The sequence below is a fragment of the Butyrivibrio sp. WCD3002 genome, from assembly GCF_000424265.1.
Lineage (GTDB): Bacteria > Bacillota > Clostridia > Lachnospirales > Lachnospiraceae > Butyrivibrio.
The window spans coordinates 749,729-807,399 of sequence record NZ_AUJO01000001.1 but is presented as its reverse complement, the minus strand read 5'-3'; the positions used below and the strand labels follow the sequence as shown (position 1 = coordinate 807,399).

The 57,671-nt window shown below is 42.0% G+C and carries 42 protein-coding genes, 1 tRNA gene and 1 pseudogene (2 of these 44 running past the window's edge); 34 read left to right on the top strand and 10 right to left on the bottom strand.

Going from position 1 to position 57,671, the window contains the following annotated elements; all coding sequences use genetic code 11:
- Positions 1-1,116: the 5' portion of a GGDEF domain-containing protein gene (locus tag G608_RS22150; RefSeq protein ID WP_051208765.1), read on the bottom strand. 33 nt of this gene lie to the left of the window's left edge; 1,116 of the gene's 1,149 nt are visible here — the first part of the coding sequence; the start codon lies at positions 1,114-1,116; its stop codon lies beyond the left edge, outside the window.
- 261 nt (positions 1,117-1,377) lie between these two features.
- On the opposite strand from G608_RS22150, the gene G608_RS19710 reads away from it, so the two are divergent.
- Together G608_RS19710 and G608_RS19705 are read left to right on the top strand one after the other, a co-directional pair.
- Positions 1,378-4,665 (top strand): alpha-L-rhamnosidase, encoded by a 3,288-nt coding sequence (locus G608_RS19710; RefSeq protein WP_051208763.1) that lies wholly within the window; start codon positions 1,378-1,380, stop codon positions 4,663-4,665.
- A gap of 18 nt (positions 4,666-4,683) precedes the next feature.
- Complete coding sequence (locus tag G608_RS19705; protein ID WP_051208762.1) at positions 4,684-7,338, top strand: hypothetical protein; 2,655 nt, start codon at positions 4,684-4,686, stop codon at positions 7,336-7,338.
- Here the strand turns inward: G608_RS19705 and G608_RS0103315 are convergent.
- Together G608_RS0103315 and G608_RS0103310 are read right to left on the bottom strand one after the other, a co-directional pair.
- Positions 7,314-8,879 carry a response regulator transcription factor gene (locus G608_RS0103315; protein WP_026494833.1) on the bottom strand — a complete coding sequence of 522 codons (1,566 nt, stop codon included), beginning with the start codon at positions 8,877-8,879 and terminating at the stop codon, positions 7,314-7,316. The genes G608_RS19705 and G608_RS0103315 overlap by 25 nt on opposite strands.
- Positions 8,880-8,897: 18 nt before the next feature.
- Positions 8,898-10,712 carry a sensor histidine kinase gene (locus tag G608_RS0103310; protein WP_026494832.1) on the bottom strand — a complete coding sequence of 605 codons (1,815 nt, stop codon included), beginning with the start codon at positions 10,710-10,712 and terminating at the stop codon, positions 8,898-8,900.
- 167 nt (positions 10,713-10,879) lie between these two features.
- On the opposite strand from G608_RS0103310, the gene G608_RS0103305 reads away from it, so the two are divergent.
- From G608_RS0103305 to G608_RS19700, 6 genes are all read left to right on the top strand, one after another.
- Positions 10,880-12,517, top strand: coding sequence for an ABC transporter substrate-binding protein (locus G608_RS0103305; RefSeq protein WP_081677267.1), 1,638 nt, complete (start codon positions 10,880-10,882; stop codon positions 12,515-12,517).
- 110 nt (positions 12,518-12,627) lie between these two features.
- Positions 12,628-13,578 carry an ABC transporter permease gene (locus G608_RS0103300; protein WP_051198097.1) on the top strand — a complete coding sequence of 317 codons (951 nt, stop codon included), beginning with the start codon at positions 12,628-12,630 and terminating at the stop codon, positions 13,576-13,578.
- Between the two features lie 17 nt (positions 13,579-13,595).
- Positions 13,596-14,486, top strand: a complete 891-nt coding sequence (locus G608_RS0103295) for a carbohydrate ABC transporter permease (protein ID WP_026494829.1) — start codon at positions 13,596-13,598, stop codon at positions 14,484-14,486.
- 477 nt (positions 14,487-14,963) lie between these two features.
- Positions 14,964-16,805, top strand: a complete 1,842-nt coding sequence (gene uidA, locus G608_RS0103290; RefSeq protein ID WP_026494828.1) for a beta-glucuronidase — start codon at positions 14,964-14,966, stop codon at positions 16,803-16,805.
- A gap of 73 nt (positions 16,806-16,878) precedes the next feature.
- On the top strand, positions 16,879-19,473 hold the full coding sequence (locus G608_RS0103285; RefSeq protein WP_026494827.1) for a glycoside hydrolase family 3 protein: 2,595 nt from the start codon (positions 16,879-16,881) through the stop codon (positions 19,471-19,473).
- 64 nt (positions 19,474-19,537) lie between these two features.
- On the top strand, positions 19,538-21,025 hold the full coding sequence (locus G608_RS19700) for a DUF1593 domain-containing protein (RefSeq protein WP_035794346.1): 1,488 nt from the start codon (positions 19,538-19,540) through the stop codon (positions 21,023-21,025).
- A gap of 50 nt (positions 21,026-21,075) precedes the next feature.
- Here the strand turns inward: G608_RS19700 and G608_RS0103275 are convergent, their stop codons facing one another.
- Positions 21,076-22,080, bottom strand: coding sequence for a LacI family DNA-binding transcriptional regulator (locus G608_RS0103275; protein WP_026494826.1), 1,005 nt, complete (start codon positions 22,078-22,080; stop codon positions 21,076-21,078).
- Between the two features lie 390 nt (positions 22,081-22,470).
- Here G608_RS0103275 and G608_RS0103270 point away from each other — a divergent pair, with 390 nt between their 5' ends.
- The 18 genes and pseudogenes from G608_RS0103270 (at position 22,471) to G608_RS0103190 (ending at position 42,012) form a co-directional block, all read left to right on the top strand.
- Positions 22,471-23,757 (top strand): prolyl oligopeptidase family serine peptidase, encoded by a 1,287-nt coding sequence (locus tag G608_RS0103270; protein WP_026494825.1) that lies wholly within the window; start codon positions 22,471-22,473, stop codon positions 23,755-23,757.
- A 26-nt stretch (positions 23,758-23,783) separates the two neighbouring features.
- The gene (locus tag G608_RS0103265; protein WP_026494824.1) at positions 23,784-25,214 is read left to right on the top strand and encodes an L-fucose/L-arabinose isomerase family protein; all 1,431 of its coding nucleotides are present in this window, start codon (positions 23,784-23,786) and stop codon (positions 25,212-25,214) included.
- Positions 25,215-25,228: 14 nt separating this feature from the next.
- Positions 25,229-26,053 carry a transketolase gene (locus tag G608_RS0103260; RefSeq protein WP_026494823.1) on the top strand — a complete coding sequence of 275 codons (825 nt, stop codon included), beginning with the start codon at positions 25,229-25,231 and terminating at the stop codon, positions 26,051-26,053.
- Positions 26,054-26,108: 55 nt separating this feature from the next.
- Positions 26,109-27,041 (top strand): transketolase family protein, encoded by a 933-nt coding sequence (locus tag G608_RS0103255; RefSeq protein ID WP_026494822.1) that lies wholly within the window; start codon positions 26,109-26,111, stop codon positions 27,039-27,041.
- Positions 27,038-28,516 carry a glycerol kinase GlpK gene (gene glpK, locus G608_RS0103250; protein ID WP_026494821.1) on the top strand — a complete coding sequence of 493 codons (1,479 nt, stop codon included), beginning with the start codon at positions 27,038-27,040 and terminating at the stop codon, positions 28,514-28,516. Before G608_RS0103255 ends, glpK begins: the two co-directional genes overlap by 4 nt.
- 32 nt (positions 28,517-28,548) lie before the next feature.
- Positions 28,549-28,677 (top strand): hypothetical protein, encoded by a 129-nt coding sequence (locus tag G608_RS24530; protein ID WP_330366861.1) that lies wholly within the window; start codon positions 28,549-28,551, stop codon positions 28,675-28,677.
- A pseudogene (locus G608_RS24395) lies at positions 28,626-28,829 on the top strand (GNAT family N-acetyltransferase); the annotation flags it as partial. The gene G608_RS24530 and the pseudogene G608_RS24395, both read left to right, overlap by 52 nt.
- A 27-nt stretch (positions 28,830-28,856) precedes the next feature.
- Complete coding sequence (locus tag G608_RS0103240; RefSeq protein WP_026494820.1) at positions 28,857-29,648, top strand: response regulator; 792 nt, start codon at positions 28,857-28,859, stop codon at positions 29,646-29,648.
- Between the two features lie 222 nt (positions 29,649-29,870).
- Positions 29,871-30,686 (top strand): response regulator, encoded by an 816-nt coding sequence (locus G608_RS0103235; protein ID WP_026494819.1) that lies wholly within the window; start codon positions 29,871-29,873, stop codon positions 30,684-30,686.
- 37 nt (positions 30,687-30,723) lie between these two features.
- A complete protein-coding gene (locus G608_RS19695) occupies positions 30,724-33,321 on the top strand; it encodes a right-handed parallel beta-helix repeat-containing protein (protein WP_081677264.1) in 2,598 nt (865 codons plus the stop codon).
- A 23-nt stretch (positions 33,322-33,344) separates the two neighbouring features.
- Positions 33,345-34,649, top strand: coding sequence for a hypothetical protein (locus tag G608_RS0103225; RefSeq protein WP_026494818.1), 1,305 nt, complete (start codon positions 33,345-33,347; stop codon positions 34,647-34,649).
- The gene (locus G608_RS0103220; RefSeq protein ID WP_026494817.1) at positions 34,649-35,365 is read left to right on the top strand and encodes a DUF6320 domain-containing protein; all 717 of its coding nucleotides are present in this window, start codon (positions 34,649-34,651) and stop codon (positions 35,363-35,365) included. Before G608_RS0103225 ends, G608_RS0103220 begins: the two co-directional genes overlap by 1 nt.
- Before the next feature lie 50 nt (positions 35,366-35,415).
- Positions 35,416-36,594: a pectin acetylesterase gene (locus G608_RS0103215; protein ID WP_026494816.1), complete on the top strand. Its 1,179-nt coding sequence runs from the start codon at positions 35,416-35,418 to the stop codon at positions 36,592-36,594.
- A gap of 67 nt (positions 36,595-36,661) precedes the next feature.
- Positions 36,662-37,456, top strand: a complete 795-nt coding sequence (locus G608_RS19690; RefSeq protein ID WP_051208760.1) for a class B sortase — start codon at positions 36,662-36,664, stop codon at positions 37,454-37,456.
- A gap of 18 nt (positions 37,457-37,474) precedes the next feature.
- Positions 37,475-37,963: a hypothetical protein gene (locus G608_RS0103205; protein ID WP_026494815.1), complete on the top strand. Its 489-nt coding sequence runs from the start codon at positions 37,475-37,477 to the stop codon at positions 37,961-37,963.
- 432 nt (positions 37,964-38,395) lie between these two features.
- Positions 38,396-38,968: a hypothetical protein gene (locus G608_RS23815; protein ID WP_051208758.1), complete on the top strand. Its 573-nt coding sequence runs from the start codon at positions 38,396-38,398 to the stop codon at positions 38,966-38,968.
- A 33-nt stretch (positions 38,969-39,001) separates the two neighbouring features.
- Positions 39,002-40,741, top strand: a complete 1,740-nt coding sequence (locus G608_RS0103195) for a carbon starvation CstA family protein (RefSeq protein WP_026494814.1) — start codon at positions 39,002-39,004, stop codon at positions 40,739-40,741.
- 458 nt (positions 40,742-41,199) lie between these two features.
- Positions 41,200-42,012: a hypothetical protein gene (locus tag G608_RS0103190; RefSeq protein ID WP_026494813.1), complete on the top strand. Its 813-nt coding sequence runs from the start codon at positions 41,200-41,202 to the stop codon at positions 42,010-42,012.
- A 26-nt stretch (positions 42,013-42,038) separates the two neighbouring features.
- Here the strand turns inward: G608_RS0103190 and G608_RS0103185 are convergent, their stop codons facing one another.
- Entirely contained in the window at positions 42,039-43,013 is a 975-nt protein-coding gene (locus G608_RS0103185) for a TolB family protein (RefSeq protein WP_026494812.1), read from the bottom strand.
- 61 nt (positions 43,014-43,074) lie between these two features.
- Positions 43,075-43,145 (bottom strand) — tRNA-Gly (locus G608_RS0103180).
- 139 nt (positions 43,146-43,284) lie between these two features.
- On the opposite strand from G608_RS0103180, the gene mscL reads away from it, so the two are divergent.
- Positions 43,285-43,770: a large conductance mechanosensitive channel protein MscL gene (mscL, locus tag G608_RS0103175; RefSeq protein ID WP_051198092.1), complete on the top strand. Its 486-nt coding sequence runs from the start codon at positions 43,285-43,287 to the stop codon at positions 43,768-43,770.
- Positions 43,771-43,827: 57 nt separating this feature from the next.
- Here the strand turns inward: mscL and G608_RS23520 are convergent, their stop codons facing one another.
- Together G608_RS23520 and G608_RS0103165 are read right to left on the bottom strand one after the other, a co-directional pair.
- Positions 43,828-44,004: a DUF6472 family protein gene (locus tag G608_RS23520; RefSeq protein ID WP_196810121.1), complete on the bottom strand. Its 177-nt coding sequence runs from the start codon at positions 44,002-44,004 to the stop codon at positions 43,828-43,830.
- 60 nt (positions 44,005-44,064) lie between these two features.
- A complete protein-coding gene (locus G608_RS0103165) occupies positions 44,065-46,176 on the bottom strand; it encodes a cyclic nucleotide-binding domain-containing protein (RefSeq protein WP_026494810.1) in 2,112 nt (703 codons plus the stop codon).
- Positions 46,177-46,443: 267 nt separating this feature from the next.
- Between G608_RS0103165 and G608_RS0103160 the strand changes: the two genes are divergently transcribed.
- Positions 46,444-48,360, top strand: a complete 1,917-nt coding sequence (locus G608_RS0103160) for a putative bifunctional diguanylate cyclase/phosphodiesterase (RefSeq protein WP_026494809.1) — start codon at positions 46,444-46,446, stop codon at positions 48,358-48,360.
- On the opposite strand, the gene G608_RS0103155 is transcribed toward G608_RS0103160, so the two are convergent.
- Entirely contained in the window at positions 48,347-49,603 is a 1,257-nt protein-coding gene (locus tag G608_RS0103155) for a nucleotidyltransferase (protein ID WP_026494808.1), read from the bottom strand. The two genes, G608_RS0103160 and G608_RS0103155, sit on opposite strands and share 14 nt — an antisense overlap.
- Positions 49,604-49,738: 135 nt before the next feature.
- On the opposite strand from G608_RS0103155, the gene G608_RS0103150 reads away from it, so the two are divergent.
- On the top strand, positions 49,739-50,935 hold the full coding sequence (locus G608_RS0103150) for an acetate/propionate family kinase (RefSeq protein WP_026494807.1): 1,197 nt from the start codon (positions 49,739-49,741) through the stop codon (positions 50,933-50,935).
- A gap of 96 nt (positions 50,936-51,031) precedes the next feature.
- Here G608_RS0103150 and G608_RS0103145 read toward each other — a convergent pair whose 3' ends face one another.
- Positions 51,032-51,886: an AraC family transcriptional regulator gene (locus G608_RS0103145; protein WP_026494806.1), complete on the bottom strand. Its 855-nt coding sequence runs from the start codon at positions 51,884-51,886 to the stop codon at positions 51,032-51,034.
- Positions 51,887-52,042: 156 nt separating this feature from the next.
- On the opposite strand from G608_RS0103145, the gene rpmF reads away from it, so the two are divergent.
- From rpmF to smc, 5 genes are all read left to right on the top strand, one after another.
- The gene (gene rpmF / locus G608_RS0103140; protein WP_026490935.1) at positions 52,043-52,225 is read left to right on the top strand and encodes a 50S ribosomal protein L32; all 183 of its coding nucleotides are present in this window, start codon (positions 52,043-52,045) and stop codon (positions 52,223-52,225) included.
- A gap of 129 nt (positions 52,226-52,354) precedes the next feature.
- Positions 52,355-53,365, top strand: a complete 1,011-nt coding sequence (plsX, locus tag G608_RS0103135; protein ID WP_026494805.1) for a phosphate acyltransferase PlsX — start codon at positions 52,355-52,357, stop codon at positions 53,363-53,365.
- 118 nt (positions 53,366-53,483) lie between these two features.
- Complete coding sequence (acpP, locus tag G608_RS0103130; protein ID WP_026494804.1) at positions 53,484-53,720, top strand: acyl carrier protein; 237 nt, start codon at positions 53,484-53,486, stop codon at positions 53,718-53,720.
- 70 nt (positions 53,721-53,790) lie between these two features.
- Entirely contained in the window at positions 53,791-54,483 is a 693-nt protein-coding gene (gene rnc, locus G608_RS0103125; RefSeq protein WP_026494803.1) for a ribonuclease III, read from the top strand.
- A gap of 1 nt (position 54,484) precedes the next feature.
- A protein-coding gene (gene smc / locus G608_RS0103120; RefSeq protein WP_026494802.1) for a chromosome segregation protein SMC crosses the window boundary here: on the top strand, positions 54,485-57,671 show its 5' portion. The gene runs 371 nt beyond the window's last position; only the first 3,187 of its 3,558 coding nucleotides appear in the window; its start codon is at positions 54,485-54,487; its stop codon lies off the right edge, out of view.

The window sequence follows — 57,671 nt, the reverse complement described above, 5'->3', positions numbered from 1 at the left end:
TGTATCGGCCCTTGCTATAAGTGAAGGGATCGGAACAGGATTAGCATAATCATATTCAGCAATTCCCACGCATACAGAGAGGTTATAGGGAACATCAGCTTTATCATTGTAGAGCTTAACGTTTGAACGAATCTTTTCGGATAACCAGTTTACTTCGCCCTTATACTCGGTCTCAGCGATTACAATGAATTCATCACCGCCAAAGCGTGATACAAAGAATCTGTTTCTGTGAGCAATGCAGGCATCCTTCATGGCATTTGCAACACGTACAAGAACTCTGTCACCCTCCATGTGTCCGAAGGAATCGTTTATATCCCTGAAATGGTCTATGTCTATGATCATCAGATACAGTGAAAGGTTGGGCGATGGATTCTTCATTTTGCGAAGGAGATATTTGTGCATCTGATTTCTGTTATTTACCTGTGTGAGAGAATCCATGGATATGAGATTCTCAAGGGTTGTCAGGTAGATCATCAATATTGAAAAAGATGCACCGTAGCACATAAAAGGAATATACATAAATATCGCCTGCAGTACGCCGGTAATGATAGGTATCAGCGGGAATATACCAATTGTAAGGTATACCATGTGATCTAAATAGCGGCCCTGGGTAAATGCCTTGTAAAAGCCCTTTGCCGATGAATAAAGCATGTAACCGAAGGGAACAAGCAAAAGAACAGCATAGAAGGGACCGTAGTGTATGTGATTGTTTTCATCGAAATGAAATACCAGACCCGTGAAGGAGGCTGTCACAATGAGCACTAATGTTACGATGATCGGTATGGATGCGATGAACATCCATTTTTTGGTGAACATCGCTTTATCTCTTTGCAAAACTTCGCAATAAACAAACCAGAAATATGAACTGCATACTATGAGAACATAGGGAATGATGCTGGACACAATCATGGCAGCATGACCTACAGGAACGATTCCGCTGTCTAAGAATATCCACATACTATCTGTGAAAAAATATGTCATCAAAACGATAATCAATCTTCTCAGAATAACAGTAGATGTCTGCCTGTCGATACTATGATTGATTTTATAGAGTATAAGTCCCAAACATAAAAAACATGAAAGATTTGCCTGAATGTAATAAAAAACTTCTGTCACAAGATTTCTCCCAAATATTTTAATTTAGAAAATATTTTAGCACGATTAGTACCCGATTTTTACATAGCTATAAAATAATTTATACATTTTTTATGATTATTTCAGCAAAAAGGCTAGTTATGAAAGCTTACGAAAAGAAATTTCGGAAACTACGAAAAGTTTTCGCTAAAATAAGAAAGAACTTACGAAAAGATTTTTTTCATTGTACAATAATAATTAATTGTAAAAATAGTGACAAAATTTATAGAAACGAGGGTATTTATGGGACTTAAAATTCTTGAATGTAAGACGGAGTACAGGGTTAATCCTCTTGGAATTGACACATCTTCGCCTCGCTTTTCATGGAAACTTGAAAGCGATGAGAAGGATACTCTGCAAAAATCTGCGAAAGTAATCGTAAAAAATGAAAGTGGAGAGATTGTCTGGGATTCAGGCGAAATAGAAAGCTCGGATTTTTCGGAAGTATGCTATGAAGGAGAGGCTCTTAAAGCCAAAACCTGCTATAGCTTTGATGTGACTGTTACTGATAATCATGGAAGAAGCTCAGAAAGTAAAGGGAACTTTTTTGAGACAGGCTTCATGATGGACCATGAGGACAGCTTTGGCGGTGCAAAGTGGATCGGGCCTTCTGAGTATTCGCTTAGCTCTGATGTATACGGAGTTTTTGGACTGACAGCCAGGTTCAGAATTCATGAGGGTACATCGAAATTCGCAGTAGTACTTGGAAGAAACGATAAGAGAATAAAGGATAGGGAAAATTACTTTAAGTTTGAGCTTGATGTAAAAGAGATTCCTGCAACGCTTAGAATCTACAGAGTGGGAATCCTTCCTGAGGACACTGCTGATAAGCCGCTTGTTGAGGTGCTCGTTAAGGACTATGACGATCCTGAGAAAAAGGACGTTTTGACAGAAGCAAACAGATATGAGGAGCATGAGCTTTTCATTGATGTAAGAGGTAACGGAGCATACACAGTTCTTGACGGTAAGCGCATAGATGTATCTAAAGACAGATCCTTCTTTGGAGAGATTGAGGCTCCAAGAGCGCTTAATCCTATAGGAACAAATGATGTAAACACATTCCCGAGACTTAATGAGCTTGGTGTTTTCATGGAAAAGGGACAGGGGGCAGACCTTTACAGTATTGAGGTTAAGAACCTCAGAAAGCCTTACGGTGTTGTTTACAGTGATAAGAATACATATACCTTTGATGAAAACAGAAGTGATAGCGACAGTACAGCATGCATCTATGGAACAGCTTCTGAGGATCTTATGCTCACAAAGGATCCGAGTCACACCTCTATTCCTATGCTCAGAAAAGAGTTCGAGCTTTCAGATAAGAAGATTAGGAAGGCAAGACTTTATGCCACCGCAAGAGGTATCTATGAGTGCAGGGTAAACGGAAGTAAGGTTACAGACACCTGGTTTAATCCCGGTGCTACTCAGTATGACAGACATCTTTTCTATCAGACCTACGATATTACAGAGCTTTTGAAGAGCGGAAAAAATGCCATCGGTGTAATTCTTGCATCAGGCTGGTGGAGCGATGCCCAGACCTTTGTCCTTGGCAATTATAACTACTATGGTGATAAGGAATCCTTCCTCGGTCTTATCGAGGTTACCTACGAGGATGGAACCGTAGCAAGTATTCCCACAGAGACAGATACTTGGAAATACTACGGCGAAGGTCCTTACACTTATGCCGGATTTTTCCATGGTGAGCACTATGATGCCACAAGAGAGGATAAGGTTAAGGGCTTTTCCGAAGCAGCTTATAATGACAGCGATTGGGAGAAGGCTGTAGAGATCGAGCCTACGCCCATCTATCACGAAGAGACCATGTCATCAGGTCCTGTGGTATGGCCTGAAGTAAATATTGAAAAGACCTCTCTCATAGGACAGGCTTGCGACGGCGTAAAGGCATCCTACGAACTTACAGCGCTTTCAGTAAGCGAAGTTTCAGATGGCGTCTACATTTATGACATGGGTGTAAACGTAGCAGGTGTACCTAAGCTGCGACTTCACGGAGAAAAGGGAAATACAGCGACCCTTAGGTATGCAGAGCTTCTCTATCCGGACATCCCTGAGTTTGAGGGAAAAGCCGGCACAATGATGGTTGAGAACCTTAGAGATGCTGACTGCACAGACCTTTATACCTTTAAGGGAGATGAAAGCGGCGAAGAGTATACGCCTGCCTTTACCTTTAGAGGCTACAGATATATCGAAATATCCGGAGTTTCCAAAAAGCCTGAGCTTTCAGATGTGAAGATGCTTGTTTTATCATCGGCATTTGATATGACATCATCTCTTGAAACTTCGGATGAGCTTACTAACAAATTTATACAGAATGTCAGAAGATCCCAGCAGTCCAACTTTATCAGTATCCCCACAGACTGCCCTCAGAGAAACGAGAGAATGGGATGGGACGGCGATACATCCATATTTGCAAGAACAGCCATGTTCCATGCGGACACCAGGCTTTTCTATGAAAACTGGCTCATGTGCATGAGAGACCTTCAGGATGAAAGCGGAAAATTTCCGGATATCGCTCCTGTTGGCGGCGGCTTTGGCGGTTATACCTACGAGAGCTCAGCTATCCATGTAACCTGGGAGCTTTTCCAGCAGTATGGCGATGTGAAGGTAATTCGTGATAACTACGATGCAATAAAGCTCTATATGGATTACTCCGCAGGGTTGTGGGAGCAGGGAGACCTTGGGGGAGGCTTTACACTTGGTGACTGGCTTGCTCCGGAGGAGACAGATATATCTCTGATTTGCCATGCTTTTTACGGCTACAACGCCTATACAATGGCCCGTATGGCAAAGGCTATAGGAAAAGATGCTGATGCTGCAGCATATCAGACGCTCTACGAGGAACTGAAGGTTTCCTTTAATGAGAAATATTTTGATAAGGAAACAGGAAAAACAAAGGATGATACACAGTGCTCCTACGCGCTCCCTCTGTCCTTTAAGATGGTTACTGATGAGATGAAGAAGCTTGTGGGCGACAGATTATCTGATGCCACAAAGAAGACGGGATATCTTGTGAAAACCGGTTTCTTTGGAACGGCGCCTCTTAATCCAATGCTTACAGAGACGGGCCACAGCGACGATGCCTATAAGCTTATGTCTCAGAAGGGCTGTCCTTCCTGGCTCTATCCCGTTACACAGGGGGCTACAAGTATATGGGAGAGATGGGATTCCTTTACAATTGAGAACGGCTTTGGCGGCCACAACAGCATGAATTCCTTCAATCACTATTCTCTGGGTGCGGTTATAGAGTGGTTCTATATGTACGCTCTTGGAATTATGAGAGATGAGGATGCACCGGGCTACAGACATTTCACGGTTAAGCCCTATATGGATAAGACCTATTCCTATGTGAAGGGACATTTCACAACGCCATACGGAGTTATCAGGGCAGGCTGGGAGCATTCAGAGGACGGCAGCTACGTTTACAGACTTGAAGTTCCTGCAGGCAGCAGTGCAACTGTTATGATGCCGGGAAAAGAGGCAGTGGAAGTAGGAAGCGGTATACACGAATTTAGATAAAATGGGAGTTATTTTGAAATGGGTTCAGCAGTACTTGAATGTATAAAGGGGGAAAATGGCAACTACGTGTTGCCATTTTTCTGGCAGCATGGCGAAGATGAGGCTGTGCTTAGAAAATATGTAAATGTAATACATGATGCCAACATAAAGGAGATGTGCCTTGAAGCAAGACCTCATCCCGATTATGCGGGGGACGGCTGGTTTCATGATGTCGACATCATTATGGATGAAGCAAAAAAGCTTGATATGAAGCTGTGGATTTTGGATGATGCTCATTTCCCAAGCGGACAGGCAGCAGGCAAAATGGCAGATGCAGAGCCTGAGCTTTGCAAGCAGTTCCTTGAATACACCTGCGTTGATGCGGCAGGACCCAAAAAGCAGGTGACAATCGATGTGGCAACAGCTGCAAAACACTACGACAGTCCTTTTGCTCCCGCAAGTCCCTTTGGCGGCGGAGAGAAAAGAAAATTCGATGATGATGAGCTTTTTGCAGTGATCGCATCAAGGGTTGATGGCAAAGAGGATGATATCTATCACTTGGATGACAGCCTTATTGATCTTACAGATAAAGTAAATGACGGGATCCTCAACTTTGATGTGCCTGCTGGCGTATGGCGTATTTTCATAATCTACGCCACAAGAAATGGCGGCGGAAGAGGAGGATATGTAAACTTCCTCAGTAAAAAGTCCTGCCGTATCCAGATAGATGCCTGCTATGAGCCTCATTATGCCCATTATAAGGACGATTTTGGAAAAACTATCCTTGGCTTTTTCTCAGATGAGCCTGAAATCGGTAACGTGACAGGCTATAACGGAAGTGACGCTGCTATCGGTAATCATGATATGCCGCTTCCCTGGAGTGAGGAAATGCCCGGGGAGATGACAGAGAGGTTTGGAGCTGATTACAGAAGGCTTATTCCTGCGCTTTGGATGCCTGTTGGAAGCGATGAGTTCACAGCTGATATTCGCACAGGCTTTATGGATATCGTAAGCAGACTCTGCAGCCGCAATTTTGGAGAGCAGATAGGTCAGTGGTGCAGGGAGCACGGCGTTAAGTATATTGGTCACATAGTTGAAGATAACGATAACAGTACAAAGCTAGGTTCATCTCAGGGACACTACTTCCGTTCACTTTGGGGACAGGACTTTGCAGGTATCGACGACATCGGTGGTCAGGTAACTGAAGGCGGCGCAGATATAAGCCACAAGGGACTTTTGGGACTTGGCGCTGACGGAGAGTTCTATCACCACGTTCTCGGAAGACTTGGCACTTCTTTAGCTGACCTTGATGAGAAAAAGCATGGTGATACCATGTGCGAGATTTTTGGAGCCTACGGCTGGGAAGAGGGAACAAGACTCATGAAATATGAGCTTGATCATTTCCTTGTAAGAGGTGTGAACCACTTTGTGCCTCATGCCTTCAGTCCCAAGGATTTCCCGGATTTTGACTGTCCGCCTCATTTTTATGCCCATGGAAAGAATACGCTGTATAAGCCCTTTGGAGAGCTTATGCTTTATCTTAACCGCGTGGCGCACCTTATTTCCGGCGGTAAGCATTTGGTAGAAACTGCGGTTTTATATCATGCAGAGGCTGAGTGGTCCGGAATGAAGTACATGGACTGCGCAAAGGTAGCAAGAAAGCTGGATGAAGCTCAGATTGATTTTGACATTATTCCTGTGGACGCCCTTGCAGATGGCGGAGAGTATAAGCCGGAGCTCAAAAAAGAAGGACTTTTAATTAACGGACATCTCTTTAAGACTCTGATAATCCCGGGAACCGAATTTGTTCCGGAGGAGCTTTCTTCGTTTTTGGAAAAGGCTAAGGATACTGAGCTTACGGTTGTTTTTGCAGGCTTTGGACCAGAAGACGCCGATATCTGTGAGCTTACAGAGGTTGCTGATATTGCAGCTAAAAATCTTACAGAAAACGCTGTTGTTACTTCGGATACCTTTAAGGATCTTAGAATTTACAACTACGAAAAGAACGGTGATAGGCTTTATCTTATTTCCAATGAGAGCATCAGCGAGACCTTTGACGGAACGGTTAAGCTTCCTGTATCGGGAACGGTTTATCAGTATGATGCCTTTAAGAACAGAATCCTTACTACAAGTTGTGAGGAGGGTCAGGTGAGCCTTGCACTTCACCCTTACGAGATGGCCATAATTGTCGTTCCTGAGGATAATGCTGAGTTTGAGGCAAATGCCATAACACTTCCAGAGGTGGACGAAAAGGGAATTCAGATCGAGGGACCCTTCAAGGTATCCTTTACAAGCAATGAGGAATATCCGAACTTCAAGGATGAGGTTACTGTAGATGAGCTTAGAAATATCCTTGAGATACATCCTGATTTTTCGGGAATAATCAGATATGAGACAAGCTTTGAGGGCAAAAAAGAAGCAGCCTATCTGCATCTTGAAGATGTATTTGAAGCTGCTGAGGTTTGGATAAATGATGAATATGCAGGCTCTGCACTTTGTCCGCCCTATGTATTTGAGATTGGTGGACTTGTGAAGGATGGTACAAATATGCTGAGAATAGAAGTCAGAACTACTCTTGAGCGCATGGTTCACAAGATGACCGGGGGAAGAGGCTTCTTTGGCCCCGATATCAAGGCGGTTTCACCCAGCGGAATCGTGGGAGATGTAACTTATTTCTTATGCTCCGATCTGTAAGCGTTAGGTGTAAGTCCCGTTGTTTTCTTAAACTGCTTACTAAAATATGATACGTTTGAAAAGCCGGTCTTGTCGGCTATTTCCTGTGAAGAAGCTGCTGTGTTTAACAGTAGCTTCTTTGCAATTGCGATTCTTTCTCCGTTTATGTAGGAGGATAGCACTTCCCCTGATTCCTTATGGAAAACGTATGACAGGTAATCCGGAGAGATGTGAACAGCCTCTGCAATAGTAGTTCTTGAAAGATCTGTATCGTCGATGTGATCTTTTATAAAAAGCTTAACCTGCTCAACAATATTCTCCTCAGGATTCTGGCTTGTAAGCAGGTCTGATGCACTTCTAAGAAGAGAATTTGCCCACTGCAAAAGTCCCTCTGACGAGGTGGTGATGGTGCGTGGGTCTGTAGCGTGGGTCATTTGCGATGATATATTCATAGGAGAACAGTTTTTCTGTACAAGCACAGTAAACACTGCTGACATAAGACCGTAATATATAGACCTAAGGAGTCCCGCGGAAAAGGTTGAATCAGTTTTCATGAGTAGGCCTCTGATATCCAGAAGGATGTCATCTGCTCTGTTCATGGAGAGAAGCTCTTCCCATTTTGCAATATCGATCTGTTCTGAGTCCGATGCGGTCTTAGCGGAAATGGAATCCATCGGCACATTTGCGATGGAGATAACCTTGTTCTCCGATGTGAGTATGTTTTTGGAGTAGTGCTCAAGCAGCTCGTAGGCATAAGGCGCTGCTGAGAGCGGTGCACCTGAGAACAGATAGAATACGAATCTGAAGCTGTCATTTTCCTTTTGCAGCTTATCCATTGTATTTGTAAAACAGGTATACAATTTCTTCTCCAGCTCGCTGTCGACATCCGCGTATTCACTTAAGCTGATGTTTATCATAAAGCGGTTCTTGTCAACGGCAGTTACATATATACCGGAGCTGAACTGATCCTCCAATGCAGAAAGCACGGCATTGGCGCTGAAAACATCATCTGTTGTCTCAGCGCGAAGATAAGCGTAGTAATAGAAAATCTCAGCCATTTCTTCAGGAATAGAGTTCTTTGTCATGAATTCTGTAATTGTATCCTGATCTGCAGAAATCGTTCCGTTATAAAGGTTTCTCCATAATTCCTGCTTTGCTGTCTGCAGGTGCTCTGATTTTTGCTGCTGATTTTCTTTTACTTTATCAATAGCTCTTTCCATGACTTCCCGAAGACTGTTTTCCTCCACGGGCTTAAGTACATAGTCAAGAATCTGAAGAGAGATTCCCTCTCTTGCATAGTTGAAATTGGCATGACCAGTCAGAAGAATGTTTATGGATTCATAGCCGTTATCCTTTACCCACTTTATCAGAGAGAGGCCGTTTTCCCTGGGCATCTCAACATCTGAAAGCAGTATGTCCACGGTATGCTCTTCATAAACAGACCTTGCCTGATCTGCGCTGTAGGCTGTATATATCTCGTCTATTCCAAGTGCTTCAAAATCGATGGCGTTTTTTACACCCTGCACCAAGTAAAATTCATCATCAACTATAAGTAATGTCATTTAGTCCTCCGGTAATAATCAGGATATAATTCCTTTCATTGTAGTCTTTTCATCTTTTGGCTTCTGATATTCCACATAAGGAATGTCCAGGTCAATGCGGGCACCCATGCCCGGTTCATTTGAGAGCTTCATCACAGCAGACTCATCATAATAGAGTCTGAGTCTTGATACAACATTTTTTATACCTACATGATTTCCATCTTTGTCAGCAATAAGTATGTATTGGTCATTGTTGAACTGCTCTAAGAACTCCTCAGAGAAGCCTTCTCCTGAGTCTACATGGGATATGTGAAGTCTTTTTTCATCATTTTTAAGGTAGACATTTGCACTTACTTTTACGATAAGTTCTTCTCCCATAATAAGATTGAATTTGAAAGCATTCTCCATGAACATAATGAGAATTAAAGGGAAAACTTCAGCGCTTGGTGCCATTTCGTCGATATCCTTTTCATAGGTTATACAACCCGGAAAGCGTATCTTGGTAAGCTCCACATAATTATCAAGATATTCAAGCTCTTTAGAGAGAGGTACATGCTCTGATGTGCTGAGGGTGTAGCGCAGATGTTTGGAAAGAGTCTCGATCATCCTGCGGAGAATAGCTGTATTTTCCTTAGTGCCGTCTGCCAGATAAGTGATCATATTGAGGCAGTTTATAAGGAAGTGAGGAGCAACTTGTGATTTGAGGAAAAACAGCTGGAAGTTTTTCTTATGAATTCGTTCTTCATAAACATCGAGCTTAAGCTTTTGTATATGATCCACCATACTGTTGTAGGTAGTTGCAACCTCAAGGACCTCATCACATCTTTCATCCGTTACATCTATTCTGTGATCCATATCCCCTGACATAATAGCGTTATTCATGGATGTAAGCATTTTCATGGTTCCGCCTACAAGCTTATTAAAGAAATAGACCACTATTCCAAACACGATAAGAATGAGGATCATGAACAAAAGAGCATAGCGCCAGAAGGTGTTTACGGACTGGGATATTATCTTCATGGGTATCATGGCTGTTATGTAGTAGTCGCAGTAATCAAGCTCCTGTGTGGTCACCATATATCTTTTGGAGTCTACAGTTATCTCAGAAGATCCATTCAGAGATTTTTTTAATGGAAGCCTTAGCTGGTACTTTTGTTCTGCAAGATTAGCTGCCATATCCTTCGCAACAGAGGAAGGACTTTCGATACTTATAACGTTACCTTCCTTGTCTGTAAAAATAATGACTGCTTCCATATCATCAAGAGATGTAAGCGATGAGGAGAGGGTGTTTAGGTCAGTCCATGCTCCAATCATACTGTTATCATACATGAAGGTTTTAACAAGGTAGGTCTTATTTTCATAATTATATGGAATCCATTTAAGACCATTGGCATCTTCGATATATCCAAGTATTTCTTCATTCTGAAACTGATTTTTTAAAAATGGCTGAAAGGTCTTTTGAGATTCAGCGGTATTACTGTACCCGACCCAGGTGTTGCTCTTTGGGAAATATGCGTACATACCCTTAATACTGGGAAAGGACCGCAGATTAAATTCAAACATCTGAGAGATGCGAAGGATGCTGCTATAATGACCATTAATGCTTTCGAGTGTTGCGGTGGTGGCAACTTCTGTGCTGTAGTTTTTAAGCTCCATAAGATAATAGTCAACACTCTTAAGGTCCTTGGAAGTTTCTTCATTATATAGGGAAAGAAGCTGGCGTACATCCTTATAGGTACGCTGCTGCATGGAGTAACTGAAAAAGGCAGAATAACCGATCAGTCCTGCCAGTGTTACCCCGAAAAGAAGGTAGAGAATCCTATATAGTCTTTTTCTAAAAGAATAGTTTTTCAAATTGTTTTTTTCTTTTTTCATCATCTAAGAAATTTACATAAACAGCTAATAAAAGTACAACATTGTAGTAACCATTATATTCTATAATTTGCATTAGGTTAAGGCAAGCTATGTAGAAGGTGGCTTGTATATAGAAGATTTTGGAATTGAAAGGGAGGTAACTATTAATGAAAAAACGGTTAATGGCTTTACTTTTAACTGGCGTAATGACCTGTGGAATGCTTGCAGGTTGTGGCGGAGGAGCATCCGATAATGCTGATGATGCCACAGATGCTGTTGAGACAACAGCTGACGAAGCAGGAGATGCTGCTGAGTCTGATGGTGCTGCTGAAGCAGCTGACAGTGCAGAAGCAGATGCAGCTATCCAGGAGAGAAAGGATTCAGGCGAGACACCTACAGTTGTAATCGCATACATGAACTTCGCAGGATCACCTGCAGGTATCGACAGAGTAGCATCAAAGCTTTCTGAGATCACAGAGGAGAAGCTCGGTGTTAAGGTTGAGCTTCAGATTATGGATGCAGCTTCATATTCACAGAACATGAACCTTATGCTTGCATCCGGTGAGCAGGTTGACCTGTTCAACGCAGTTTCAGTTGGATTTATGCCTTGTGTAAACAAGGGTTACACACTTGATCTTGAGGAAGATGACCTTATCCAGAAATATGGTCAGGGAATCCTCAGCGCATTCAGAGAGGATGAGATCAACGGATGCCGTGTAAGCGGAACATTATATGGAACACCTGTAAAGAAGGATGATGCAGCCGGTAAATTTGGCATTTCAATCCCTAAAGCTCTTCTTGATGAGATCGGTTTTGATTACGCATCTCTTTACAAGGATGGCGAGGAATGTATCTATACTGATTTCGATACAATTGAGGATATCTTAGGAAAGCTTCACGAGGCTCATCCCGAGAAGACAACATTCTACATGGATACCTCTTCAGTTGTGAGCCAGTGTCTTGCAATCGATATCCCTTCAGATGTATTCGGTGTACTTCTTGATCCTGTAAACAGCCTTGAGGTTGGTGATCTTTTCACAAGCGATCAGTACAAAGAGCTCTGCTCAAGAATGTATGACTGGAACCAGAGAGGATGGATTTCACCTGACGCTATCACAGAGACAACAGCTACAACAGTTCAGGTTAAGTCCGGAAGCCTTATGGCTTACAAGACAGCTACAAAGCCCGGCATCAAGCAGCAGGAGTCAAACCTTTGCGGCGAAGAGATGATCATCTTCCAGCTTGGCCCTGATTTCAAGGGCTCTAGTGCATACAACACAATGCCTTGGTGCATCAACCAGAACACAGATGATCCGGTTGCTGCAATGCAGGTTCTCAATCTCCTTTACTCAGATCCCGAAGCTTCAACAATCATCTGCTGGGGTGAAGAAGGAAAAGAGTGGAAAGAGACAGACGATGGACACATCACATATGCTGATGGTATCGATGCAAACAGTTCAGAGTACTTCAACAACGTTAACTGGGAAATGCCCAACCAGTTCATCGCTAAGATCTGGGAAGGTAATGAGCTTACAATCTGGGATAGAATGCAGGACTTCAACGACAACGCTACAGCTAGTAAGGCTATGGGCTTCACCTATGATAACAGCGATTACTCAGCAGAGTACACAGCTCTTGCAAACGTTTACTCAGAATATCAGTCACAGCTTGAGCTTGGATTCCTTGATCCTGAAGTAGGTATTCCTGAACTTGAGAGCAGACTTAAGGAAGCAGGTCTTGATGATTATATTGCAGCTAAGCAGGCAGCTCTTGATGAGTGGGCAGCAGCAAATGGTGTTCAGTAATAAGTAATAAATTTGAGAAGGTAATTTAGTATATAAAACGCCATCTCGGATTAAAGAATATTCTGAGATCCGGGATGGCGATTTTCATGGAAAAAAGAGGAGAAGGGGCTATGGCAGAGCAGAAAAAGTACAAACAGAAATTGTCACCCGCAAAACGCAAGTCACTTTTAAAGCGTTCTATACCGATCTATATCATGGCACTCCCGGGCCTTATTTATATGTTTATCAACAACTATATGCCGATGCCGGGAATCATATTGGCATTTAAAAATTACAAAGCTAAAAACGGAATTTACGGCTCCAAATGGGCGGGCCTTAAGAATTTTAAATATTTGTTTTCAACACAGGATGCATTTATCATTACCAGAAATACTATTTGTTACAATCTTGTGTTCATAATAGTCAATACAGTGTTTGCAATTTTAATCGCGATAATTCTTTCAGAGCTTACGCATAAGATCAAGAAGGTATATCAGTCAGTGATCCTTCTTCCTTATCTGCTTTCAGCGGTTATTATCAGCTATCTGGTATTTGCTTTCCTTTCAGCAGAGAACGGATTCATAAATAACTCAATCTTTAGACTTCTCGGTAAAGATCCAATCAGCTGGTATCAGGAAAAGCAATATTGGCCTTTCATCCTGGTATTTGTAAATCTCTGGAAGGGTATCGGATACAACTGTATCATTTATCTTTCAACAATCATTGGATTTGACAGAAGCTATTATGAGGCAGCAGCTATTGACGGTGCAACCAAGTGGCAGCAGATAAAGAGCATTACACTTCCTTTGCTTAGACCTACGATCATAATGCTCACACTTATGGCTATCGGTAGAATTTTCTATTCAGATTTCGGTCTTTTCTACCAGGTACCTCAGAACTCAGGTGCCCTGTTACAGGTAACAAACACAATCGATACCTATGTATACAGAGGACTTATCGAGCTTGGTGACATCACAATGTCAGCAGCAGCCGGTGTTTATCAGTCAATTGTCGGATTCATTCTTGTTATGGCAGCTAACCTTGCTGTTCGTAAGCTTGATCCCGATAGTGCATTATTCTAAGAAAGGAGGAAATAGTTATGGGACAGGAAAAAAGATTTCAGATCTTTGGTCATATAATAATGACAATCGTTACTCTTTGTGCAGTAATACCGCTTATCCTTCTGGTTATTTCTTCTTTTACAGATAATGCGGTGCTTGTCAGAAACGGATATTCATTCTTCCCTGAAAAATGGAGTTTGGAAGCATATAAGTATATTTTCACCAGCGGTGATTCAGTACCTCATGCATATCTGATTTCAATACTGCTTACAATTGTTGGAACAACTCTTGGACTTTCTATAACAACACTTATGGGATATGCTCTTTCAAAGACATTCCTTCCCGGAAGAGGAGTACTTACTTTTATCGTATTCTTCACAATGTTATTTAATGGTGGTCTTGTTCCTACATATATTAACTATACGAATGTTTTCGGACTTAAGAACACATTCTTCGCACTGCTTGTACCCGGACTTCTTATGAATGCATTCAACGTAATGATGATGAAGTCTTACTTCGTAACAGGTGTGCCAGAAGAGATTCTTGAAGCAGCATACATCGATGGAGCCACAGAGTTCCAGGCATTCTTCCGTATAGCTCTTCCTCTTGCAAAGCCTATTGTTGCAACAATTGGTCTTTTCATAGGAATCGCTTATTGGAACGACTGGATGAATGGTTACATTTATCTGACAAAGAGAACAGATCTGTATTCAATTCAGAATCTGCTTAACAGAATGATTCAGAACATTCAGTTCCTGACACAGAACAGTTCAGTATCAAGTAATGCAAGTACAGCGCTTGCATCAATACCGAGTGTAGCTGTTCGTATGTCAATGGCAGTAGTAGGTGTTCTTCCCATCATCATCGTGTACCCCTTCATCCAAAACAACTTCGTTAAGGGCATTACCCTTGGCGGTGTTAAGGGTTAATACGAAAGATACGGCTCTGTATATATATATTAGTGCTCTGCGGACGCCTCTCGGCTCCGTGAAAAACGTAGCGGTACTAAGATGGCAAAAAACGCCATCTAAGTGCCGACGTTTTTCAAGGCCGCTTCGTCCTAATATATATATTCAGAGCCTATTTTTGAATCAGTCCTTAAACCATGTAAGGGCGATGCATTATACCATGTGAGAGGTATGGCTTATAGCATGTGAGGTGATGCCTTATATCATGTGCGGGTTATGGTTTACACCGTATGAGAGTTATTGATTATTCTGCATTAGAGTTATGGGGGATATTCTTCCAGGAGTTGGTATAGATCATATTAGGTTTATTGTTGCAGCTGAGTTTTTACGTGTACAAGTGCGGAAATTTGATGTTTTCCACGTAGTATTTGCAATAAAAACAGATCGATTACGTGGATAAATAAAGTAATGAAAAAAATAAGAAAGTGAGTGAAGAGTATGGAGAGTTTACTTTATCCGATTAGGAATAGGTTTAGGGATGAGATGAAGCTGGACGGACTTTGGAGGTTCAGTTTTGATAGAGAAGAAAAAGGTGAAGGTGATGGCTGGACTAAGGGGCTTCCTAAGAGTGCAATAAATATGCCGGTGCCGGCGTCCTTTAATGATTTTTTCACTGATAAGGAGTCAAGGGATTATTGCGGACCCTTCTGGTATGAGTGTGATTTTTATGCTCCGGAGAAGCAGGAGGGTAAGAAGACTTACATCAGGTTTGGAAGTGTTACTCACAGGGCAACAGTGTATGTGAATGGCGTAGAGGTTGGAAGCCATGAAGGCGGTTTTCTTCCATTTGTTCTTGATGTGTCAGAGGCTGTTAATTACGGTGAGAATAACAAGCTGGTTGTTAAGGCAAATAATGAGCTTGATGAGACTACGCTTCCCTGCGGAAATGTCAGCACACTTAAGAATGGTAAGAAGCTGGTAAAGCCCTATTTCGATTTCTTTAACTATGCGGGAATCCATCGCTCAGTATGGGTTATGAGTTTAAAAAATGAGCATATCACTGACTATGATGTTGTTACTGATATAAATGGTGATACTGCAGTAGTGAAGGTAAAACTTGTAGCAGCAAGCGCATCTTTTAAGCTTAAGGGAAAAGTAGTGCTTAAGGATAGAGATGGTAAGGTTGTTGCTGATAGTACCTTTGATATGAGCGATAGCAATAATACTGATAATACAGTGTCCGGTAAATGCGAACTGACAGTAAAAGAGCCGGTACTATGGGATGTAAAAAAGCCCTATCTTTATGATATTGAATTATCAGTTATTGACGGAGAAGTAATTGATTCCTACGAAGATAAAATCGGTATCAGATCCATAGAGATAAAGGGTACGGATATTCTTCTTAACGGCAAGCCCGTTTATTTGAAGGGCTTTGGTAAGCATGAGGATTTCGATATTATTGGAAGAGGCTTTAACTACGGAGTAGCAAAGCGTGATTTTGAGTGCATGAAATGGATCGGGGCAAACTGCTTCAGAACAAGCCATTACCCCTATGCTGAGGAGTGGTACAGATTCGCAGATGAAGAGGGCTTCCTTATTATCGATGAGGTTCCTGCTGTTGGAATGATGAGATCCTTCTTTAATTTTATGGATGCAGGAAGAGGTGCAAAATATACATATTTCTTTGAAACAGATACTGTACCGAAGCTTAAGGAGAATCACTTAAACGCTGTAAGAGAGATGATAGTAAGAGATAAAAATCATCCTTCTGTTATTTCCTTCAGTCTTTTCAACGAGCCTGAGACCATAAGCACTTTTGCCCATGATTACTTCAAGGATATTTTCGAATATGCAAGAGAGCTTGATCCTCAGAAAAGGCCTCTTACAGGAGCTTTAGAGAAAACATCTGCCCCTGATAAGTGCCAGTGTTATCAGTTCTGCGATTTTATCAGCCTTAACAGATACTATGGCTGGTATATCAGTGGTGGTTCAGAGCTTTCTGATGCAAGAGAGCTTTTCATTGAGGAAATGGATCAGTGGAAGGCGCTTAATCTGAATAAGCCTTTTGTGTTTACAGAGTTTGGCGCAGATACGCTTGCTACTGAGCATAAGCTGCCTTCAGTTATGTGGACCCAGGAGTATCAGAATGAGTACTATGATATGAACTTTGAAATCTTTGATAAGTATGATTTCGTTAAGGGTGAGCTGACCTGGAATTTTGCAGATTTCCAGACCTCCGAGGGAACCTTCCGCGTTGCAGGCAATAAAAAGGGTGTGTTCTCACGTAACAGACAGCCAAAGGATATAGCTTTCAAATTGAAGGAAAGATGGGAGAAGTAAATAATCTTCATTAGCCTTGCGCTTTTATAGATGAATAATCCATTCGACTGAAATACTAGAGAGGGTTGACAAAATGAAATATAGGGATGAAAAAGTAAGACTTAGATTAGCTAGAGAAATAGCTACAGAAGCTATGGTTCTTCTTAAAAATGATGACGCTGTACTGCCTCTTGAAGTTGGAAAGAAGGTGGCTTTGATCGGCAGAACACAGAATGCCACAATCATCGGTGGTGGCGGATCCGGAGCTTCACACAGCGATAATACACTTCAGATTAGGGATGAGCTTGTAAATGCAGGAATAAAACTGGACGAATGTTTTGATAAGTATTATCAAAATGTCCATGAAAAGGAAGTGGAAGCGCTTAAGAGTAAGGGGGCTGATTTTGCAGCCATGGATTTAGAAGGTCTTGTTGCCAGCGGAATCATTTATGAGCTTTTTGGAAAATATCAGGCAGTTACTCCTGAGCCTGTACCGGAGAAGGAGTTTTTTGAGAACGCGAAAAAGGATACAGATACAGCCATTCTTGTGATCGGCAGGCAGACCGGCGGCGAAGAGTGCGACAGAAGAATAGAGGATGATTATCTTTTAACGGATGCGGAAAAATCCCTTGTGGACGCTACCTGCGGTAGCTTTGAAAAGGTAATCGTTGTTCTTAATGTAAACGGAATGGTAGACACCAGCTGGATCAAGGCAAACGATAAAATCAAGGCTGCAATTTTCATGGGAACAGCAGGTGAGCAGGCAGCAGGCGCCCTTGCTGATCTTATTTCCGGAAAAGCATATTTTAGCGGAAAGCTCTCCCAGACAGCAGCACTTAGCTACGAGGATTATCCCACAGCAGAGCATTTTTCCTTTAACAAGGATGAGGGTGCCAAAATCAAAACCTATGAGGATTACGAGCTCTCTGCCGAGGATAACGGAAGTACAAGCAAGGATGTAAGCCCTGTCACTGTATACGCCGAGGATATGTATGTTGGTTACAGATATTTTGACACCTTTGAGAAGAAGGTTGCATATCCTTTTGGATTCGGACTCACCTACGCTGAGTTTGATTATCAGGTGGTGAATTTTGTAAATGTTGGCGGAAGAGCACTGGTTTCCGTTAAGGTTACAAATAAGTCTTCTGAGTTTGCAGGAAAAGAGACCCTTCAGCTCTATGTTCATAAGCCCATTGGAAAAGAAAAGAATCCCTATAAGGAGCTTGTGGACTTCGAGAAGACCTTTGAGCTGGCACCGGGAGCATCAGAGACAGTGGCACTTTCATTTGACCTAAACGACCTGGCTGTTTTTGAAGAAGGTAAAAATGGCGGTAGCTATGTAATTGAAAAGGGTGAGTACATTCTTTTGCTTGGAAACAGCTCTGACAATGTAGCGACTTTTGGAAAAATAATCGTCAATGAAGAGATTGTTACAAAAGAAGTTACCGCAGACATCGGCATGAAGTCCTGCAACAAAGATAAGATTAAGCTTATCTGCCCTGAAAAGGAAAAGGCTGTAGCTGATACCGAAAGTCTTCGAAAAATCACTATCTCCAAGGATGATGTGATTATTGAAGAGTGTCAGAAAAAGGAATACAGTTTTGAGAATGATTCTCAGGACGCATCAGGAAAAACAGCAGAAAACAGTAATGCCTCAGAAGGTAGTGATACCAACAATGACGCGAAAAAATGCATACGACTCGAGGATGTAATTGCAGGCAGAGCATCTATGGAAGCCCTTGTAAGTCAGATGAGCGTCAAGGAGCTTGCCGTACTTTGCAATGGCTTTGGTCCCGGACTTCCCTTTGGAGGAATCGGTCAGAAGGCACCTGTAACCATTCAGTATGATGACGGCACGGATATTGGTAAAAACACCCATCCGGAGGCAATGCCCGGCTATATCAATCCTGCAATCGATAAGTATGGAATCTTTTCCTGCTACTATAAAGACGGCCCTGCCAGCGTTGGAAAAACAGCATGGCCAACAGGCATGATGCTGGCATGTACCTTCAATAAGGCTCTGGCCTACGAATTTGGAAGCGCCTGCGGAAGAGAAGCGCAGGAACTTAAGGTAAGCGCATGGCTTGCTCCGGGACTTAATATAATCCGTAATCCTATTGAAGGAAGAGCCTTTGAGTATTTTTCAGAGGATCCATTTGTATGCGGAACCATGGGCACACAGATCTGCAAAGGTGCCATAGAAAATAATCAGGTTACAACCTGCCCTAAGCATTTTGCCTTGAATGAACAGGAGACCTACAGACGAGGAAGTCTTAAGAAAAATATCGACGCCGTGGACAGCATAGTTTCTGCAAGAGCAGTCAGAGAGATATATTTAAAGCCTTTCGAGATGGTTATTAAAAACTCGGAGCCAGTAACTATAATGAGTTCTTTTAACAAGATAAACGGAACCTTTGCAGGTGGAAGTCATGCACTTTGCACCGAAATACTTCGCGGTGAGTGGGGCTTTGAGGGCGTAGTTGTAACAGACTGGGGCGACATGGATTTTGTTGTTGACGGTGCAGATGCCGTGGCTGCAGGAAATGATGTTGTTATGCCCGGTGGGCCGCCTGTAATAGAGCAGGTTCTAAAGGGTTACGAGGAAGGAAGAGTTACATTAAATGAGCTCAGAATTGCTGTAATCCATCTCCTTAACTATGTTAAAATGATGAAGGACTATTCGAAATAAAGTATATTTTGGTATTAAAATTATTTGGGAAAAAAGCAAAAGACTTTTACAGGAGGAGCTACAGATGAAATTACGTACAATTATTACTCAGGATGCTGAAGTAGATGATCAGAATTCCCTGAGACATTTTCTTTACTATGCCAATGAAGTGGAGCTTCAGGGCATTGTTCAGACCTCTTCAAAATTCCACTGGGTTGGTATTCCCGGCGCAGTAAAGCCGGATAAAAAATCCGATGATGATTTTGGCGGTGAATATGCTGAGGTTTCAGGACCCTTCGATCAGCCCTACAGATGGCCGGGCACAGACTGGATGATGAGAGAAATCGATGATTATGAGAAGGATTATCCCAATCTTTGCAAGCATGCCGAAGGCTATCCCACTCCTGATTATTTAAGGTCTATAACTAAGATCGGTAACATCGGATATGAAGGCGAGATGGAAAAAGCAACAGAGGGTTCAAATCTCATAAAAGAACGTATATTGGATGATGATGAGAGAACACTTTACATTCAGGTTTGGGGCGGAACAAACACAGTTGCCAGAGCACTTAAGGACATTCAGGAGGAGTATGAAAATAAGCCTGAATGGACAGAGCTTCATGCAAAGATAACCAAGAAGGTTGTAATTACAGCCTGCGGTGAGCAGGACCCTGCATATAAGGAATATGTTGCGGAAAACTGGCCGGGCATTCAGTTCATAAAGACTCTTCAGATGCAGAGCTATGCTTATCCCTGGTTTGTAATGCCTGAGGGCGAGAGCAAGGATACTCTTAAAGCTGACTTTATGGAAAAAGAAATTTTATCTAAGGACAGTGCTCTTATTAAGGGGTACTGCACTTGGCTTGACGGACATGAGTATGAAGGTGAAGGTCCTGAAGGACAGTTTGGCGCAAACCCCAATATCGTAAACGACTGGTTTGGAGCACGATTCCTGAAGATTGTTCCTCAGAAATATGACTTTTTGTCTGAGGGAGATTCACCTACATTTTTCATACTTCTTCCCTGGGGCACAAGAACTCTTGAGGATGTGACCTACGGCGGAGTTGCTGGAAGATACCACAAGGTTGATTTCAAAAACTCAAAGGGTGAAGACTGCAATGTGTGGGATGTTTCCAAGGATATATATGTAGATAAGGATGGAAACGAGTCCGAGCAGGAATCTATGTGGCTCTATGTTGCTGATATCCAGAGAGATTTTGCCGCAAGAGTAGCATGGGCAGCCGATGGAAGCTATGAAAAGGGCGAGCATTCTCCAAAGTTATCTGTTGAGCAGGGTGTTGATATAACTGCTGCTAAGGGAGATGTTGTTACACTGACTGCAAGTGCTGAAAATCCCGATAAGCTTGATACTGCGATAAGCTTTAGAGTTTATAAGGATGCCAGCGCTGACTGTGCAGCAGACGTTAAACTTGAAGTATCAGATAATACAGCAAAAATCACGATTTCTGAATCTGCAAAAAGCGGTGATCTTATTCATATCATGGTTAAGGCTGAATCCAATGGACATTACAGACTGTTTGACTATAAGCAGGTTATTATCACAGTTAAATAAAAATCTTTACGAGCAGTGATTTTGAATTAGAACAGGCCAGGGGGCTATATTTACACAGAATATCTGTCAACAAGACTTGATGTAATCTGAACTCTTGTATAGGCAAGCTTAGGATCCTGAATTCGCATGATAAGTCTCTTTACTGCTTCACCGCCAAGAGCAGCCTTCGGGACATTTATGGTTGAAAGCGATGGCTCAATAATCTGACTTATTGGAAGATTATCAAAGCCAACCACAGCAATATCGTCAGGAATGCGATAGCCAAACTCCTTAAAAGCTCTGATGGCGCCTGCCGCTATAAGGTCATTATCAGCGAAATAGCATTTTGCCAGATAATCCTTGTTTTTCAGAATATCGCACATATCAAGGTAGGCACCTTCAATGGAAGGGGATAGCTCGTGGATGATGCTCTGGGAGCGGGACATTCCATTTTCGTGTACCGCTTTTCTGAAGCCTTCCTGACGCTCCTTGAAATTCTGAATTCGGTAACTTCCCATAAGATACCCGGGCTGAGCTTTTACTTTTCTTATAAGATACTGAGTTGCTCTATAGGCTCCCTGCACATTGTTTATGGTGACAAAGTCCCTGTCGATGGTCTCATAGTAGCTATCCAAAATAACCACCGGAACAGGAAGTGTTAGAAAGGGCTTTAAATCCGATGGTGTAAGTTCAGTTGCAAGAATGATCACGCCAATACAGTCGGAGTATTGTATTGCTTCTAAATCCGCCATCGTAAAATCAGATTCATAGTAATACTGAACCTTGAGCTTGTAGCCCTGCGCTTTGCATTCATTGGATATACCTTCCGATAGTTCTGCATAAAAGGGTGTGTCTGCCACGACCACACCATTCTTTTTATAAATCACAAAGTATATGCTTCCGTTCTTAATGGCGGAAGCTTTTACTTTACTAAAATCATAGCCATACTTTTCAGCTTCGTGCTTAATCTTTTTCCTTGTTGCTGCACTGACTCCAGGCTTATCGTTAAGCGCCATACTCACTGCCGCCGCACTTATCCCCATCTTCTTCGCCAACTCTTTCGCCGTAATTCCCATGATCATTCCTCATAAACTATAATTGATAATTTACTTAATCATATAATAATTAAAAATGCAGTTTATATCAATATTTCAGTAACGAATTAAGCAATTAATTAAGTGATAAATACTTAATTATTTACTGAAATTAAGTAGTTCATATTTTATGATTATTTCAGTTGAAAATTTGTGCTGAATCCAACATGAATCAAAACAAAATTATTCATTTGGATTCAGTATATTAGCCGGCAAGATTAACATATATGGTTCACGAGGCGGCTTTTGAACACGCCGGTACTTAGTTGGTGTTTTTTACCAACTTAGTACCGCTGCGTGTGAAACAGAGCGAAAGCGTCGGCCGAGAGAACCATATATGTTATAACAAGCCGGCGAACATAGGAGGTAGAAATGGAAGGGATTTATTATCAGGTTATTGATGTGACGGATTTTGGGCCGTATGTGACTAAGCTTGTTTTGGGAATGCCAAGAGATGTTGAAACCAAGGAATTAGAAAAAGATGCATTCAGCGTCTTCGTTACTATAAGAGATAAAAAAGGCGACGTGGTAGAAATGCCCAAATCCTTCATTGAACGAGATCAGTTCGTTCCCAGTCTGGGCTACAGAGTAATAAAGGACGTATATGCCAGCGACATGAAGGGGGGCAAGGTTTCAGGAAAAAGCAGATATGCTGCTCTTGAGCTTGAAATCGGACCTGCATATAAATGCAGCTCTGCCATTGCCGCAGATTTTAAGAATATCAATGGTCACGAGAGATACACAATTAATGATTACAGAGTTGACCAGATAAAAGAAATCGGTGATGGAGACGACAAGATAAGCGGTCTTACCTTTAGCCGCTGCGCCGGAGTTTTCAATCCCGATAAGGAGAGATTCCAGGAGTTTGATTCAGAGGATGAGACCAAGGTTCTCAGATACGGCTACTTCACTCCAAATCTCAAGGGTGGCAAAAAGCCCCTTATCGTATGGCTTCACGGCGCCGGAGAAGGCGGAGATGAAACTTCAATTTCGTATAGTGGAAACAATGTACCTGCTCTTACAGAGGACTGGGTTCAGAAAAAATTCGGAGGTGTTTTCGTTCTTTCACCTCAGTGTCCAACCATGTGGCTTGATGATGGAAGCGGCCAGTACGGTGACAGCGGTAATTCCAAATATGTTGAAGTATTAAAGGCTACAATCGACCACTTTATAGACAGATTCGCAGATGCAATTGACACAGATAGAATCTATGTTGGCGGAGATTCAAACGGTGGATTTATGACAATGCGAATGATCATGGATTATCCTGATTTCTTCGCTGCAGCATTCCCTATCTGCGAAGCGATGATAGACAACCAGATTACGGATGCTCACATCGATAGAATGAAGGATATGCCCATCTGGTTCACACATGCAAAGAACGATCCCGTTGTAGTTCCTGAAAAGTATGTATCACCTACCTACGATCGTCTCATGAAAGCAGGAGCAAAGAACGTACACTTCACCTTCTGGGACAAGATTGTGGATATGCACATGGGCTTTAAGGATGAAAACGGCAATCCATTCGAATATCTTGGTCACTTCGCATGGATCCCCATGCTTAACGATGATTGCAAGGTAGACTTTGACGGCAAGCCTGTAGTAGTTGACGGAAAAGAAGTAACACTTCTTGACTGGCTTGCTCTTCAGAAAAAGTAATTCAAATAAAAAGGAGATTTCAAACTATGGAAAAGGCAAAGATAAGAATTGGTTTAGCACCCACAAGAAGAAGCATTTTCAGTGCTCCCGATGCAATAAAGTTCGCTAACCTCACAAGAGATAAGCTTGATGAGCTTGGCGTTGAATATGTAGATATCAAGGACATTAACGAGGAAGGTCTTCTCTATGATGACGAAGACAGAATCAAGATTGCTGAGAAGTTCAAGAGAGAAAAGGTTGACGGACTTTTCCTTCCTCACGGCAATTTCGGAACAGAGTATGAGTGCGCAAGGCTTGCCAAGGAACTGAATGTTCCCGTACTTCTCTGGGGACCTCGTGATGAGAGACCTGAGCCCGACGGAATGAGACTTCGTGATTCTCAGTGCGGACTTTTTGCTACAGGAAAAGTTCTAAGAAGATTCGGTGTCCCCTTCACATACATGACAAACTGCAGACTTGATGATCCTGAATTTGCAAGAGGTGTTAAGGATTTCCTTGCTGTATGTAACGTTGTTAAGAAGTTCAGAAATATCAGAATTCTTCAGATTGGACCCAGACCCTTCGATTTCTGGAGCACCATGTGTAACGAGGGTGAGCTCCTTGAAAAGTTCAATATTCAGCTTGCACCTATTCCGATTCCTGAGCTTACAGCTGAGATTAAGACAGTAAAAGAAAAGACTCCCGATCAGGTTGCAGAGGTAGTTGCATACTGCCATGAAAACATGACCTGTGACATTTCCGAGGACCTTCTTACAAACGTAGCAGCTCTTAAGATTGCTATGAAGAATCTTGCAACAAAATATGGCGCAAGTGCAATCGCTATTCAGTGCTGGAATGCTCTTCAGGGCGAAATCGGAATCATGCCCTGCGCAGCAAATTCACTTCTTAACGAAGAGGGAATTCCTGTTGTATGTGAGACAGATATTCACGGTGCCATCACTCAGATTCTTGTTGAAGCTGCGGGCATGAATGAAAAGAGAGGTCTCTTTGCAGACTGGACAGTTCGTCACCCTGACAATGAAAACGGCGAGCTTTTACAGCACTGCGGACCGTGGCCTATTTCTGTTGCCAAGGAAAAGCCCACAATCTGCGTACCTGTTGCCTTTGAGCACAATGGTGCTGTTTCTGCTGAAGCAAAGCATGGCCTTCTTACACTGGCTCGTTTTGACGGCGATAACGGCGAGTACTCTATCCTTCTTGGACACGCTAAGGGTGTTGAAGGACCCTTCACAAAGGGAACCTATCTCTGGGTTGAGGTTGCAAACTTAAAGCGCCTTGAAGCCAAGGTTGTAGAAGGACCTTACATCCATCACTGCGTAGGTATCCACGAGGATATCGTGCCTGTAATCTATGAGGCATGCAAATACATCGGCGTTAAGCCCGATCTCTATGATCCTATCGAGGATAAGGTTAAGGCTTATCTTCACGGTGAAGATGTGGTATTTGATGAAGTTTAATCAGGAGGCAATTTGTGAGTAATCTTAAAGCATTAGCATACAAGTTAAGAAAAGATACAGTAGATATAATCATGGAAGGCGGCGGTGGTCACATCGGCGGAGACATGAGTGTTATGGAGGTTCTGGTTTCTCTTTATCTGGACAGAATGAACATCTCTCCGGAAAATCAGGACGATCCCGACAGAGACTTTTTCATAATGAGTAAGGGACACTCTGTTGAGGCATATTATGCCGTTCTTTGTGAAAAGGGCTTCCTTGATTTTGAAGAAGTAAAAAGCAAGTTTTCCAAATTCGGATCACAGTATATCGGACATCCAAACAACAAGCTTCCCGGCATGGAGATGAATTCCGGATCCCTTGGACATGGACTTCCTGTAAGCGTTGGTATATCACTTGGCAACAAGATGAATGGCAGAAAGAACCGCACCTATGTGGTTATGGGGGACGGCGAGCTGGCGGAGGGTTCAGTTTGGGAAGGCTTCATGTCAGGCAGTATGTATAAGCTTGATAATCTCTGTGCGATCATCGACAGAAACAGACTTCAGATTTCCGGAAGCACTGAGGATGTCATGGCCCATGAGGATCTTTTCCAGAGAATAAAAAGTTTTGGCTGGCACGTGATCAGCGTTGATGGTAATGACCTTGATGCACTTAAAGCAGCTTTTGATGAGGCTGAGGCTACAAAGGGAAAACCTACCTGCATAATCGCAAACACCACAAAGGGCAAGGGCTCAGCAGTTATGGAAAATAAGGCATCCTGGCATCATCACGTACCTACTGCCGAAGAATATGAGCAGATAATGAAAGACCTTGATGAGCACATTAAGGCACTTAGCTAATTTTGAAGTTATACCACCGAAGCATTTTGCGGCGGTTTGATTTGGAGGTCATTTAATGAATAACATACCCAATAGAAAAGTAATCTGTGATGTGCTCATGGAACATGCAAAGGATGATAAAGACATCGTTGTTCTTTGCAGTGATTCCAGAGGTTCAGCATCACTTGCACCGTTTTTTGAAAATTTTCCCGAGCAGTCAGTGGAGGTCGGAATAGCAGAGCAGGATCTTGTTAGTATCGCAGCAGGTCTTGCAAAGACAGGCAAAAAGCCTTTCGCAGCTTCTCCTGCAAGCTTTGTTTCAACAAGAAGCTATGAGCAGGCAAAAGTGGACTGTGCTTACTCCAACATGAACGTTAAGCTCATCGGAATAAGTGGCGGCGTAAGCTACGGCGCTCTTGGAATGAGTCACCACAGCGCACAGGACATAGCAGCTATGGCAGCAATTCCCAACATGAGAGTTTATTTGCCTTCAGACAGACATCAGACAAAATATCTTGTTGAGGCTCTTCTAAAGGATGAAAAGCCTGCATATATCAGAACCGGCAGAAATCCTGTAGAAGATACCTACACAGAGGATAATTGTCCTTTTGAAATGGATAAAGCTACAATCGTTAATGAAGGCAGTGACGTAACTATTATCGCTTGCGGTGAGATGGTTAAGCCTGCAGCAGATGCAGCAAAGCTCCTTGAAAAAGAGGGCATCAGTGCTGAAGTTATCGATATGTACTGCGTAAAGCCTCTTGATACTGAGGCAATAATTAAGTCTGTTCAGAAGACAATAGCAGTTGTAACAGTAGAAGAGCATGCACCCTTTGGTGGCCTTGGATCAATGGTTGCACAGGTTGTTTCTGCAAACTGCCCTAAGAAGGTTCTTGAAATCGCACTTCCCGATGCACCGGTTATCACAGGTACATCCAAGGAAGTGTTCGATTACTACGGAATGAATGCTGAGGGCATAGCTAAAAAAGCAAAGGAAGCGCTGGCATGAGCAGATATATTTTAGGTATAGATCAAAGCACTCAGGGGACGAAGGCCATAATTTTTGATGAAAAAGGAGCCCTGGTTGCCAGAAAGGATCTTCCCCACAAGCAGATCATCAATGATAAGGGCTGGGTTGAGCACGATCCTGAAGAGATTTATAAGAACACCATTGATGTGGTGAAGGAGGTAGTTTCATCCTCCGGTATAGACAAATCAGATATTGCAGGTGTTGGAATCAGCAATCAGAGAGAGACCTCTATTGCCTGGAAAAAGGATGGCACACCTGTTTACAACGCTATTGTATGGCAGTGCGCAAGAGCTGAGAGTATCTGTGATGAGATAATGCAGCAGGGACACGCCAGCAGAATAAGGGAAAACACAGGAATAAATTTGTCTCCCTATTTTCCTGCAGGTAAAATTGCATGGATTTTAAGAAACGTTCCTGAAGCTAAAAAGCTTTCAGAGGAAAATGCTTTATGCTACGGTACAGTTGATGCATACCTTGTTTATAGACTGACCGGCGGAAAGGTATTTAAAACTGACTATTCCAATGCATCCAGAACTCAGCTTTTCAATATTGGAAAGCTTTGCTGGGATGAGGAAATCTGCAGGATTTTTGATATACCGGTATCGGGACTTCCTGAAGTCACAGATTCTGACGGTGATTACGGAGAAACAGATTTTGAGGGATTCCTTGATAATCCTGTTCCCATAAGGGGTGTTCTTGGTGATTCCCACGGAGCTTTATTCGGACAGGGCTGCCATGAAAAGGGAATGGTAAAGGCTACCTATGGCACAGGTTCATCAGTGATGATGAATATCGGAAAAGACAAAGTTTTAAGTGACCACGGCCTTGTGACATCTCTTGCATGGAGCATGGGCGGAGAGCCTATGTATGTCCTTGAAGGAAACATCAATTATTCAGGAGCAGTTATAACATGGCTTAAGGATGATCTTGAGCTTATTAGCTCTGCATCTGAGACAGAAGAGCTTGCAAGAAAAGCTTCTGAGGACGATCATTCATACCTTGTTCCTGCTTTTTCCGGACTTGGTGCACCTTACTGGGACGGCAAGGCAGAAGCGGTAATCTGCGCAATGACCAGAACCACAAGAAAAGCGGAGATAGTCCGTGATGCTCTTAACTGCATCGCTTATCAGATCACAGACATCGTAAAGGCTATGAATGATGATGCAGGAGTTCCTATAACAGAACTTAGAGCTGATGGAGGCGCTACTAAAAACGGCTACCTTATGCAGTTTCAGTCAGATATCGTGGGCGTTCCGGTAATGGTTCCTCCCGCTGAAGAGCTTTCAGCTATGGGTGCTGCCTATGCCGCAGGACTTTCGCTTGGAATCTATAACAAGGCAGAGCTGTTTGACGGAGTAGAGAGAAAAGCCTTCACACCGGCAATGGATAAGAGTGAAGTTGATAAGAAATACAACGGCTGGAAGGCTGCTGTCAGAAAGGTACTTCAGCCATAATAAGATGCTTTGTGCATGAAGAGGGGATGAAAATGGTACTTCGAGAAATCAGAGAAAATGAATATGACCTTCTAAAGGATTTTCTATACGAGGCTATTTTTATCCCTGAAGGCGCAGAGGCATCGGTACTGAGCTTATGGTTCGAATGCTGGAATTGCTAAAAGAGAAAGGCTATAAGCAGACTTCTTTATCAGTGCAGAAAGCTAACTATGCTGTGAAGATGTATGAAAATGTCGGAACTTTTTATTTGAGCCATTTTTTATACTTATTATTCCTTTCAGAATATGCTATTATAAAATTAATAAAAATTTAAGAATTTTTTCTGTGAGGGATGGAAAGAATGAACGCAATATGCGTCGATGACGACGATCTTATATTGAATCTTACGATTTCCTTTATGGATGAGTCGGGTTTCTTCGATGAAGTTATCGGATTTACTTCGGCTAAAGAAGCAATTGAATATGCGGAAGAAAATAGTGTAGGCGTTGCGCTTCTTGATGTCGATATGCCTGAGATGGACGGAGTTACTCTGGCTGCCAGACTAAGGGAGAAATATCCTAAGGTTTCAATAGTTTTTTTAACCGGATATGCACAATATGCCCTTGATGCATTTTCGGTTCACGCAGACGGTTATCTGCTAAAACCAATTGAAAAAGAAAAGTTATTTGAAGAGCTTAAGTACATTGTGGAGAATAAGGAAGAGGAGACACCTTACCTTATAAAGGCCATGACCTTTGGAAATTTTGATATTTTCAAGGATAATGAGCCTGTAGTATTTAAGCGTTCAAAATCAAAAGAGCTTCTTGCTTATCTGATAGACCAGCGGGGCGGAACAGTGACAAGACCTGAAGCTTTTGCGGCATTGTGGGAGGATGGATTTTACGATCGCTCAATGCAAAAGCAGATGGACGTAATTGTCCGAAGCCTGAAGGAGACACTGGCAAAATATGAGATAAGCGATATCCTGGAAATACGAAGTGGTTCCATGAGAGTCAGACCGGAGCTGATAGACTGCGATATGTACAAATATCTGGAAGGCGATAAGGATGCGATATCATCTTTTAGAGGTGTTTACATGAATTCCTATTATTGGGCAAGCCTGACAGAAGCAGAGCTCCTTGATGATTATTGATTTAAGCATAAGAAAATTGCACTAGGATGCAGGAGAGAGTGCATCCTAGTGCAATTTATCGCAGCATCTATATTTAATACAGATACTTAGTTCACTTTAAATCTCCCCCTCAAGAAATCTAAATGAATTTACGATACGACTTTAGTATAAATACCTATGTCCAACAAAAGTCCAACACATTAGGTATTTACCTGAAATTTTTTTATGATGGGAGTATTTACTATGATTTTACCTGTATCTGACGCATCAAAAGCAAAGATAATGGTTGTGGATGACGATCAGTTCAATCTGCAGTTTGTAAGAAAGCTGCTTGATGGCGTAGATGTGCAACTAAGGATGGTAACAGGTGGGGAACAGTGCTTAAAGCGTCTTGATGACACCTTTGATCTTGTCATTCTTGACCGCATGATGCCGGGGATGGACGGAATCGAAACTCTTAAGGAGATTCGAAAGCTCTATGCTGAGATGCCGGTACTGGCTGTGACTGCAAGTGCTGAGGAGGATGGAAAGAAGTTTTACACCGATCTTGGTTTTACGGATTACCTTCAGAAGCCGATTGAAGGTGACAAGCTAAAGGATGCATTGAAAGAGTATCTGCCGCCTCAGAAAAGTCCTTTCAAAGAGGGCGATAGTGAAGCTGCCATGGCATCACCCGATGAGGATGACCAGGAGCTTTTGCAGGAGCTGTCTAAGATTGATGGAATCTCTGTTGAGGATGGTCTGAAATTCTGCGGAAATTCAAAGTCCCTTAAGAAATTCCTGAACAATTTTGCTACCGCCGTTGACGGAAAAGCTCTTGAAATAGAGGATGCCTATGACAGAGGGGATAACCTGTTTTTTACAACCAAGGTTCATGCCCTGAAAAGTACAGCCAGAATTATCGGAGCTACGGAGCTTGCGCAGCTTGCTGAGGCAGTTGAAAAAGCAGGCAAGGAAGAAGATTTTAATTTCATAAATGAAAACAAGGATAAACTCTTGACTCTTTATCGCAGCTATAAAGAAAAGTTAAGGGTTATTTGTGCTATAATAAATGAATAATTAGCAAGCAGGGGGACCTGCGGAAAGGGGAGTTGTCATGCAGATTTATGTTTCGGCAAACGTAGTTCGAAGTGGCGACGGAACGAGAAATCACCCGTTCCGCTTTATTCAGGAGGCTGCAGATATCGCAAAGGCCGGTGATGTTGTAATTGTTGCACCCGGTATCTACAGAGAGTATGTTCATCCGGTTAATTCCGGAACAGAAGATAAACCCATTGTTTATACCTCAGTGGAGCCTCTCGGAGCAGTTATTACAGGCGCTGAGAGAGTTACTGACTGGGCTCATTTTAACGGCGAGGTATGGAAGATCAATGTACCGAATAGTATTTTCGGCAGCTATAATCCCTTTACTGTACCTGTAAAGGGCGACTGGTTCTTTTCACCAAAGGAGGTTCATACAGGTGATGTCTATCTTAACGGCAAATCCATGTATGAGGTTTCCTCTATCAGTGAGTGCGAGAATCCGCTAGTTAGCAGAGCTTCCTGGGAGCCGGATTTTTCTGTGTTCACATGGTTTTCTGCGCAGGAAGCCGGAGATACGGTCATCTTTGCAAATTTCCACGGTCTGGATCCCAACGAAGAAAATGTAGAAATAAGTGTCAGAAGAAACTGCTTTATGCCTTTGGAAAACGGTATTAATTACATTACCGTTTCAGGTTTTTCACTTAGGCAGGCTGCAACGCAGTGGGCACCTCCCACGGCCTATCAGGACGGCCTTATAGGTCCGCATTGGGCTAAGGGCTGGATTATTGAAGACTGCGAAATCTCAGAATCCAAGTGCAGCGGTATTTCTCTTGGAAAATACCTGCAACCCGGAAATGACAATAAATGGACCACGGCCTTCCATAAGGATGGCACTCAGACAGAGAGGGATGCAATCTGTCAGGCTGTAAACGAAGGCTGGAATAAGGAAAATATCGGATCTCACATTATCAGACGTTGTGATATCCATGATTGCGGACAGACCGGTATCGTGGGCCATCTTGGCGGTGTTTTCAGCACCATAGAAGATAACCATATTTACAGAATTAATAATAAGCAGAATCTTGCAGGTGCAGAGATTGGCGGTATCAAGATGCACGCTGCAATTGATGTTGTAATAAGAAGAAACCACATTCACAACTGCACAAGAGGTCTGTGGCTTGACTGGCAGGCTCAGGGAACAAGAGTCACCCAGAATTTCTTCCATGACAATACGCCGCCACAGGGGTGCGAAATTTCAAACCCTCTCAGTCTTGGAGAGGATATTTTTGTTGAAGTATCCCATGGTCCGACTCTGATAGATCACAATCTGATGCTTTCGGATATTTCCATGAGACTCAGCACTCAGGGAATTGCCCTTGTACATAATCTAATTAATGGTTCATTTTCCTATGTGGGAAGCGGTACTGATAACGGCGGTCTTAAGTTCCAAAGCTGCAGATATACTCCGTATCATGTGCCTCATTCAACGGCCATAGCCGGATTTATGACAATCCTTCACGGAGATGCCAGATTCTACAACAATATTTTCGTGCAAAAGGAAATACGTCAGGATTTAAGGGATTATGTAAACAGCATGGATATGGGAACCATGGAGGAATGCAATCTTATCTGTGGTACTGTGCCCTATAACGGTTATCCAACAGCAGCGAAGTATTTTGAGTCTCTTAAGCCTGATTTTACTAAAAAATTCGGCCCCGGCTACAATGATAAATACTATGATCATCTGCCTGTTTGGGCTTATGGCAACGCATATTTTAACGGCGCAAAGCCTTGTGACAGTGAGATAAATCCTCATATTGAGAGTAATCACACCGTAAAGATCATGGTTTCGGAGGAGGAAGGAAATTTCAGACTTCATACCAACCTCTATGAGTATCTGCCAAGGTCCATGACCAGAATGATTTCTACTGAGACTTTAGGTGAAGCCTTCGAACCGGAGCAGAGATTCGAGAACAGGGACGGTACGCCTATTTTGTTCGATACCGATTACTTCGGAAGAAAAAGAGGAATCCATCCTCTCTGCGGCCCCTTTGAAGAAGGTGCGGGAGACAGATTTACCGTATTTTTTGGCGGTCATGATGACAGGGCAATAGCTTTTCATCAGGAGGATCGTCTTGAAGGAAGAACCAGAAAAAGGATTGTTCAGAAGGAAGAACCTGAGGCTGTAGAGATACAGTCAAATATTACTATGACTAATTGCGAAAATGTCTCATTTCCTTATAACGGCACGCTTTTCCAGGTGCAGGACATTTTTGTAAAAGGAAATACAGCGTGGCTTCGCGACCTAAAAACGCAGAAGCTTATTGAAGTTGACTGCGAATATGGCATATACTCTGAGAAGACGAAGTGGAAGGTCAACTCATTGCAGTCAATCGATGCTTCCATGGATATGAATATGGGCGGACTTGTTCAGACAGTCGGAACATTATTGTGTATACTTAGTAAGAGTATGACACACGATCCCGATGATGCCTGCAAAACTATCAGCGAGAGAGTAAACAGAGAATTAGAGCCCAGAATTACCATGAGGCTTACGCCTAAATATTTAAAATTTATACAGGAGAAGAAATTTATTTCGCTTGAGGATGTAATCTACAGAGTTAAAACAACACCTGTTGAGCCTGTGGCAGAAACAGTGGAAAATCTGTGATGGTTTGCGAAATATAGTAGGAAATGGAAAGAAGAACTAATTGGTACAAACTTGATAATGCGGCAAAAATAATACCGTCTACGGTTAGAGGCGCAAATACCAGAGTTTTCAGAATCAGCTGCGAACTCTTTGAGGATGTGGATGGGGAGATTTTACAGAGAGCTCTTGATGAGACCATAGATGAATATCCCTTTTTCAACTGCATTTTGAGAAGAGGTCTGTTCTGGTACTATCTGGAGGATTCTTCACTTAAATGCGTTGTTGAAGAGGAGCATCTGCCTGTTTGCAGTGCACTTTATCTGCCCGGAAAAAAGAGCCTTCTTTACAGAGTTATCTATTATAAAAAGAGAATCAGCATGGAGATGTTCCACGTACTGGCAGACGGTACCGGAGCCTTCAGCCTTTTCAGAAGAATAGTCACAAGATATCTTGAGATAGCTCATGATTTCCACGTTGACGGAGATTTTTTCGGAGCAGAGATTGCATCCCTGCAGGAGATGAACAATGATGCCTTCAAGCATTTTTATCAGAACGTTAAGGGCTTAAAGCAGCTTAAGAGTCTTTCATCCAATCATGCATATCAGCTCCACGGAGAGACAGATGCCAATAATGAATCTCACATTGTTGAGGCGACGGTTTCAGCTAAGGCTTTTAAAAAGTTGGCGGAGCGCTATGGCTGTACTGTAGGTGTTCTCAGTACTTCAATTTATATCGCCGCTATCATTGATACCATGTCCACGGCTCAGAAAAAGAAGCCAATCATTGTCAGCGTGCCCGTAAACCTAAGACAGTACTTTAAGTCCAACACCGCAAGAAATTTCTTCGGTGTTATAAGTATAAGATTCGATCCCATTGATTTTGACAATACCTTGGACAGTATTATCAAGGTTGTAAGCGAGTCCTTCAAGAAGCAGCTTGAGCCCGAGAGAGTTAACAATACAATGAATTCCTATGCGGCTCTTGAACATAACCTCGCAATCAAGGTTGTTCCGCTTTTTATAAAGGATTATGCCATCGGCAGATTCGATGCAGCTGCTAAGAGCGGCGTTACCACATCCATTTCCAATATGGGTGTAATAAAAATGCCTGCGGAGGTTACTCCCTTCATTGAGAGATTCAGTGCTTTCATGACCGCCTCCAAGGAACAAATCACGATCTGCAGCTTCAGAGACAAGATGGTCTTTGGAGAATGTTCTGCATTTACAACGCATCCTACAATGCTTAATCTTTGCAGAAGAATTACTGCAGAGGGAATTGGAGTTGAAATCGCCACCAACGATTTTGACATCGTTCCCGATAAACAAAGTTCTCACGAGGTGAAAAAGTAATGTTATATTGTCCGAAATGTAAAATTGCCATAAGAGGCAAAAAGCAGTGCTGCCCGCTTTGCCAAGGTAAGATCCTTGATAAGGATGGCATGAAAAGAGCAGCGATAGATGAAGATATTTATGATATTGATGATTTTGAAGATGACGACGAAGCTTTTCCTATTTTGAATGAAAGGAAGATTACAGGCGTCACCTTCATAAGGATATGCACCTTTTTACTTGCTATTGTTATTGTTGTATGTGTAGCACTCAGATATCTTTTCGGGGAGATGATGTCCTGGACAGGGGCTACTATCCTTGGAAGTATTGTGGTGTGGCTTGATATTATCGCAATAATGAAGTACCGCTACAATATTTTGAAGGTGCTTGCCGTTGAGGTCGTGGTTGCAATAATCGTCGATTATTACATCGATAAGATGACTGGCTTTTATGGCTGGAGCGTAACATGGATGATTCCCTTCTGCCTGATCGGACACACCATTGTGACCTATATTATTGCAAAGGCAATGAAGCTCAGGTTTGAGGAGTACATCACTTATATTGGTTTTGACGCAGTACTTTCATTTGCTCAGATATTCTTTATCTGGAAAGGAGAAAATACACTTCCCTATGCAGCTGTATTTACCATGGCCGGTTTTGCAATCGTAATGGTTGCCGCCATCATCTTCAGGTTCAGAGAGCTTAGAAGCGCTGCGGGAAGAATGTTTAACGTTTAGGTTTAAATCTGCTTTTCATAATAAATTGCTTTTGAGGGGAGGATACCTTTATGGGTATTCGTGAAAAAAGACAGATTAGAAAACAGATGCTGGAGCTTCATCTTGGGGATTTTGTAGAGAGCTCCATCGGAAAAAGGATTGTTGAAAAGGATATGCTGGCACCGGAATTACCGGAAGATCCTGAGAAAAAGGTCTGGTACAGGGTGCCTGTTCCAATGGGCATATCGGGGGATGGCTCTGAATATTATATCTATGTCAAAATAGCTGATCCCAAAAAGCTGTGTATCTTTTTCTCCGGCGGCGGTGTTGCATGGAATGAATACACGGCGGCAAGACCTGTCTCAGGTGGTAAGGTGGCAGCTGCTCTTCCCAATTATTATTGGAATAATCTAAGACCTTTCACTCAGATCATGAATATAGATATGGGAATCATGAATATGAAGGATACGGGCAATCCCTTCAGGGATTACAGTATCATTGATATTCCCTATGCTACAGGCGATTTCCATGTGGGAAATAATGAATTTCCGTATAAAGGAGAGGATGGGGATGACCACGTCCTTTATTTTCATGGATATCTGAATTTTATGGAGGGTATGGCCAGAGCAAGGAACCTTTTCAGTAATCCCAAAAAGCTCCTCATAGCCGGAAACAGCGCCGGTGCCTTTGCTGTACCTGCACTTACTGATGAGATACTTAGCGTGTGGTATCAGGGTGTAAGTGATGTCACGGTATTTTCCGACAGCGCACTTCTTTTATATAAAAAGTGGGCGTATACTGCAAGAGAAGTATGGAAGGCGCCGCAGCCGATCTGTGAGGCGATTAATTCTGACAATATCACTCTTAGCTGGTACAAGGCGCTATACGCCAAGTACGGAGATAAGCTGAGATATCTATATTCAAGTTCTACCAAGGATTATGTTTTAAGCGCGTATTACAACGATGTTACCTATAAAAAATATGCCACCGATGAGGATGTTCAGAAGGCATATTTTGAGCAGTTAAAGGAAATGGTAGCTGAGCTTAAGAAAATAACTCCTGATTTTCACATGTTTATAAATAACTGGGAGATTCCTCTCATCACTAAGGGAGGAACGGTGCATACAGCCGTAAGGGAGCCTTATTTTACAAGGTTTACCCAGGACGATGTCACAATGGCAAGGTGGCTGTATGATGCAGTGAATGGTAATTTATATGATATAGGCATGGAACTTCTTGAATCAGACTAAATTTTATCGTATTTTATGCCGAAATATCATTTGTAAATAGTAACCAAAATACTACGGGGAATTGCTTATGCGAAAGGGTACTATAGCAAAAACTATAAGAAGAACCATTCTTGCATTGTCCTGTATCACTTTTATAGCGGGTACGGGTGTTTTTGCTGTTCAGATGTACTCAGAGCAAAAGAGCAGTGCCAACATGAAAAAGGTTCAGGCAATGGCCTCCGTAACTGTTCAGAAAAACAACAAGGTTATTGCAGCCGGTGCGGATCCTGAAGAGGAAAACACCAATCTCGTTACTCTTAAGATGGAATATCTTACAAAAAAGAATTCCGATATGAAGGGATGGCTTCGGATACAGGGAACGGTCATCGATTACCCTATAATGTTCAAGGAGGATGACAACGACTACTATCTTGAGCATGATTTTTTCAAAAATGCAGACAGGAACGGACTTCTTGTTCTTGATAAGAGATGTAACAGCGATTTAAACGATAATCATCTTCTTATACATGGACACAACATGAAATCCGGTGCGATTTTTGGAACTCTTAAGTATTTTAAGGACGAGCAGTATATGCGAAAGCATCAGGCCTTTGAGCTTGATACTGCTACGGAGCAGAGGTTTTATGAGGTGATAGCTGTTCTTGATACATCGGCGAACGGCGAAAATGGCTTTAAGTATTCCGATTACATCAATCTTGATGATAAAGAAACCTTTGATACCTATGTTGCCAATCTGAAGGCCAGATCCCTTCACAAGATTGCGGCAACCGCCACCTACGGCGATGAGCTTTTGACATTATCGACCTGTGATTACACCATGAAAAACGGAAGACTTCTGGTAGTTGCAAAAAGAGTCTGCTAGAGAAAAGGGGAGTTAAATATGAGAAAAATAAGGATATTGCTTGCAATACAGATATTTGTACTCTTGCTTATGGCTCCGGCTATGGGACAGAAAGCCTATGCAGTTAAAGTTGATATAAAGGACAACTACGATGCGGGACTTCTTGATGATGAGAAGGATTCCGATAAGGAGAAGGCAGAGGAAGCGGCTGCGGCAGAAAGCGCAAGCTCAGGAACATCATCAAGCAAGGCTTCAAATAATGCATCAAGTAAAGCAAGCACTTCAAATAAAGCCACAAGCACAAATGCTGCATCATCTGCATCATCTGCTGCATCAACTCCTGCAACATCAGTAAGTGCCGCAACATCTGAATCAACTCCGGTTGCAGCAACCGTGGCCACAACCACCAACGATCTGCCAAAGACAGGAGATGACAACAGGATTGCCATTACCTTTATAGTTATGCTGGCAAGCCTTTCCGTATTCCTTACAACTCTGCTTGCAGGGCGATTTGGCAAAAATGTTTAAGAATTAATTTAAAAATACTTATAAATTGGCTATAAACTTTCCATAAATTATCCGATATAATGACAGTAAGTGAAACCGAATATGAGGGGAGTAGGATTTATGGTTCATGTTTTAGCAGCGATCGTCTTTTTGATCGCAGTCGGTGTTATCTGGTTCGTTCCCAGAACAGCACCGGAAGAATAACCAATGTGACTGAGGACCGCGGCTATAGGCTGCGGTTTTTAGTTTTTACAGATCTAAATAATTCTGACCGCTTCTGGATAATTCCAAACAGGAAAAGACATTACAAAATTAATATAATAAGAGATTAATTTTGTCATCTTGCAATAACGCGTCAAAGTGATAAAGTATTTTCTAAGTTGTTTTGTATAAAAACATCAAGAAACTTGATTAAGTTTAATTGATTAAAATCGGGTTTCAGGGAGAGAGAAAATGATATCAAAAGGGGATTATCTGAAAGACCTTCTTTACCGCTATCGGGTAAATTTCGATATAACTGAAAATTTCAAATTAGGGAATGCTGTTTATCCTGCCTATGCGTATTTTCATTCCTTCAGTGAAAAATACGTACTTAGAAAGGAAGCTCAGCTCTGGGCTGTGAATGCATTTGAGCATGTTTTTTTCATAGAGGAAGATACATTAAACGCAGCTACTTTTGATTTAATCAGAGAGCAGATTACACAGACCATTGAGCCGCAGCTTGTAAGGAAGGGCGGCAAATATCCTGAAAAGGACCATATGTGCAGCTATCTGACCTTCGTTATCCTGACAGATGATGAGATTTCTGATGAAGTAAAAAAGGAAGTTAAGAAATTTAAGTTTGATAAAGGCTATATGTTTAACTTCAGGGGACACAGTGAAGCCAGGATTGCAGCGGTTTCCATGAAGTCAGAGGAAATTGTTACAAATTCCAATGCAAAGGATATGAGAAAGCTTTTGCAGGATGTATTTGATAAACAGGGGAGAAAGGAAACAAGCCCATCTTCAGGTGAAATAGCCTGTTGATATACATAATGGGGAATAAGGAGGAGAGAAGTAATGAATGCAGCAGTACTTTTGATCGCAAGTTTAGCCATACTTGCCGTAGGTTACGTGGTATATGGCGGATATCTTGCAAAACAGTGGGGGATTGATCCCAGTAGGAAAACACCGGCTCACGAGCTTGAGGACGGTATGGATTATGTTCCTGCAAAAACACCCGTAGTTATGGGACATCATTTTTCATCTATCGCAGGTGCAGGCCCGATCAACGGACCTATCCAGGCAGCGGTTTTTGGTTGGGTACCTGTTTTACTCTGGGTTCTTATCGGAGGAATTTTCTTTGGTGGAGTTCATGATTTTGGAGCTCTTGTAGCATCACTTCGTCACAAGGGACAGTCAATCGGTGAGATCATCGATGATTCAATGGGAAGAAAAGCTAAGAGACTTTTCCTTACCTTTGGTTATCTGACACTGCTTCTTGTTGTTGCAGCTTTCAGCTCAATCGTTGCAAGCACCTTCGGCAGCACAACCTCAGCAGGCGCAGCAGTAGAGGGAGCAGCTCTTGCAGCTAATGAGTCAACCGCTATGATTTCTATTCTGTTCATCGGTCTGGCAATGGCCTTTGGATACTTTGTTTACAGAAAAAATACCAACATCGTTGTAGCATCAGTTCTTGGCGTTGCAGGTATCGCAGCAATCGTGGCAATCGGTCTTAATTTCCATCCGATTTCACTTACTTACAATTCATGGATGTGGATCGTTGGAGCATATATCCTTGTTGCCAGCGTAACTCCTGTATGGATTCTGCTTCAGCCCAGAGATTACCTTAGCTCATTCCTGCTTTACTTCATGATCGCAGCAGGCGTGATCGCAGTTATCGGCGGCGTTGTAACAGGAAACGGAAGCTTCTCAGTACCTGCTTTCGGTGATGCAGCACTTAAGGGAACAGGCGTATTTACAACAGGTACAGCTTTCCCTGCACTTTTCGTGACAATTGCATGTGGAGCTATTTCAGGTTTCCACTCACTTGTATCTTCAGGAACAACAGCTAAGCAGCTTGACAACGAGAAGCACGCACAGCCTGTAGCTTATGGTTCAATGCTTATCGAGTGTGCAGTTGCAGTTATTTCACTTTGTGCTATCGGCTTCGTATGGAGCGCAGCAGCTGAGGGTGCTTACGCTAGCCCCACTCAGGTATTTGCAGGCGGCTTATCAGCGATGATCGGATCCTTCGCACCCGGTCTCCAAAACATCATGTACCAGATGCTGATCCTTGCAGTTTCAGTTTTCTGCCTTACATCGCTTGATACAGCTACACGCCTTGCAAGATATATGTTCCAGGAATTCTTCGTGGATCAGGATGTTGACAAGAAGGATCTTGCAGGCTACAAAAAGGTTCTTGCTAATCCTTACGTAGCAACAGCTATCACAGTTGTACTTGGTGTAAGCCTTGGTATGACAGGTTATACAAAGATTTGGCCTCTCTTTGGTGCAGCTAACCAGCTTCTTGCAGCTATCGGACTTCTTGCAGTATGCACATGGCTTGGTCAGGTTGGAAAGAACAACAAGATGTTCTATGTTCCCATGGTATTCATGCTTGCAGTAACTATCTGCTCGCTGGTTCAGACAATTATGGCAAAGATGACAGCATACCTTAGCGGAGCAGCTGATGTTTGGGCCCTCATCCAGTCAGCTATCGCAGTACTTCTGATCGTTCTTTCACTGGTACTTGCAGGAATCGCAGCAAAGACACTTTACGGTCAGTATGTTGAAAAGAGTGCAAAGAAGGCAGCATAAGTAATTTCATAACATAATTAAAGGACAAAAGGTGCATGAGCCTTATGGAACATGCGCCTTTTTTATTGCGTATATTCACACGGAATGCTAAAACTTATTCTGTTGTGTTCTGCAACATTCAATATTTTTGGGTAGTGTCAAATGATTTATGGAAGGTCGGTCAATCATTAGCTGCTTTTTAGTTTTTTACAGTTGCTGTTTTGAATTACGTGGGTATCGTGAAAAACAATATTTATTCACGTAAGAAAATCAGGAAATGGTGAAGTGGATTACGGGGATGAATGGGAAAATGTGATTTATCCACGTAAGATTGGCGGAAAAAAAGGCTCAGGATTACGGGGGTGCTTAGAGAAATGAGATTCATCCACGTAAGAATGGCGGAAAAATGGCTAAAAATTACGGGGATGAAAAAAGAAAAACAATATTTTCCACGTAATAAAACAACGAGAGGATTAAAAATGAAAACCAGGAATAAGTGGACAGGATTATTAGCCCTATTATTTGCAGCGATATTACTCGTAAACGGGAACCATGCCATTACTGCTAAAGCAGTTCAGTTTTCGGTGAGAGATACCTATCCGCCCCGTAACTATACACCTAAAAGAATAAGGATCAGAGTAGATTCTGCTTTCAATCACGCTATGGAGGCAGAATATGATGGAGCAGTACATGTAGAGAGCATAAAAACTTATAGTAAGAAGTTTAAGACTTTCAATACTCAAACATTAACCGCCTACAGAAATAACGAGCTGACCACTGAAATTGATATGGGATTTTACGCTTTAAAGGCAGGAAAATACAAGGTCACCTTTGATATTGTAAAAGAGGATGGAAGTCGTGAGAAAAAGAAAATCATGGTCTATGCTTACGACGATTACCCCATTAAGAAGATAACCTTTGGAGGTAAACAGATTCCGTATCCTGCACTTGATGAGTTTCCCAGAATGAACTATCCTGCAAAAGGAAAGTTTAAAGTTACCATGACTCCGGGATACAAACTTGTGCGAATAGAAAAGATATCCTATAAGCATGCGACAAAGGAAAATGGCGAAATAGAAACCGTAAAAGATATTAAAAAGGTAAAAAACGGATCATCGGTAGCTTTGTCAAATGTGGCATATAAAGTCGCATTTAAGTTCTATGGTTATGAAGTTTCAAGCCATGAAATGAATGCGCAGACCAAATTCCGTATCTATTACAAGGACAAGTATTCAAAGACTATTGAATACAGAGACTTTGTCTTATATAAGCTTGTGAACTATGAGAAGTAAATGATAAAGGTGGCATTTTATCTTTATCAGCCATCATAGTAATCGCAGCCAAGTTCTTCCAGGGGTGTATTTATGTTCTGATTAAAAGCAGAGAGACTTGTCATGGCTCCGGTTTTTACATTGACAAGGTATAGGTCATAACCACCACGGCCTCCCTTTTTGGAGCTGCTTACAATTATATATTTTGAGGAAACACAGCAGGCATCTGAGCAATCATAGTGCCTGCTGTTACATTTTAAGGATTTTGCTTTTCCTGTTTTTAGATTATATCTGATGATCTGATCTACCCTGTTGCACTTATTATAGCCTTTCGAGAAGTACAGATATTTTCCGTTGTCGCTTACTATAGGATAGTAGGACTGAACTCCGGCCTCTTTATAAAGGGAACGATTCTCTTTGGAAGAAGTGCCATTTTTATTGCCGGCAGATGCTACCTTTATAAACATGTTTTTCCCCTTTCCTTCTACGTAAAAAATCTTCTTTCCATTTTTACTGTAGTAGGGCATGGACTTTTCGGAAGAACCTGTGATCAGTACCTTTTGCCTGGAGGATTTAAGGCTGTATCTTACAATTCTTGTTCCCTTTCCCTTTGGATTACTTTGCTTAAAAATTATATATTTTCCCTTGGGATCATATTTTGGATCCTCATCATCAAGACCGTTACCTTTAGTAAGATTGCGGGGATTTTTTTCTCCAAAGGTATACTCATAGATATCCCATTCATCATCAGTAGTCTGTCCCATGAAAGTGATTGCTTTTCCGTCTTTTCTAAAGCAGGCATTCATGGGATTTTTAATGTCACTCCAATTAGTGCTCAGGCATGCAAGGGTATCTGAGCCAAAATCATACAGATATATGTTGCTATCCTGGGCATTATAGTCTGAATATGAGTGGTAAACTATTTTTCCTTTCGGCTTTTCTGCCGCATGAGCTATTGTCGGCGCTGATGAGATAACGATTATCGTGATAAGTGACAGAAAGTAAGAATAGATATGTCTCATAAAAAGTCCCCTCTCTTTGAAAAAAGCCTCAAAACCGCATAACCATGCGACTTTGAGGCTAAGCAGAACACGGGAGTCGAACCCGCCTCTTCAGCTTGGGAAGCTGACATACTACCGATGTACTAGTCCTGCAAGTATTGCTGTTAACAACTACATTTTATTCAAGTAATTGTTCAAACAACTATTTAATAATAGCCAAATTGTGCTATAATTTCAAGTGGTATGAACAAGTAATATTTTATTTGAAAATATTTTGTTGGGAGGTAGTGTTATGGCAGTAGATAAGGCAAAAGCAGTAGAAAAAGGTAAGGGATTTGCTAACGAGTTCCGTGAGTTTATCATGCGTGGCAACGTAATGGATCTGGCAGTCGGTGTTATCATCGGTGGAGCATTCCAGGGAATCATCAATTCTCTTGTAAATGACATTATAATGCCGATTATCAGCATGCTTACAGGTGGAATCGATTTCTCTAACTGGTTTGTATCTCTTGACGGATCAAGCTACAGCACACTTGCAGCAGCTCAGGAAGCAGGAGCAGCAACACTTAACTATGGTGTATTCATCACAGCTATCATCAATTTCCTGTTAATGGCTCTGGTTATCTTCTGTATCGTTAAGTCACTGAATAAGCTCAGCGATCGCGTTAAGAAGGAAGAAGAGGAGGCAGCTCCTACAACCAAGATCTGCCCTCACTGCAAGAGCGAGATCAACATCGAAGCAACAAAGTGCCCTTGCTGCACATCTGATCTTAAATAAATCACAAAACTAACTCGAGCCCCGGAAATTCAATCCGGGGCTCGTTTTACATAGTTATCACATCTGATGTTTTACAACTTCGTACTCATTATTATTTCTGTAGTAAGGACATTCGCTGTGAGAGTTATTCATCAGCTTGGCGTAATCGTCCTCATCCATGTTGACGCCGCAGTAGTATGCTTCGTCGTCTTCATCGTATTCATAGTAGGTGCAGTCATCACAGTGCATTTGCATAAATCTTTACCTCGCAAATTTCATAGTATTGCTGCACGGAATTAAGCGGCAGCATGGTTGTTATTTTTTGAAAAATTCGTATTGTGTCTTAAGCTCATCAGGTATTTCAATGCCTTCATTTTGCAGCCTCTTCATGATATTGGTAAGAGGCCTTGCAAGACCGGCATTGTGGGCTGTGAACTTCTTTATCAGCTCGCCGTATTGAGGATTGTCCGCCATCTTTTCACGAAGCTCCTTGGAGAAGGGGCAGAAGGTGAAGAGGATTTCCCTGGCAATCTTGTTAAGGCGGGGTGAAGCGTTGGCTTCAAACTTAATATAGCTGATGTAATCGCTGACAAATACATTCTTGTAGTTGTTGTTGAATTTCTGAAGCTGGGTTTTCAGCTTTTCCTTCATGTCTGTAGAAAGAGAGTGGTTCTTCTTGTAAAACTGCAGATAATCACAGTACATGGATGTAAGAGAAGGATCTGTTACATCGTTCCAGTGAACACCCTGCTCGGTCTTACACATCTCCCAGCGGAACTCACCACACAACTTAATAAGAATATCATCAAGTGTCTCAGTATTAAAGATGGAAATTATAAGTCTTGCGGGAGTGTTTCGCTTTTTGCCTTCAATTTCCTGCCATACAGCGGCTCTGCTTCCCATATTTGGCATAAGAATCATTATAGGCGTTACGTCTTCGTTTAGAAGAACCTGCGGTACATTTATTTCGACATTTGAATACAGTCCGCCTCTGCAGAAAACAGAATAATCAACAGAGCGGATATAGTCATAAAAATCATGAATTTTTTTGTAATCAACATAAGCGGTATCAAGTGGACGTACCACATTTTCCGAATCAAAAACAGGAACGTACATGGAGGGGCGTCCAAAGCTCATTCTGTTACCAAGGGCAAGTAGATTCTTTACCTCGAATTTGAGTCTTTCAAGGGGATCCATCTTCATTTCTTCCATCTGAGCTTCGGATATATCACCACTTGTTTTCAGGGTGCGAAGAGCAGTGAAGTAGTCCTCATCGAATTCATTTCTTGAGGGCTCACGCTGCATTCCGTATACCTTCTTAAGCCACTCATAGCAGGTCATCACAAGACCTTCAGGGTCGGGCTTATAGGTTTTCATTAAAACATAGAGCTGCCTCGTGTTTTCAAGACCTGCAAGCTCCTCATCCACAAAGCCGAACATAAGGAACATCATAACCTCGGACGGAACCATAGGATCGCTGAGGCTTCGAAGGAAAGCAGAGGTATAGATTGTGTAATAATCCTGAGCTACCTTTCGTCTTAAAGCTCTGCTCTCATCAGAAGAGTCATATCTTCCGGGAGTAGCCTTGAATTCCTTGATTATCTCTCTGAAGTTTGCTGTTGCTTTTTCGTCGGCATCAGCGTATTGAAGAATTGTATTCAGAGCATCTTTTATATCTATGTCTGTGGCCTGACCTTCAGTGCCGTTACGCTTCATGTCGTTAGCTTTAGCTCTGACAAGCTGCATGGTTGATTTAAATTTAGCAACCTGCTTTGTCATGTTTTCATAGTATTCTGCAAGCTCCAGCCTACAGGCCGCATTGAAGGACAGAGCCTGAATGGAATACAGTATCATACCGTTGGCGATATCTGCTGATAAGCCATAGCAGTATTTTTTTAGAAGATCCTCTTTTGAAGCCATAGTTCTGTAGAATTTTTCCTGCCATTCTGAGAGAGCAGAAACCTTCTCCGGAGGATTTACATTTTCAATTTCCGGGAAATGCTCAACTTCCTGACCGACAGAAATAGCCATTACAGGGTATTCCTGCGCATCCTTTTTTATCTGCTCGATTTCGGCGCAAATTTTATCGTAGTCATCGTTGTATTTGTCGATGGAGCTTACGATTATCTTGATGGTCTGAGCGGCAAGGATCGGGGATATTTTAGGGTTTGAGCTGACTACCTTATAAAGGTCGTCCTGAGAAGAATAGGGGTATGAATAAACAGCTGATTCCTCCATTGAGGTGTAGGTGAAGGCATACTTTTTTCCGGGATGCTCGGCAGCACCAAGTATTCCGCCCACTTCGACAGTTATCGATTCACCGTCAATAGTTACGCAGACCTTTCCTTTAACGACAATTTCTATTGTTTCGACTGTATCGCCCTTTTTATGGATAATCTCATTTGCCTTAAGATTAACGAGCCCCATAAGAACCCCCTTATCGAAATTGTATAGTTATAAATATTATAAATGATTTTTCATACACAATTCATTAAAGTTTGGTAAACATAATTCAAATTAAATAGAAATTTTATCGCAATTACACAAAATGGATTGAAACTTATTAAAAATGATAATATTATGTTTATAAGAACAGGGAGGAGAGATAACGTTTCTAACGGGGTCTCTTATACCCTGTGTTTTTTTATTTAAAAATAATCTGATGTTCTGCTCGGTATTTTGCAGAGGTTAAGTATGGTTTATTCTAATCAGTTCGACGTAGCCGGAATAATGGTTATACTTACCAGCTTAATATGTGCATGGCTAAGACCAAAGTTCATGAAAAACTTCAGTGTTTATCTGAAGTTATTAATCATGCTTGCAATTGCTTATAATACTCTGGACTTCGCAACCATTCTCTTTATAAAACTGAAAAATCCCGGAACCTGGTTTGTCACATATTTTCTGCTTGTTCTGTATTTTATTGTGGTTTTCATGTTCCCATACAGGGCTACGCTGTATTTTTATGAGATATGCGGTGAAAAATGTAACCCGCTCATTTTGAGAATTCCTCTTTATGCAATGCTTGTTCTTGCAACTGTTGGAAATATGTTCTTTGACTTTTTCTTTAAGCTTGATAAAGAAACCATGGAATATTCCCAGGGAATTGGTACCTATGGTGTGCTTTTGTTTTACCTTTACTGCGCAATAATTGTCGGAGACTGCGCATTAAAACATAAGAGATTCCTGGGAATCATGAGATTAAGGATGCTGGTTGTGCTGTTTTTTGTGACGATCTTTAATGTCGTTTATCAGGTGCTGTTCCCGGAGGCATCAATTACCGGCCTTGTACTGGCTCTTAGCGTTGCGCTTCTCATTGTTGTGTTCTGCTTTATTGATGTAACCATAGATGATCTGACGGGGCTTAACAACAGAATAGGCTTCATCAGAGCCTGTGATGAACTGATGCACAAGCAGGACATGACCGGCTATAGCATGATAAAAATTCAGATTTATCACATGCAGGAGCTCAACGAGCGTACCGGTATGGATAATGGCGATAAGGTTTTGCTCCTTTTGGCAGATAATGTAAAGAAAGCTGTGGAGCAGAACAAGCACAAGGCGGTGTGCGGCAGAATTGGCGGAGATACCTTCGCTGTACTTACAGATGAAGAGCTATCCATCAATACCATGGCTGAATCAAATATCCCGGACTTCATACAAAATCCTCTTACGGGACTGGATTATGCTGTTTCCTTCTATGCCGGTGCATACAGGCTTGAGGAAGGCGATAATGATATAGACAGTATGCTTGATCACGCAGGCTATGCGCTAAAATGGGTATCCGGTAATTTTAAGACCAACGTAGCGTTTTATGACAACGATATCAGAAAAGAGGATGAACACAGAAAAGCTGTAGAGCAGAAGGTCAGAAATGCTATTGCTGAGAGGGAATTCAAGGTTTATCTGCAGCCTGTCTGTAACACCATGACAAGAGAAAGAGTCAGCGCCGAGGCCCTTGTCAGATGGATCGATTCTAAAAACCAGATGATTAATCCTTCAGATTTCATTCCGATTCTTGAAAAGAACGGCTTTGTTACTGAGCTTGATTTATATGTCCTTGAAGACGTCTGCAGGATGCTAAGAGACTGGAACGAAGTTGGCATCGACATAGTTCCCGTGTCGGTTAATTTTTCCAGAGTTGATGTGGAGCATCCGGGAATTGTTGAAGATATAATTGCAATCGTTGATAAATACGAGCTGGATCACAACCTCATCAAGATAGAGCTTACAGAAAGTGCTTTCAGTGAAAATATCGGAAACATCATAAATACATTAAAACGCCTTCGTGAAGCGGGCTTTGTAATTATGATGGATGATTTTGGAAGTGGATATTCGAACCTTAATATGTTCAAGGATATGCCTATTGATGTGGTAAAAATTGATATGTATTTCCTTAGGAATATTGAAAATAGCGAAAGAGGCATGATAGTACTTGAATCAGTAGTTCAGATGGCAAAGAGACTTGGCTTGGAGATAGTAGTAGAGGGTGTTGAGACCCAGGAGCAGTACGACTATATCAGAAAGCTTCGCTGCGAGATGATCCAGGGCTATTATTTCGCAAAGCCGATGCCTTCCGAAATATTCCCGGATCAGGTTACTGCAGGGTAATTACAGACTTGGAGAACTCGGAAAATTCAGTTTTTCCAAGTGCAAGATCATATATATTTGATGCAAGCAAAGTCTCATTAAGGAGTCTTAGCTGCATATCATCAAGAACCTTAACTGAATCGGAAAGTCGTGAAATAACAGGGATGCGAGAGCATTCCTGTATTTTTTTCAGTAGAGGAGAGGCGTTCTTATTGAGGCCCAGAATTCTTGCATAGGAAGTAAACTCAGTCTTATCACCTGCATATTCGGATAAATTCTCAGCCTTTATATCAAGAAGTATATGTAAAAGTGCGCGGCTTATCCTTGTATATGCGATATCCTTGCTCTTAAGCTTTATGATAAAAGCTGATATCTGTTTATAATCCTTTAAATTCGCAGCAATTTTATCTGAAAGGTCAGAGCTTACATCTGCAAAAGCAGTGTAACCACTGTTTTTATGCAGTAGAAGCTTGTAATGAAGAAAACAGGATAAATCATCAACGGTCATTATGGCCTTTTCATTATTTGTAAGATGGTTTTTGATAATGGAAAAAACATCTTCAGGGACGTTTTGCGAAATAACTGACAGAACAGACTGACCGTTATCATTCTCCAAAATATCACTTCCTTCCAGAAGCTTTCTTATGGACTCAGCAGAGGACAGCGTGCCTTCAGCATCGGTATCGTGATAACCAGCGCCTTCTCTTTTTATGGAAACAGGCTTAATAGAGCTTCCCTGCAAAATAAGAGCCTTGATATACTCTGTCCCGAGGATATCGTTTGGCGCAGAAAAAGAATCGGTATCTAGTCCGGTGATTTCAGATAAAGCCCTTGCTCTTGCAGCTGCGTAGCTCATGCCGCTTTTTACGTATTCCTTTATCTTATCGCTGAGCTCTAAAGGCTCGTTCGCAAGAAGCTCAGCTGCTTTGGACATTCCCAAAAGGTTATCCGTTTCGGAACCAAAGCCAAGGAAATCGACACAGCCAAGACCGTTTAAAACAGATACAGCGCCGCCCGCAAAATACTCGGCACTTCCTGTGCTGTAATAAACCGGCAGCTCCAGGACAAGGTCAGCTCCGCAGGAAAGAGCCATTTTTGTTCTGAGCATCTTGTCAAAGATGGCAGGGCAGCCTCTTTGGGTATAGTCACCGCTCATTACTACGACAACATAATCAGAGGCTGTTTTTTCTTTGAGCGCTCTGATTGCATATTCGTGACCGTTATGAAATGGATTGTATTCGGCGATTATCCCCAGTACCTTCATAAAATTACCTGTATACGTATGATTTTTTATAATTAAATAAGTAAATGTTTTATAACTTATTCATTATAGTGTGCTACAATATTAAAACACAAGTTAAAACAATAACCATAAATATATATGGACATGGAGGTAATAATGAAGATTTTAGTTATCAATTGCGGAAGCTCATCTCTTAAGTTTCAGCTCATTGATTCAGACTCAGAAAAGGTAATAGGTAAGGGCCTTTGTGAGAGAATCGGCATCGACGGTAGAATAAGCTTTACTCCCGGTGATGGCGATAAGATTACAAAGGATACAGCTATTCCGGATCACAACCGCGCAATTACTCTTGTTATTGAGGCACTTACAGATGCACAGACAGGCGTAATCAAGTCTCTTGATGAGATAGGTGCAGTTGGACATCGTATCGTACACGGCGGTGAGAAATTCACAAAGTCAGTTATCATTGACGAGGATGTTATTAAGGCTATCGAGGAAGTAAGTGACCTTGCTCCTCTTCACAATCCCGCAAACCTTATCGGTATCAGAGCATGCCAGAGTGCTATGCCCGGCGTACCTATGGTTGCAGTATTTGACACAGCATTCCATCAGACAATGCCCGAGGAAGCATTCCTTTACGGAATTCCTTATGCTCTCTATGAAAAGTACAAGATCCGCAGATACGGCTTCCACGGCACAAGCCACTCTTATGTAAGTAAGAGAGCAGCAGATATGCTTGGAAAAGACTACAGCGAGCTTAAGACTATCGTTTGCCACCTTGGTAACGGTGCATCTGTTTCTGCAGTTAAGAACGGCAAATGCGTAGATACATCAATGGGTCTTACACCTCTTGAAGGTCTTATCATGGGAACCAGAAGTGGTGACATCGATCCTTCCGTTGTTGAGTTTATCATGAAAAAAGAGGGCATCGATGTAGCAGAGGCAGAGAACCTTCTCAATAAAAAGTCAGGTGTTCTTGGCCTTTCAGGTGATGTATCCTCTGATTTCAGAGATCTTGAGGATGGATATTTTAACGGCGATAAGGGCTGTATCAGAGCAATCAATACCTTCTGCTACAGAGTTGCAAAATATGTCGGCGCTTACGCAGCAGCTATGGACGGAGTAGATTGCATCTGCTTCACAGCAGGCGTTGGTGAGAACGGACCTCTTGTAAGAGATCTCATCTGCCAGAGACTTGGTTTCCTTGGTGTTAACCTCGATAAGGAAGCAAATGAAGTTCATGGTAAAGAGAAGGTTGTATCAACACCTGATTCAAAGGTTAAGGTTCTTGTTGTTCCCACAAACGAGGAGCTTGCCATTGCAAGAGATACAAACGAGCTTTGCTCAAAGTAATTTTCGTTAAGAGTGAATCTAATTCAAAATAACGGATAATATAAAACGGCAGTTGTCATGAAAATCTGACAGCTGCCGTATTTAATAGCAATTCATTTATTTGTTGCAGTTTTGAGAATACTTCTTTGGCGAGATACCAACGGATTTTGTAAAGGCCTTAAGGAAATTACTGTAATCCACAAATCCGCATTTTTCACAGACTTCACTTACTCCGTAGCCTTCAGCCAAAAGTGATTTAGCAATACTGATCCTTCTGGCGGTCATATACTTGTTTATTGTGGTTCCCGTAGTATTCTTAAAAATCCTGCAAATATAGCTCTCGCTTATATAAAACTCCTTTGAGAGCTTTGCGATACTTATCGGACTGTTAATATTTTTATTAATATAGGATAAAATAGCATCTACCTGATCGTTGTAGGTTCCTGATATAATAGTATCGTTATTTGCATTAATTATTATGCTGTTGATCATAACAAAGAGCTCGGTAAAAGCTGAACGCTCAACCAAATCCCTGCCATAACCGTTGTTAGAAAGTATTTTGTTTATAAAGAAAAGGAAGCGGTTTTGCTGTTCCTGGGAGAGACTGAGCTTGTGAGCAAAGCCATGCTCCTTACTGTGGAAGCAGTAGTCCAGATCGGTCTCGGCACTTGATATTTTTTTCATGAAATCTGGATGTATCATTATTACAATACGTTCATGAAGCTCTTTATCAATCTGACTGAGATAGTGGGAATCGTACTGATTGATCAGGAAAAGATCTCCGGGATTTATATCGTAGACCTTATTATCTATAAGAAACTGCTTGCCGCCGGATATGGAAAAATAGACCTCGTAGCAGTCGTGAATATGCATTTCCATTGCTTTCTCATCCTTATAAAGATGAGCGATAGAAAAGTATTTGTTTTCAATGCTGTTTAGCATGGCTTCCTTGCAGGAATTGAGTTCTTTCATGTGTTTACGATGCTCCGTTATGCTTGTAATCTACAAAGTTAAAAAAATCGTTGACAATCACGAATTCAACGCATATAATAGCATAAGTGTGTTGACTAATGCAAATGACCATTTGTTATGGTTCATGATATGAACGCTGTAAGGAGGTGTTACCGAATGTCTATCTGCCCGAAGAATAAGTCTTCCAAGGGTCACAGAGACCAGAGAAGAGCAAACTGGAAAATGACTGCTCCCACACTGGTTAAGTGCAGCCACTGTGGCGCGCTTATGCAGCCTCACAAGGTTTGCAAGAAATGTGGCTACTACAACAAGAAGAGCGTTGTAGCAAACGAGGATTGATTGTAAATGAGATATAAAAGCTCGGACTTCAAATTGAAGCCCGAGTTTTTTTATGCCCTTTATCCTTGTTTTACCCTCGCTTGTATTATAGAATAATATAGTTGAATAAAATGTTTTTTGGAGGTTGAAATGGCTGAACTTGTAAGAGTTGCAGTTGATGCAATGGGCGGAGATAATGCGCCCGGGGAGATCGTTAAGGGGGCTGTCGATGCTCTGGCTGAGTCCGACAGACTTAAAATTTTTCTTGTTGGTAAAGAGCAGCTTGTTAACGAGGAGCTTTCTAAATATACCTATGATAAGGAAAGACTCGAGGTTGTAAATGCTGAGGAAGTCATAGAAATGGCTGAACCGCCTGTGCTTGCGATTCGTACCAAGAAGGATTCGTCTATAGTAAAGGCTATGTTTATGGTTAAGCATGGCGAAGCTGATGCCTATGTTTCTGCCGGAAGTACCGGTGCAACACTTGTGGGTGGTCAGGTAATCGTAGGAAGACTTAAGGGTGTTGAGAGAGCACCTCTTGCTCCGCTTATTCCTACTGAGAAAGGCGTAGCGCTTCTTATTGATTGCGGCGCTAATGTAGATGCAAGACCTTCACATCTCGTACAGTTCGCCAAGATGGGTTCGGTATACATGCAGAATGTATGCGGCATTTCCAATCCCAGAGTTGGAATTGTTAATATAGGCGCTGAGGAGGAGAAGGGTAATGCACTTGTAAAGGAGACCTTCCCGCTTCTTAAAAACTGTCCCGATATAAATTTCATCGGTTCTGTTGAGGCAAGAGATATACCTGCAGGAACTGCTGACGTTATTGTATGTGAGGCATTTACAGGCAATGTGGTTCTTAAGATGTATGAAGGCGTTGCCAAGACTCTTTTAAAGGTTGTTAAGAATGGCCTTATGAGCAACTTAAGAGCTAAGATTGGCGGACTTTTAATCAAGCCTACGCTTAAATCAGTTCTTAAGGATTATGATACGGAAAAATACGGCGGAGCTCCCATGCTTGGTCTTTCAGGTCTTGTTGTTAAGACCCACGGAAGTGCCAAGGCTATAGAGGTTAAGAACAGTATTTTGCAGTGCGTAACCTTTAAGGAGCAGAACATTGCAGAGAAGATTCAGCAGGCTATATCTGCTGAGGAATAAGTCTTTATGCCGGCTTGGCAGAAAATACTTGTAAGCCCAAATAAATGGTATTATAGTTTTTGTTACTACAATTACTTGTAATAAAATAAAAAAGAAATTTTGCAAAGGATGGAATATTATGGAATTCGAAAAGTTAAAGAAAGTTATTGCTGATGTACTTAATGTTGATGAGGGTGAGATCACTCTTGATTCTACTTTTACTGATGACCTCGGAGCAGATTCTCTTGATGTTTTCCAGATCATCATGGGTATCGAGGATGAGTTCGATGTTAAGATCGACGCTGATCTTGCTGAGAAGATCACAACAGTAGGTGAGGCAGTAGAGCTTCTTAAGAAGGCTAGAAACGAAGCCTGAGATAAATACCACGAGTAGGGGAGATTATATCTTTCCTACTCGATTTTAGAATAAAAAATGGGAGTTGTTTATGATAGGGGAGCAGGAACTTACCGAACTTGAAAATAAAATAGGCTATACATTTAAGGATAGGAACCTTCTTCTTCAGGCTCTTACCCATAGCTCTTATGCTAACGAGCAGAAAATCAACAAGCGCAGGGACTACGAGAGAATAGAGTTCCTGGGTGATGCTGTACTTGAGTTAGTATCCAGTCATTATCTGTATGAGAAATATCCCAATAAAAAAGAAGGAGAGATGACAAAGCTTCGCGCATCCATGGTATGTGAGCCTGCGCTTTCTTATTGTGCGCAGGAGATCGAGCTTGATAAATATATCTTTCTTGGAAAAGGTGAAGAGGCTACAGGCGGACGCCACAGAGAGTCAATAATCGCAGATGTCATGGAGGCTCTTATCGGTGCCATCTATCTCGACAGCGGTCTTGATGCAGCTAAAAAGCATATAGAGAAATATATCCTCGATAATCCCGAGGAGAAAAAGATATTTTATGATAGCAAGTCAGTTCTGCAGGAAATGGTGCAGAAGGACGACAAGGGAGAACTTCGTTATGAAATTTGTGGCGAAAGTGGCCCTGAGCATGATAAAATATTCGAGTCTGCCGTTTACGTGGGCAGTATAAAATTGGGAGAGGGGTCAGGAAAGACCAAGAAGGCAGCCGAGCAGAAGGCGGCTTATCAGGCTATCCTGAAACTAAAAGAAAAGTAATATGTATTTAAAAAGCATTGAAATTCACGGCTTTAAGTCATTCGCAAATAAAATAAAACTTGAATTTCACAATGGAATATCCGGCATAGTCGGACCTAACGGATCAGGTAAGAGCAATGTCGCTGATGCAGTGAGATGGGTTCTCGGTGAACAGCGTATTAAACAGCTCCGTGGCGGCACTATGACGGATGTTATTTTTGCAGGAACAGAGCTTAGAAAACCTCTGGGCTATGCATACGTCGCAATTACGCTTGATAATTCAGATCATGCGCTTCCTATTGAATATGATGAAGTAACTGTCTCCAGACGCCTTTACAGGTCCGGAGAGAGTGAATATATGATAAATGGTAATACCTGCAGGCTCAAAGATGTAAATGAGCTTTTTTATGATACAGGTATCGGTAAAGAGGGCTATTCTATCATCGGACAGGGTCAGATTGACCAGATCCTTTCAAGTAAGCCCGAGGACAGACGTAATCTTTTTGATGAAGCTGCCGGAATCGTTAAGTTTAAATCAAGAAAAGATACTGCGATAAAGAAGCTTGAGCAGGAAAAGCAGAATCTTACCCGTGTAAATGATATTTTATCCGAGCTGGAGAAGCAGGTTGAGCCTTTGGAGAAGCAGTCAGAGGTTGCCAAGGTATATTTAAAGCACAAGGAAGAACTTAAAAGTCTTGACGTGAATATGTTCCTTCTTGAGAACGAAGCTCAGAAGAAAAACCTTGCAGAATCTGAGGAGAATCTTGAAGTGGCTTCCAAACAGCTCACTGAAGCTCAGGAAAAGTACGAGGATACCAAGGCTGAGTACGAGGGAATTCAGGAGGAAATCGAGACTCTCGATCATGAGATTGAGGAAGCCAGAGCCAAGATTACAGATACCTCCGTTAAGAGAGAAAAACTCGAAGGCCAGATCGGTATCATGAATGAACAGATTCGTTCTGCCACTAATGATTCAGAGCATTTTGAGAGACGCAAAAAGGACGAGGAAGAAAAGATAGCCGAGAAGGAGAAGGAAAAAGACAAGGTCCTTGCCGAGAAAGAGGTTATCGATAAAGAACTTGAAGTCCTCTCCGGAGACAGAGCAAAAGCCAGAGAAAAGCTCGATGGCATAATGACTCAGATAAATGAGATAAATACTGAGGTTGAGAATTGTAAGAGTAAGATAATCGAGACCCTGTCAGAGAGATCTACCATAAAGTCCCGTATCAGTTCACTGGATACCAGACAGGAGCAGATCAACATAAGGAAGGCGGAGCTTACAGGTAAGCTTGTAAAGGCCCGCTCCGATGAATCTGCACAGGAAGAGATTATTAAGAACCTGAACGCTCAGTTTGAACAGATCACCGAAGAGATCAGGACCATGAATCAGAAACAGAAGGATTCTGAGAATGAGCTTGCAGGTATCAGAGATAAGCTTTCACAGAAGGATGCCAAGCTTCGTGATGAGCAGAATCTTTACACTCAGGCAAAGTCCAAGCTGGATGCTCTTAGTAACTTAACTGAGAGATATGAAGGCTACGGCGGAAGTGTCAAGAAGGTAATGGAACACAAGGCTGACACACCCGGTATCATCGGTGTTGTTGCCGACATTATAAAGACACAGCCTAAATACGAGACAGCTATTGAAATTGCCCTTGGCGGTAATATTCAGAATATAGTAACGGATGATGAAGAGACAGCTAAGGAAATGATTGCCTTCCTTAAAAAATCGAAGGCAGGACGTGCAACATTCCTTCCTCTTACAAGTATCCGTGATCCTCAGGAGTTTAAGGCACAGGAAGCTCTTAATGAAAAGGGCGTGCTTGGTATGGCTGATGAGCTGGTTGATACTGAGGATAAATACAGAAGTGTTGCCAAGGCAATGCTTGGCAGAATTGTGGTTGTAGATACAGTAGATAACGCTGTTTTAATCGCAAGAAAATATAAGTACACTATCCGTATGGTTACCCTTGAAGGAGAACTTCTTGTTCCCGGCGGTGCCATCAGTGGCGGTACCTTCAGAAACAGCTCCAATCTTCTCGGAAGACGAAGAGAGATGGATGAACTTGAGGCAGATGTTAAGAAGCACAAGGAAAATATCGCTCTTTTCCAGAAGGAGATTGAGGACACCAAGAAGCACAGAAATGAGCTTCGCGTTACTGTTGAAGAATTAAGAACAGCACTGCAGACTAAGTTTATCGAGCAGAATACTGCCCGTATAAATGTAGAAAATGAGAAGGAGCGCCAGGCTCAGCAGAAGGGCAACTACTCTGACCTTAAGGCTGAGAGCGAGTCCATCGAGCAGCAGATGCTGGATATCCAGAAGGAACGCGAGGATTCAAAGGCAGCTCTTGAGCAGTCAGAGAAAACAGAAGCTGAGCAGTCAGCAAAGGTTTCTGAATTCCAGACCAAACTTGAAACTCTTCATGAAGAGGAAGAGAAGGAATCCGAGAACGTATCCGCATGGGATATTGAATACGAGAAGATTCTCCAGAAGGAGACCTTCGAGAAACAGAATCTTGATCGTATAGAGGGTGAGATCAAAACAGAGCAGGATGCTCTTGATGAGATCATTGCATCCATTAAACAGAATAATGAAATTTTGGAACAGCGTAAGAAGGACATCGAGGAGATTAAGCTCACAATCGAGAGTTCTAAGGATGTTCAGACTGATGTAAGCAAGGCTCTTGAAGAAAAGAGAGCAAAGAAGGACGAACTTACAGCTTCTCAGAAGAACTTCTTCAAGATGACTGAGGAACTGAATCAGACTATAAATGGTCTTGATAAAGAAGTTACAAGGCTCACTGCAAGATGCGAGAGAAGTAAGGAAGCAATTGAAACTCAGATCAACTACATGTGGGATGAGTATGAGATAACTCTTACAGATGCTGCATCCATGCGAGATGAGACCATGACTGATATGCCTGCAATGAAGAGACAGATTTCTTCACTTAAGGATGCAATCAGAAAGCTTGGCGATGTAAATGTCAATGCCATTGAGGATTACAGAATCCTCATGGAGCGTTATACTTTCATGAAGACTCAGCATGATGATCTAATTGCAGCTGAGCAGCAACTTCGCGAGATAATCACAGAGCTGGATGAATCCATGAGAAAGCAGTTCATTGACCAGTTCCAGAAGATTCAGACAGAGTTCGATAAGGTATTTAAGGAAATGTTCGGCGGCGGTAAAGGTACCCTTGAGCTGG

Bases quoted from the DNA above. Each gene is read 5' to 3' on its own strand.
- G608_RS0103160 (WP_026494809.1), top strand. From the start codon at position 46,444: ATGGTTTATTCTAATCAGTTCGACGTAGCCGGAATAATGGTTATACTT.
- G608_RS23815 (WP_051208758.1), top strand. From the start codon at position 38,396: ATGATATCAAAAGGGGATTATCTGAAAGACCTTCTTTACCGCTATCGG.
- G608_RS24530 (WP_330366861.1), top strand. From the start codon at position 28,549: ATGGTACTTCGAGAAATCAGAGAAAATGAATATGACCTTCTAAAGGAT.
- G608_RS23520 (WP_196810121.1), bottom strand. From the start codon at position 44,004: ATGCAAATGCACTGTGATGACTGCACCTACTATGAATACGATGAAGAC.
- G608_RS0103315 (WP_026494833.1), bottom strand. From the start codon at position 8,879: ATGACATTACTTATAGTTGATGATGAATTTTACTTGGTGCAGGGTGTA.
- G608_RS0103275 (WP_026494826.1), bottom strand. From the start codon at position 22,080: ATGGGAATTACGGCGAAAGAGTTGGCGAAGAAGATGGGGATAAGTGCG.
- G608_RS0103155 (WP_026494808.1), bottom strand. From the start codon at position 49,603: ATGAAGGTACTGGGGATAATCGCCGAATACAATCCATTTCATAACGGT.
- G608_RS0103295 (WP_026494829.1), top strand. From the start codon at position 13,596: ATGGGACAGGAAAAAAGATTTCAGATCTTTGGTCATATAATAATGACA.
- G608_RS19695 (WP_081677264.1), top strand. From the start codon at position 30,724: ATGCAGATTTATGTTTCGGCAAACGTAGTTCGAAGTGGCGACGGAACG.
- acpP (WP_026494804.1), top strand. From the start codon at position 53,484: ATGGAATTCGAAAAGTTAAAGAAAGTTATTGCTGATGTACTTAATGTT.
- G608_RS0103215 (WP_026494816.1), top strand. From the start codon at position 35,416: ATGGGTATTCGTGAAAAAAGACAGATTAGAAAACAGATGCTGGAGCTT.
- G608_RS0103220 (WP_026494817.1), top strand. From the start codon at position 34,649: ATGTTATATTGTCCGAAATGTAAAATTGCCATAAGAGGCAAAAAGCAG.
- G608_RS0103145 (WP_026494806.1), bottom strand. From the start codon at position 51,886: ATGAAAGAACTCAATTCCTGCAAGGAAGCCATGCTAAACAGCATTGAA.
- G608_RS0103225 (WP_026494818.1), top strand. From the start codon at position 33,345: ATGGAAAGAAGAACTAATTGGTACAAACTTGATAATGCGGCAAAAATA.
- uidA (WP_026494828.1), top strand. From the start codon at position 14,964: ATGGAGAGTTTACTTTATCCGATTAGGAATAGGTTTAGGGATGAGATG.
- rpmF (WP_026490935.1), top strand. From the start codon at position 52,043: ATGTCTATCTGCCCGAAGAATAAGTCTTCCAAGGGTCACAGAGACCAG.
- G608_RS0103240 (WP_026494820.1), top strand. From the start codon at position 28,857: ATGAACGCAATATGCGTCGATGACGACGATCTTATATTGAATCTTACG.
- G608_RS19700 (WP_035794346.1), top strand. From the start codon at position 19,538: ATGAAATTACGTACAATTATTACTCAGGATGCTGAAGTAGATGATCAG.
- mscL (WP_051198092.1), top strand. From the start codon at position 43,285: ATGGCAGTAGATAAGGCAAAAGCAGTAGAAAAAGGTAAGGGATTTGCT.
- G608_RS19710 (WP_051208763.1), top strand. From the start codon at position 1,378: ATGGGACTTAAAATTCTTGAATGTAAGACGGAGTACAGGGTTAATCCT.
- G608_RS0103305 (WP_081677267.1), top strand. From the start codon at position 10,880: ATGAAAAAACGGTTAATGGCTTTACTTTTAACTGGCGTAATGACCTGT.
- rnc (WP_026494803.1), top strand. From the start codon at position 53,791: ATGATAGGGGAGCAGGAACTTACCGAACTTGAAAATAAAATAGGCTAT.
- G608_RS0103285 (WP_026494827.1), top strand. From the start codon at position 16,879: ATGAAATATAGGGATGAAAAAGTAAGACTTAGATTAGCTAGAGAAATA.
- G608_RS0103195 (WP_026494814.1), top strand. From the start codon at position 39,002: ATGAATGCAGCAGTACTTTTGATCGCAAGTTTAGCCATACTTGCCGTA.
- G608_RS19705 (WP_051208762.1), top strand. From the start codon at position 4,684: ATGGGTTCAGCAGTACTTGAATGTATAAAGGGGGAAAATGGCAACTAC.
- G608_RS0103270 (WP_026494825.1), top strand. From the start codon at position 22,471: ATGGAAGGGATTTATTATCAGGTTATTGATGTGACGGATTTTGGGCCG.
- G608_RS0103300 (WP_051198097.1), top strand. From the start codon at position 12,628: ATGGCAGAGCAGAAAAAGTACAAACAGAAATTGTCACCCGCAAAACGC.
- glpK (WP_026494821.1), top strand. From the start codon at position 27,038: ATGAGCAGATATATTTTAGGTATAGATCAAAGCACTCAGGGGACGAAG.
- G608_RS19690 (WP_051208760.1), top strand. From the start codon at position 36,662: ATGCGAAAGGGTACTATAGCAAAAACTATAAGAAGAACCATTCTTGCA.
- G608_RS0103255 (WP_026494822.1), top strand. From the start codon at position 26,109: ATGAATAACATACCCAATAGAAAAGTAATCTGTGATGTGCTCATGGAA.
- G608_RS0103235 (WP_026494819.1), top strand. From the start codon at position 29,871: ATGATTTTACCTGTATCTGACGCATCAAAAGCAAAGATAATGGTTGTG.
- G608_RS0103150 (WP_026494807.1), top strand. From the start codon at position 49,739: ATGAAGATTTTAGTTATCAATTGCGGAAGCTCATCTCTTAAGTTTCAG.
- G608_RS0103265 (WP_026494824.1), top strand. From the start codon at position 23,784: ATGGAAAAGGCAAAGATAAGAATTGGTTTAGCACCCACAAGAAGAAGC.
- G608_RS0103185 (WP_026494812.1), bottom strand. From the start codon at position 43,013: ATGAGACATATCTATTCTTACTTTCTGTCACTTATCACGATAATCGTT.
- plsX (WP_026494805.1), top strand. From the start codon at position 52,355: ATGGCTGAACTTGTAAGAGTTGCAGTTGATGCAATGGGCGGAGATAAT.
- G608_RS0103165 (WP_026494810.1), bottom strand. From the start codon at position 46,176: ATGGGGCTCGTTAATCTTAAGGCAAATGAGATTATCCATAAAAAGGGC.
- G608_RS0103205 (WP_026494815.1), top strand. From the start codon at position 37,475: ATGAGAAAAATAAGGATATTGCTTGCAATACAGATATTTGTACTCTTG.
- G608_RS0103190 (WP_026494813.1), top strand. From the start codon at position 41,200: ATGAAAACCAGGAATAAGTGGACAGGATTATTAGCCCTATTATTTGCA.